Here is a 56,486-nt window from a genome sequence, read left to right as displayed (position 1 = left end):
AAGCAGGTAATGGCCGCTAGGTACAAGAATTTCTGGTAGTAAAACCCGAATGTTTTGCCAATTCTAACGGGTATCGAGTTTTTCCCAGTCTTGATATCATTTTCAATATCGCGTAAATTATTCAGGTTTAATACGGCTACCGAAAGAAATCCACAACCGGAAGCTGGTAGAAATAGGGCTAGATTTAAACTAAATGTCTGAAGATAATAGGTACCTGCCGTTCCAATTAAGCCGAAAAACAAGAAAACGGATAAGTCGCCTAATCCCATATAACCATAAGGGCGTTTACCCACGGTATAGGCAATTGCAGCTGCTATGGAAGCGACTCCTAAGCCTAAAAAAGTACCCCAAACCTCTAGGGGAGCATCTTTTAAGCCTAGATATAGTAGGGCCAGACCAGACAAAAAAGCAAAGGCCGCCGTTAAAATAACAGCAGCCTTCATCTCTTCTTGACTAATTTTCCCTGTTTGGACAGCTCTTAAAGCTACTTTGCGATCTGCATTATCAACTCCATTCGAGAAGTCGCCTAAATCATTCGCAAAATTGGATAGTATTTGTAATAAAAGGGTGGTTACAGTAGCTAATAAGGCAATTCTTAGATCAAATTTTTCTTGCGCATAGGCTAAGAAATTACCTAATAATATACTTCCAACTGCTAACGGTAAGGTTCTTGGTCTCGCCGCATCTACCCATCTATTCATTCTTATTTTCCTATGGCAGCTAAAAATTCAGGACTGTTTGGTTTGATGCCCGAAGCAAAGAAATTTTGCAATTCACCTTTTTCGTTGATGATATATTTGCAGAAGTTCCAGCTAGGCTCTTTTTCATTCCAACCATTCTTTGATTTGTCTGAAAGCCATTGGTAAAGATCACATTTTCCAGACCCCTTAACAACGACTTTTTCCATCATTTGGAAAGAAACACCGTAATTTAATGAGCAGAATGAAGCAATTTCATCATTCGTACCTGGCTCTTGTCCCCCAAATTCATTTGCTGGGAAACCTAGAATAACGATGTCTTTATTTGCTTTGTGGAATTTTTCCCAGTCTGCATATTGTGGCGTATAACCACATTTAGAAGCTGTGTTCAACACAATCACTTTCTTGCCTTTAAACTGAGAGAAATCAATCTCTTTTCCATCGATTCCTTTCATTTTGAAAGAGTGAAAGTTCGCTGCTGCAGTAATTTCCATTTTTTCTGGTCTGTTTAAGACGGTTTTTTGTGTGAATGGTAGGGCCAAAGCCGTTAATAACGATCCGATTTTCATAAAACTTGCTATCATAATGATAAGTATTAAAATGGTGAGGTAAAGGTATTTACGTTTCAAATTACATTCGATTAGGTGAAACTATACCTAATAACGAGGTAGCATGCTGAATTGTTTTTCCTGTCAGCTCCGCTAAGGTAAGTCGAATGTTTCGCTTCACCTCATTTTCCTCTGATAGGATAGTTATTTCATTGTAAAATTTATTGAAAGTTTTCGCTAAATCGAAGGCATAATTCGCAATTACGGAAGGAGCAAAATTAGCTGCAGCCTGTCCGATTATTGCCTTGTATTCGCCTAATAAATAAATTAATTCTTGTTCTGAGTTCGCCAATTCTGAATCGGTAACGACTGGTTTAATGTCTCCTCCTTTGCGCAGGATTGAACAAATTCTAGCGTGTGTATATTGGATGAATGGTCCCGTATTTCCTTGGAAATCAATCGATTCCTCTGGATTGAATAGCATGCGTTTTTTCGGTTCGACTTTCAACAGGAAGTATTTCAACGCACCTAAACCAAGGTTGTGAAATAGTTCATTCGATTCTGCTTCCGTAAAACCATCGATCTTGCCTAATTCCAAGGTGCGATCTTTCGCCGTTTGGATCATCTCAGCCATTAAATCATCCGCATCCACGACAGTTCCTTCACGGGATTTCATCTTACCGCTTGGAAGATCCACCATGCCATAAGAAAGGTGGAAGTTACCTTGAGAAAAGGGCTTGTTTAATTTCTTCAGGATATGGAATAATACCTCAAAATGGTAATCTTGCTCGTTTCCCACCACATAAACCGATTGATTTGCTTTGAAATCCTCGTATTTTAATTGCGCGGTTCCCATGTCTTGCGTGATATAAACAGACGTTCCGTCCTTACGTAAGACTAGTTTCTCGTCTAAACCTTCGGTTTCTAAATTGATCCAAACAGATCCATCGGGCTTTTGGAAAAATACACCTGAAGCTAATCCCTCATCCACTAATTGTTTTCCTAATAAATAAGTATTCGATTCCCGGTAGATTTTATCGAAGGAAACGCCCATAGTTTGGTAGGATTTCTCAAAACCCGCAAATACCCAAGAGTTCATCGTATTCCACAAATTCATCACCTCTTCATCGCCTTGTTCCCATTTCAAAAGCATTTCTTGCGCTTGCAATAGGATAGGGGCCTGCTTTTTCGCTTGCTCCTCGTCTAAACCCGTGGCCATCAATTCTTTGATCTCCTTCTTGTATTCCACATCGAAAGCAACGTAATATTTACCTACTAAATGATCCCCTTTGATACCCGTAGATTCTGGAGTTTCCTGATTGCCAAAAAGCTGGTAGGCTAACATGGACTTACAAATATGAATTCCACGGTCGTTTACTAAATTCGTTTTAACCACTTCGTATCCCCCAGCGGCAAGAATCTGCGCCACGGAGAATCCAAGAAAGTTATTGCGTAAATGACCTAAGTGTAATGGTTTATTGGTGTTAGGAGACGAGTATTCGATCAATACTTTTTCCCCTTTTGATGCTAATTGGAAAGGATTTTTATCTGAGGCTACCTCTGCTAAAACGCTTAACCAAGCCGAATCATGAATTGAAATATTCAAGAAACCTTGAACCACTTGGAAGGCTTTTACGATGGAACAATTCGCTAACAAATAGTTCCCTAAATCAGTAGCAATGGCTGCAGGAGCTTTGCCTGCTTGTTTTGTATAGGGGAAAACAACGAGGGTATACGCACCTTCGAACTCTTTTTTCGTCTCTTGTAAAACGATTTCAGTTACTTCGATGCTGAATAATTCGTGTAGGCCTTTAGCTAATTGCTCTTGTAATTGTTGTTGTATGCTCGACATGAAAAGGGTCTGATTTGTCAATCTGCAAAGGTAGCTAAAATCACTCTAAACCTTGTCTCTCCCGCTCAGAAATGAATAAATTAATCTTACCTTTGTGACAATTATGCAAAATATATACCACGAAGCGATTCAAACTTTAAAAGCTGGAGGCGTATTATTATACCCCAGTGACACAATTTGGGGTTTAGGATGTGATGCCCGTAATGAAGCAGCTATTGAAAAGATTCTCGAACTCAAAAACAGGCCTGCGAACAAGGGATTGATTTTGTTGATTTCTAAAATCGAGCAATTAAGTGAGTATGTAGAGCAGGTGCCGGATATTGCTTGGGACCTGGTTGAATTTGCGGAGGATCCTTTGACAGTTATATATCCCAAAGGAAAAAACGTTTCCCCTTTGTTATTGGGGCTAGATGGCAGTATTGCCATTCGCCTAGTTAAGGAGGAGTTTTGCAAAGGTTTGGTTTATCGCTACCAAAGAGGGATCGTATCCACGTCTGCGAATCTTTCTGGAGAGCCTTCACCTTTGAATTTTGCAGGCATTGCTCCTTCCATTGTAACAGGGGTAGCTCATGTGTTAGAGAATCCAGCAGGCGAGGGCCCGGCAAAAAAAGCAAGTAAAATCGTTCAATTAGGTTTGCACGGCGATTATAAATTAATCAGAGGTTAGATGATAGAAGGGAAGGAGATAGTCGCGGATCCTATATTTTCCAAAATCGGCTTAGCGGCTGATCGTTTGGGGGTAGATAGTTATGTCATCGGTGGCTATGTGCGTGATGCGATTTTAGGTCGAGAGTGTAAGGACATTGATGTCGTATGTATTGGTTCAGGGATTGATTTAGCATTAGAAGTTGCTAAAGAATTTGATTTACCAGAACACGCCGTTTCGGTTTTTAAAAATTTTGGTACGGCAATGATCAAAGTCGATGACTGGGATCTTGAATTCGTGGGTGCCAGAAAAGAATCCTATAACCGGGATTCTCGTAAGCCTGTCGTAGAGGAAGGGTCTTTAGAAGACGACCAAAACCGCCGCGATTTCACCATAAATGCCATGGCGGTGCAATTGAATAAAGCGCATTGGGGGAAATTATTAGACCCATTTAATGGATTGGATGATTTGAAAGCCAAAATCATTCGCACTCCGCTTGCTCCAGGAATTACCTTTTCAGATGATCCTCTGCGTATGATGCGCGCTGTTCGTTTTGCAGCACAGCTTGGTTTCGATATTTACCCTGAGACTTTTGAGGCCTTAAAAACGGAGAAAGATCGCTTGTCCATCATTTCGATGGAGCGAATTTCCGACGAGCTTAACAAAATGATTTTATGTAAAAAACCGTCTTACGGCTTTCTTTTATTGGATGCCTGTGAAATCCTACCGATAATCTTCCCAGAGTTTATGAAATTAAAGGGAGTTGACACGGAAGATGGTAAAGGACATAAAGACAATTTTTACCATACTTTACAGGTATTAGATAATATTTCGGAGAATACGAACGACCTCTGGTGGCGCTGGGCTGCGATTTTACATGATATTGCTAAACCGCAAACCAAGCGTTTCGCTCAAGGCAAAGGCTGGACTTTTCATGGCCACGAAGAAATGGGTGCCCGCCAGGTTCCCAACATTTTCAAACGCTTGAAATTGCCCTTAAATGAAAAGATGAAGCTGGTCCAAAAGCTGGTTCGCCTTCATTTACGCCCCATCGCTCTCTCTAAAGAAGAAATCACAGCTTCCGCTTTACGTCGCCTCTTATTCGAAGCAGGCGAAGAACTTGAGGCCTTAATGACTTTATGTCGGGCAGATATTACGTCTAAAAATGGCGACAAAGTCAAACGTTATCTCCGCAATTTTGATATTGTAGAACAAAAACTAAAAGAGGTAGAGGCGAGTGATTCCTTACGGAATTTCCAACCCGTATTCTCGGGCGAAATAATTATGCAAGTTTTTGATATCGGACCTGGTCGCGAAATTGGATTGATTAAAATCGCCATGCGGGAGGCAGTACTGGAAGGCGTGATTCGAAACGAATTAGCCTCTGGTTGGGATCTGCTGATCGAAGAAGGTAGAAAGCTAGACCTCAAGCCCGTTATTTCTTTAACGGATATAAACTAAAAAAGGCTCCGAAATTCGGAGCCTTTTCTTTTTTGAGCGAACTGATTACAAGTTGATCACTAAATCTTCTTTTGCATAACGAACCTTAGCGGCATTAGCCATAAAGTCATTCGCTGCATCACGCTCACCTACGGCTAAGATTAACACAGAGTGTAATCCCATTGCGTCTAAACCTAATAATTCGTCTAGTTGAGCGGGAATAAATCCTTCCATTGGTGTTGTGTCGATTTTTAATTCACCTGCCGCAGCAAGAGCCGTTCCCATCGCTAAATAAGCTTGGCGATCTGCCCAGTTTTGTTTTGCTTCTACTGTACGACCTAATAAGGATCCAGCAATAGCTCCACGGTAATCACCTAGCATATCAACTGATAAACCACGAGTATCAGCCACTAATTGGATGAAAGCATCGATTTGAGCTTCAGTGATATCATTCCAAGCTGCGAAAACTAATAAATGAGATGATTCAACTGCTTGTGGTTGACCATAAGCAATAGGTTGAATTTTAGCTTTTAATTCTGGATTCTCAATCACCAAAATTTTGTAAGGTTGTAAACCAAATCCAGATGCTGAAAGGCGGATTGCTTCTAATAAAGCATCAATTTTTTCTGCGGAAACTTTGTTTCCTGTCATTCTTTTTGTGGCGTAGCGCCAAGATAATGAGTCGATTAAAGACATAATGTTTTTCTTGTTATAGCTAAATTTCAAGGCTTATTCTGGAAAATGGCCTACGACATATTTTCTACGAATAAGCCTTGATAATTTATCAAATAAATAAAATCAATTTCTTTTACTCCTGCGCTCAATTAAGAGAGCGAAAGAGTTTCTTGAGTATTGAATAAATTTGAATAGGGGGCGTATAAAATATGACGTAGGCCATTTTACAGCCCCCTATTTAAATTTATTCTGAAACTAAAGAAACGGTAAGAGCGAAATCATCATAAATCGCCTTATCCCCAATCGAATCAAAGAATTTCTTTGAACCGTATTTGATGTTGAAGTCAGTACGATCGATGGTGATGTTAGCTTTAGCTGTCACTTTACCACCTTTAACAGCGATTTCTGCTGGGAAAGTGATTGATTTTGTGATTCCTTTTACTGTCAAATTACCAGTAACTTGGTTACCTGCCACTTTAGTGATAACGAAAGAAGCTGTTGGGAATTTTTCGATTTCGAAGAAGTCACCAGAAGTAATGTGTCCGATGAATTTTTGGTTGTAACCTGGATCTGTGATATCTAGAGCCTTGATTGTTTTCAAATCAATTGTGAAGTTTCCACCGATTAATTTGTTTCCGTTTACATTCAATGCACCAGCAGAGATGCCTACTGTACCATTGTGCTCGCCAGTTACTTTCTTAGCTAACCAAGCGATTGAACTAGCTGACTTGTTAACGTTCACTACTTTCGGTGCAGCTACTCCAGCGAAAGTGATTAGGCCTAAAGCCAAGGTTGCGATTACTACTTTTACAGATTTCATATAATTTATTGTTTAATTGTGAGAAAATACTGTTCTAAATTCGTCCAATAGTTGGTTCATTTCTTCGAGTCTTTTAACGCCTAAAGCATCGAAATGTTTTCCCCAATCTTGTTGAACTTGGTCTACTTCTTTTAATAAATCTAATCCAGCTGGGAGAATTAGGATATCAACTGCTCGGCGATCTTGAGGACATTCCCGGCGAAGTACTAATTTCTTTTCTAATAATTTGTCCACTAAGCGCGATGCGTTCGACATTTTATCTAACATGCGTTCCGTAATGGCTAGAACGGTCATCGGGTTGCCATGTTGTCCTTTTAAAATCCGGAGAACATTGTATTGTTGTACGGTAAGGCCAAAAGGTTTCAAAAGCTCTTGTTGTTTTTGCACTATCCAGTTTCCCGTATAGATCGCATTAACAATGGCTTTTTGTGCCTCAGACTGGAAATTACTCTGTTTTAAATCCTCGGAAATACCCATGACTAAAATTTGATGTAGCAAAATTAAATGTAATTACATTAAATGCAAGTGAATTAAAATTAAATTATTGTTAAATCCTGAAAATTTTAATTTTTGACCTATTTTTGAACATGCAGAATTCCTTATCCCTCCAATATCCATTTGTCCTAGCTTCTAATTCCCCTCGTAGAAAAGAGATTCTTCGTAATGCGGGTTTTGAATTTTCGGTGTTGCCCAGTGATGTGGATGAGTCGTTCGATGCGGCCATGAAACCACAAGAGGTGCCTGTGCATTTGGCAGAAAGAAAAGCCAGTGAACTAGCTCGGATTTCTCCATCGACCTTGGTTCTAGCGGCGGATACCGTGGTAATTCTTGAAAATGAGCTATTAAATAAGCCATCAGATAAATCGGAAGCCATTCAAATGCTACAGAAACTTTCTGGTAAATCACACGAGGTTGTGACTGGAATAGCTCTTCATACTCCACAAGGCTTATTTACGAAAGCGGATTCAGCTCTAGTTAAATTCAGAACTTTCGAAGAATGGGAAATTGATTTTTATGTCAGAGAGGGTTCTTGTATGGACAAAGCTGGTTCTTATGGTGTCCAAGACTACCTAGGAATGGTAGGGATTGAATCTATTCAAGGATCATTCTACACGGTGATGGGCCTACCCATCTATGAGGTGTATCAATTGATGAAACCGTATATTCTGGACGGGAAGCAGTTATTAATTAGATAGAGAAACTTTCTCCGCATCCACAAGTACGACTTGCATTCGGGTTTTTGAATTGGAAACCTTTGCCATTTAGACCATCAGAAAAGTCTAATTCAGTGCCTGCTAAATAAAGAATGGACTTTTTGTCGACCATTACTTTCACCCCTTTATCTTCGAAAATCATATCGTTAGCTTGTGGCTCTGCTGCGAAATCCAAATTATACATCAAGCCAGAGCAACCGCCACCTTCTACAGCCACGCGGATGTTAAATTCCTCCGTTAAACCTTCTTTAGAACGCAATTCTTTAATTCTATTGGCTGCTAAATCTGTTATCGTGATCATGTTGGCTCTATTTTGATAAATTTCCGACACAAAAATAAGAAAAAATTCCCTAAAAAAATCATTTATTTAGAGTGAATCTAAATAAAGTCTAGTTTTTCAAAACCATTGGCCTTAATTTTGCGTTTCAATTGGAGTAAAATAGCCAGATTAAAAACACATACCATGCTTTCAATAAAGAATTTACAAGCAAGAATAGGGGAGAAGGAAATCTTGAAGGGGATTAATTTAGAGATCAAAGCGGGAGAAGTTCACGCGATCATGGGGCCGAATGGTTCAGGTAAATCAACTTTAGCGTCTGTTTTAGCCGGACGTGAGGATTATGAGGTGACAGGAGGCTCGGTTGACTTTTTGGGTAAGGATTTATTAGATCTAGCTCCTGAAGAACGTGCCGCAGAGGGTTTATTCCTTGCTTTTCAATACCCAGTAGAAATTCCGGGTGTATCGACGACGAATTTTATGAAGTCGGCGGTCAATGAAATTCGTAAATACCGTGGGGAAGAAGCTTTGGACGCTGTTCAGTTTTTGAAGATGTTCAAAGAAAAGATGAGCTATGTGAATATTGACCAAAGTTTATTGTCTCGTGCATTAAACGAAGGTTTCTCGGGTGGTGAGAAAAAAAGAAATGAAATCTTCCAAATGGCGGTTTTAGAACCTAAGTTGGCCATTTTGGACGAGACGGACTCTGGACTAGACATTGATGCTCTACGTATCGTGGCAGAGGGAGTTAATAAATTGAAATCCCCAGATAATGCGACAATTGTAGTGACTCACTACCAACGCCTTTTGGACTACATCGTACCTGATTTTGTTCACGTATTGTACAAAGGAAAAATCGTGAAATCAGGTGGAAAAGAATTAGCGCTTGAATTAGAGGAGCGCGGATACGATTGGATCATTTCAGCTTTAGGAGAATAAGATGTTGTATACAGAATTAAGCTCAGCGACTCAGAAGGAGGCATTAGAGCGTTTTAAGGCCAAAGGTTTTCCCACCAATAAATGGGAAGAATGGAAGTATGCGTCCCTTAAGTCTTGGAATGAAAAAGACCTAGATTGGACTCCCGCTTCCTTACATGAGTCCTCAACTGCTAATTTGCAAACTCAAAATGGCAACACCATTTTCCAAGGTTCTTTGCCTGCCGGAGTTGAATTCATCTCTTTCGATGCATTTTTAGCCTCCAATCCAGCACTTGCAGCGAAATGGGAGCAACGCCTTCCTATTTTAGATCAGAACTCTTTGTATGATTTAAATACGGCTTTGGTGGCGAATACTCAGGTATTAAGGGTGAAGGCAGGCGTTTCGGTAGACGAAGCCATCGCACACGATTTTATCGTGTCTGCCTCAAAAGCGTCCGCTATTCAAAGCCGATTAATCGTGTTTTTAGAAGCAGATGCTTCCCTAACCTTGATCGAACGCGCTTTTACGAAGGAGGGATCAGCCGAAGTGTTATCTAATTTTGTTCAAGAAATTTATGTGAGTGAAAAGGCGAACTTGACCTATGTGAAGGAACAAGATTTAGCTGCAAATACATCTCACATTGACCATACCTTTATTACACAGCTTTCTGATAGTCAGGTGGATTTATTCACCTTCTCATTGAATGCGGAATATTTGCGTAATAATCTACATTTCTACAGCGATGGAGAAAATGTAGTTTCCAACCTGAATGGACTTTATGTGCCAGGAGAGAACCAATTAATGGATTCTCATACGGTGGTGGATCACCGCAAACCGAATTCTGAATCTCACGAACTATACAAAGGCGTGTTGATGGGGAATGCGACAGGCGTGTTTAATGGTAAGATTTTTGTGCGTCCAGATGCACAAAAGACGAATGCCTTCCAAAGCTGTAAAAACGTTCTGGCTTCTACCAGGGCAACGATGAATACAAAACCTCAATTAGAGATTTGGGCGGATGATGTGAAATGTTCTCACGGAACGACTACGGGTCAATTAAATGAGGAAGCCTTGTTCTATTTACGTTCAAGAGGTATTTCTTTAGCGAATGCACGAACTTTATTATTACTAGCTTTTGTTCAAGAAGTGATTGATCGCGTTTCGCACGAAGAAACGAAATTGCGTTTGACAGATAAAATTATTTCTAAAATCCAGACTTCCTTAGCGATATAATCATGGCGGAAAAATTAAATATAGATCAAATTAGAGCGGATTTCCCTGTTTTACATCAGCAGGTGAACAAAGCGCCTTTGGTTTATTTTGATAATGCGGCGACCACACAGAAGCCCAAAGCCGTTATGGATGCGCTTACAGCTTATTATGAGCAGGATAATGCGAATATTCACCGAGGCATTCACACCTTGGCTGAACGCGCTACAACTGCTTACGAATTAACGCGAAAAAAGCTAGCTGCTTTCTTAAACGCACCCTCTACAGACCAAATTATCTTCACCTCTGGAACCACAGCGGGAATTAATTTAGTTGCTCAGACTTTTGGCCGGGCAAATGTGGGAAAAGGGGATCAAATCATCGTTTCTAACCTTGAACACCACTCGAACATTGTGCCTTGGCAAATGATTGCGGAGGAGAAAGGGGCAGAGATCAAAGTGATTCCGGTGAGTGATGAAGGTGTTCTAGATATTGAAGCGTTAAAAGGATTATTGAATCCCAAAGTAAAACTTGTTGCGGTTAACCATGTATCCAATGCCATTGGAACCATTAATCCGATTGCTGAAATTATCCAATTATCCCATGCAGTTGGAGCTAAAGTACTAATCGATGGAGCTCAATCTGTCGCTCACTTAGCGGTAGACGTGCAAGCACTGGATCTAGATTTCTTCGTTTTCTCTGCACACAAGTTGTTCGGTCCTACGGGAGTGGGCGTATTGTATGGGAAACGCGAATTATTAGAGGCCATGCCACCTTACCAAGGAGGCGGGGAGATGATCAAAGAAGTGAGTTTCAATGGTACAACCTATAATGAATTACCCTATAAATTTGAAGCAGGAACACCAAATATTGCGGATGTAATTGCTTTTGGAGCTGCTTTGGATTACGTCCAAGCTATTCCATCAGAGGCGCTTGCAGCTCAGGAAGAGGCTTTATTAGCCTATGCTACGGAGAAATTACAATCCATTCCTGGATTAAAGATTGTGGGTACTGCCCCTGAAAAGATTGCGGTTATCTCTTTTGTGGTGGACGGCGTTCATCCACAAGATATCGGTGTTTTGTTAGATAAATTTGGCATTGCGATTCGTACGGGCCATCACTGTGCACAACCTTTGATGCAGCGTTATGAATTAGTAGGAACTTGTCGTGCCTCCTTCTCGTTCTACAATACCTTCGAGGAGATTGATCGCTTTGTTTTATGCTTAGAGAAGACTTTACAAATGTTACAATAAATGGGACAGGCGATAAACGATATTCAAGAAGAATTAATTGAAGAGTTTGGTCTTTTCGAGGACTGGGCAGATAAATATGAGTATTTGATTGACCTAGGCAAGAAATTAGCGCCTATGTCTGATGCTTATAAGACGGAGGAGAATGTGATTAAGGGCTGCCAAAGCCGTGTCTGGTTACATGCCGAAAAACAAGGTGATTTAGTCGTATTTCAAGCTGATTCAGAGGCAATTATCGTGAAAGGAATGATCTCGATGTTGATTCGGGTATTGTCTAATCACACGCCAGCGGAGATTTTAGCAGCTGATTTATATTTTATTGATCAAATTGGAATGAGTCAGCACTTAGCCCAAACTCGCTCTAATGGATTAGTTTCCATGGTAAAACAAATGCAACACTATGCTTTGGCCTTCTCTTAAGCGATTATTTAAAATGGAAAATTCAAGTCAAATGAATGAAGTAGAATTAAAGGAAAAGGTAGTTAAGGCGATTAAGACCGTCTATGACCCAGAAATTCCTGTCGATGTATATGAACTCGGATTAATCTATGAAATCAAGATTTTCCCGGTGAATAATGTGTACATCTTAATGACTTTAACATCTCCTTCCTGTCCTTCAGCTGAAAGCATTCCTGTGGATATTGAAAAGGCGGTGAGAGAAATTGAAGGAATTGCGGAGGTATCTGTTGAATTGACTTTTGACCCACCTTATGAGCAAGATATGATGTCAGAAGTGGCCAAGTTGGAACTTGGATTTATGTAATAGCGTTATCAAAAATAAATATAAATAGAACATATATGTATCCAGAACATTTAGTACATCCTATGCGGATGGATATCGTGGCCGGAGGATTCCAAGAATTGAAGTCAGCTTCAGAAGTGGAAGACGTAATGGCTAAGCCAGGTACAACCTTGGTATTTTTTAACTCAGTTTGTGGATGTTCTGCTTCTACAGCACGTCCAGGCGTAAAGAATGCAGTTGCAGCTTCAGCTAAAAAGCCAAACCAATTAGTGACGGTTTTTGCGGGTGTAGATCCAGAAGCGGTTCAAAAAGCACGTGAATACACACTTCCTTATCCTCCATCATCTCCATCGATCGCCTTGTTTAAAGATGGTGAATTAGTTCACTTTGTAGAGCGTCACCACATTGAGGGTCGTTCGGCAGATATGATTGCAGGACACTTAGAAGGTGTTTTTGACGAATTCTGCTAATAAAAATGAGTCATAAAAAAAGGGAGCTTCGTAAGAAGCTCCCTTTTTTGTTTCCTTTCAGAAAGGATTATTGCTTAGGCGCACCGCCCATTGCGCCTGATTCTGAAGTACTATTCTTTGCTTTCTCAGCCATTTTCTTAGCAGCGCCTTCATAGTCACCCGCTTTAATGAAGGACATCTTCAATAAGTCGATTGATTTCTGAGTAGCCTCTTGAATTTGTGCTGGAGTTAAGCTCTTAATCTTGTTCTCTAACTCTTCTGACCACATCATGTTACGGCCTAAGAATAAGTTGCTATTCAAACTACCTACCAATGCGTTGTCTTGAGAACGAGTTACTTGACGAGATTGTAACCAAGATTTCTTAGCCTCATCGATTTCCTTTTGAGTGAAACCTTCTTTCAATACTTTCTCGATTTCTTCTTTGAAAGCTGATTCTAGTTTCGCTAAGTTCTCAGGAGCATAGATAGCATATCCGATAAATGCACCGCTTTGATCTAATGGACTAGCAACGAATTGTGAACCCACACCATAAGATAAACCATCTTTTTGACGGATACGGTTCATTAAACGAGAGCTCAAGCCACTACCACCACCTAACATGTAGTTAGATAATTCTAGCGCTGCGTAGTTAGGGTCGCTATCAGAGATTTTTAACGGTTGGTAAGCTAAGAAGAAGGCGTTTGCTTTATCAGGTGTCTCGATTGAAATCGCTTTTCCTCCTGTTTCTTTAAACTCATCTACAATACGTTTATAAGGTTTTGGAGATTTCCAATTCCCAAATTCTGCTGCAATTAAATCCTTCACTTCTTTCTCATCGAAATCACCGACTGCTGAGAACGTAGCATTAGATGCACCATAGAAGTTCTTGTAGAAATTAACAGACTCTTCTAGTTTTACTGCGGCATAATTAGCTGTTTGCTCTGCCATCGTAGGCTGGTAGCGAACATCTTTCTTATCGTAGTGACCAGCTCTTAATTGACCCAAAGCCTCAGAACCTTTCGCTTGCGGCTCACTTTTTTGACCTTCGATTGCCGTTAAATTTTCTTGTTTTAACTTCTCGAATTCATCCGCAGGGAATACCGGTTGTTTTAATGCCTCAGCTACTAATTTCATCGCAGGGATTAAATTCTCGCGCGTTGTCTCAATAGAAATATTCGCTTGCGTAGGTCCACCTGAGATAGAAACACGTGCTTTTAACTTGTCCAATTCATCTTGGAATTGTTGACGAGTATGTTTCGCTGTACCTTTAGTTAACATATCTGCTGCTAAATCTGCGGCAGTTGCAGTACCCATTAACGACTTTTCATCGCCAAAACGTAAAGTCATACGTGCATAAACTGAGTTACCACGTGTCTTTTTAGATAAAAGCGCTAATTGAACACCACCAATTTTCTCAGTTTTCGTACGAGCATCGATGTTTGCTGGAGATGGATCAAATGCTTCTCCTTGGCTAACAGCCGCTTTAGGTTTGAAATCTTTTAGGATAGTTGCTACATCCTTCGCTTCTGGAATCTCAGCACGCTCTGGTTTTTCTGTAGGATAGAAAGTACCAGAAGTACGATTAGATGATTTGAAATAAGCAGCAGCCACACGTTGGATGTCAGCAGGAGTGATTTTCTCTAATTGATTACGTGTATGGAATAATAAACGCCAATCGCCTTGAGCAATGAATTCAGAAAGACCTACACCTACACGCTGTGCGTTGTTTAATAATAGCTCGATATTCTTGATTCCTTTTGTCTTAATGCGATCAACCTCTTCTTTAGTTGGAGGAGTTTTGGCAAAATTCTCAATCGTATTAATCATGATTTGACGAACAGAATCAACTGATTTCTCTTTTAATACCTCTGAACCGAAGTACACAAGACCTGGTTCTTTCAATTGGAAAGTCATACCAAACTGGCTACTCGCTTTCTTTGTATCGATCAACGCTTTGTATAAACGTCCAGACGGCGCATCTGTTAACAAGTCAGTCATGACATCAACAGCCACATAGTCAGGGTGTAAGCCAGATGGAATATGGTAAGCCATACCCACTACTTGCACATCACCCACACGACGTAAAGTAACATCTCTCTCTCCATCTTGCGTAGGCTCAGCCGTGAAAGTAGGAGTTAAAACACGCTCAGGGCGAGGAATTACACCGAATTTCTCGTTGATCAATTTCAATGTTTTGATGGCATCGAATTTACCTGCTACTAATAATACTGCGTTATCTGGCTGGTAGTACTTGCGGTAATATGCCTGTAAATTCTCGATAGGCACTTTTTCGATGTCAGAACGAGCTCCAATGGTCGAGTTACCGTAGTTATGCCATAAGAAAGCGGTAGAAACGATACGCTCCATTAATACGCTTCCTGGATCATTCTCTCCACGCTCGAACTCATTACGAACAACCGTCATTTCGGTTTCTAATTCGCTTTTAGCAATACGAGAATTGATCATACGATCAGCTTCCATATCTAAAGCCCAATCTAGATTTTCGTCTGTCGCTGCGAAAGTTTCGAAGTAGTTTGTACGATCTAACCAGGTAGTTCCGTTGAATTGAGCACCGTGGTCAGAGATTTCTTTCGCTACTTCCTTGTGTTTTTCTTTCGTTCCTTTAAACACCATATGCTCTAATAAGTGAGACATACCTGTTTCACCGTAACCCTCGTGACGAGAACCTACTAAATAGGTGATGTTCACCGTAATGGTTTGCTTTGAAGGATCTGGGAATAATAAAACCTTCAAGCCATTGGCTAGCTTGTATTCTGTTATTCCCTCCGCTTCGGTCACCTTTTCAGGGATAGGAAGGCTAGCGGACGCCTTTTGTGTTGATGGAGTGGGTTTAGGTTGTGCAATTGCAGGCTGCAAGAGACAAAGTAGTAAACCCGATAGAATGATTTTCTTCATAGGGGTATTTTGTTTATTGACTCGAAAAATAGAAATAAATTGAATTAAGGGTAATGATAAAATGATGAACGGCAATAATTATTTCTTGTACTGTTGGATTAACTTATAAATCGCCTTTTGTGTTTCCATATTAGGAAAGTATTCAAATATAATTTCGTGTTTATCATAATCTAACAGGAGCCCAGATTCTAAGAAATGAAAAGCCTCTTTAAATTGGCCTGCTTTGATTAAAAAGATAGCGGCACGGTAATATAAATCTGCTTCCTCTGGTAGTTCGTCAATGGCAGAGAGCATGATTTCAGCACATTTTTCGAAATCATTAAGATCGTAATGCAACTGCGCCCATTTTACCCAAGTAGGAGCGAAGAAGGAATCTAGATCTACGGATTTGGCATAGGCCTCATCAGCAGAAACGGGATTGCCTAAATAGGATTCTACATCTGCTAAACCGGTCCAATATAAAGGATTCGTGTCATTTAGTTTCAGCGCTTTTTTTAGGAAATGCAAGGCTTCAAACCATTTGTCCATCTCCGTTAGACAAACCGCTAATCCATAATAGCCTTCATCCCATAAAGGATCGACTTTGATGGCCTCTTTATAAAAGGGTAAGGCTTCGTCAAATCGGCGTTGTCTTTCGATACTTGCACCTAAACAGCAATATAATTCTGGATTCGGATCATCGTATTTCAAGCATAATTGATAGGCTTCTTCTGCCTTCGCATATTCTTGAATATTCATATAAGTATTGCCTAAATTGAATAAAGAAGACCCAAAAGTAGGTTCAATCGCCAGCGAATATTCATAGGCATCGATCGCCTTTTCAAACTGTTTTAATTTCGAATAAGCTATACCTAAATTATACCAAGCCGTAAAGGAGAACGGATCGGCATCAATAAACTGCTTGTAATAGGGGATACTTTCCTCGATTTTACCTATTTCGTCTAAGCAATTAGCGAGTTCTACCAGGGCATTTTCATTCTCCGAATTAAGCTCTAAGCACTTTTTCAGCATATCCACAGCCTCCCGAGGTTTCCCCCAAGCCTGGTAGCTTAAACCGATGCGAAAGTAGACTTCATCTTTTTCTTCTGTTCGATCTAAAGCCGCTAAAAAGAGTTGGATAGATTCCTCGTGCTGGCCCATTTGGCTTAGTAAATAGCCTTTCACCAGGGTTAATTCGATGTCATTTGGGAAAAGCAGGATGGAGTTTTCGATTAATTCCATGGCCTCTTCAGGTCGCTGCATTTCACCTAAAATTTGGGCTTTTAGGGTAATTAATTCGAGGGAATAATTGAAATGGGAAAGTCCTAAATTAACGGCATCTAAAGCTTGGTCAAATCGGGATTGAACAAAGTAATGTTCGGCGATTTGTTCTAGGGTTTCTGCATCGAAAAACGCGTTTTCTTGCTGATTCAACATGTTTTCGTAGCGCTGTACGGAAGATTGAATGTCTTCTTTATTCTCGTCGAATTCGGGATCTAGCATTTTTCAAAATACATTTTTACTAAAATAAAGAATATTATTTATTCTTGAACCCCTTTTCGGCTTATTTTTGTTCCAAATAACTCATAATGTCAAAAATCTGCGCTATTGCGGACCTCGGTACGAATACCTTCCAGTTACTTATTTCTCCACTAGACCATTTCCAGGTGTTAGAGCACTTACAACGCCCGGTGGGTTTGGGGATGGGAGCTATGGAACAGGTAGTGCTACAAGAAGATGCGATGGATCGGGCGCTTGTCGCCTTACACGAATTCGTCTCTTTGTTTTTGTCCAAAGGAGGAGACATTAGCGATTTTTATGCCATCGGAACAAGCATTTTACGTCGAGCATCGAATGCCGGGGATTTTTTACAAAGGGTTAAAGAAGAACTCGGAGTCTCTATTTTAGTGATTGATGGAATTCAAGAAGCAGAATATATCTATGCGGGGATACGAAATTCGCTTCCTGATCGTTGGGGGAAAACGAGTTTAGTGATGGATATAGGGGGAGGAAGTGTGGAATTCATCTTATTTAAGGGATATGATGTCCTGTATCGAGTGAGTTTAGAATTAGGTGGCTTGCGATTAAAGTCTCTTTTTTCGGTCAATAATGAGTTTAATTTGTCGATTGTAAAGGATTTAGATGCGCATGTGACGAAAGAAATAGGTGTTTTGTTCCAGATCTGTAAGAAGTCAAAACCCGAGGTATTGATAGGGGCCGCAGGTGCTTTTGAGACGATTTTGGATTTAGAGAATAGACCAGGAAATGCACCGGCTTCTTGCGAGATTGATTTGAACCAGTTTTTGCAACATAAATTAAACCTTGACGCCTTGCCTTATGAAGAGCGGAAGGCCTATCCTGGTATGAGAGCATTCAGGGCAAGTATTTTCCCTTATGCCACCTTTTTAATTGAGAAGGTATTGCGGGAATTGGAAGTAAAACAGCTTTGGTTTTCTTCCTACAGTTTGAAAGAAGGATTTTGGTTTAAAGAACTAGCTCCTTCCTCACAACAACCCTAGAGATTATAAAAAAAAAATTGTAAACTTGTAGTTAATAAGATTAATCAATTCATCCTATGGCTTTATCGCTAGCAACTATTTTACTTCAGGCGGGTGTAACCGTCGATTCACTTTCTTCTGCTGTGGCAGATTCTATTGTTAATGCTTCTGGTCCGGTTCAAGAAGTGACTAAAGTAGTCGTAGAAGAATTTTCGGTGTTAGACCTATTGGGAAAAGGGGGATATGTGATGTATCCAATCGGTTTCTTGTTTGCTGCAGCCGTTTTCTTGTTCATCGAACGCTATTTATACATTCGTAAAACGGCTAAATTAGATGAGAATTTCTTGCACACGATCAATGATATGTTGCAAGCAGGAAATGTACAAGGTGCGATTAATTTCTGCAAAACGAATTCATATCCGATCGCTAAGTTGTTAGAAAAAGGATTGTCTCGTTTAGGATCACCTATTCGCGATATTGAGGCGGCTATTGAGAATAAGGCCAAAGTGGAAATCTACAACATGGAGAAGAATTTAGGTATTCTTAGTGCCATTGCTCGTATTGCACCGATGTTCGGATTCTTAGGAACAGTTACGGGTATGATTCGTACCTTCCACAACATTTCGATTTCAAATAAAATTGATATCTCTACGATTGCAGGGGGTATTTATGAGAAAATGGTGACATCCGCATCGGGTTTAATTGTGGGTATCATTGCCTATGTATTGTATACTTTATTAACGACGATGATTGATCGTACGATCAATAAAATGGAGATTACAGCGATTGATTTCTTAGATATTCTTCACAAGCCAGCTTCTAAATCTTAATTCAATGAACTTTAGAAAAAGAGCCAGAGAAGCATCAGAAGTAGAAACGGGCGCCCTAGCGGATATCCTTTTCTTTCTATTGATGTTCTTTTTAATGATTTCAACGCTTGCTTCACCTGATGCGATTAAATTGCTTTTACCAGAAACGGCGAAGCCGATGCCTACACCAGCGAATGAAGTCATTCGTTTAACGGTCGATGAGCAACTGAACTATTATATTGATGATCGTTTAGTGGATGTGGCGAATCTAGAGGCTGAATTAACAAAGGAAGCCACTTCTAAAAAAGCGGTAACATTAGTGGTTCGTATGGATCGCAACCAAACAGTACAAGAATTAACGAATATCTACGACCTAGCGGCTAAATTAAAATTAGCTATGGTCATGGCCGCAGAAAAGAAAAAATAGAATTTATGGAAGGCTATGTACTCATCGCCCTCAAATCAATAGCCGTATACGTGTTCATCGTAGCGGCTATTCGTTTTTTTGGGAAGAAGGAATTTGCACAATTATCGGTGGTTGATGTGGTTTTCATTTTGTTGATTTCTAATGCCGTTCAAAATGCCATGGTCGGCTCAGACTCCAGTTTAGGCGGTGGTTTAGTAGCCGCTTTCGCTTTATTTGTGATGAATTATGGTTTCAAATTTCTCTCTTCTTATAGCCCATTTTTAGCCAAAGCCATTGAAGGTGAGCCTGTCTTATTGATTTATCACGGAGTCGTTAAAGAGTCAGGTCTTAAAAAAGCTGGGCTTACTTTAGTACAATTAGAGGCGGTCGTTCGAGAACATGGCGTATCTAGTCTTTCTGAGGTGGATTTAGCTGTATTCGAAGTAGATGGGAATATTTCTGTTTTAACGGATAATTATCGTAATTCAAGTAAAAGAAAGCATAAAGCCCTGCAAATAATAGGCAGAAATACAGCCTAAAATCGTATATTTGCCTTAAATCTTAGCTGTTTGTAGAGCTGAGTATCATTTTGTTTTCTTATTTAATGGAAAAAATCCTAAAATTCGGTGGGACTAGTTGTGGAAGCATCGAAAGCATTCAATCCGTTTTGACGATTATCGAGTCAAACTGGAAATCCTCCTCAGACTTTGCTGTTGTTTTTTCTGCCATGGGCGGTGTGACCAATCATTTGTTGGAAGCGGGCACCCTTGCGGCCCAGCCGAAAAGCACGGTAAATACCTTAATTGAGACCATCGAAACACGCCATTTTGACGTAATTAAGCACTTTATTCCGGTGACGGGGCAAAGCCAAGTTATCGCCCATGTGCGTACTTTGGTGAATGAATTGCGGGATGTATTGAAAGGTATTAATTTGATCAAAGAGATTTCGCCTAAGACCTCTGATTTATTGGTTAGTTTTGGTGAAAGACTCTCTACCTATTTAATTTTTGCCATTTTACAGCAGAAAGGACTTCCTGTTCTTTACGTCGATGCGCGCGAAATTATAAAAACCAATAGTGCATTTAGTCATTCAGAAGTAAATTTTGCTGAGACGAATGCCTTGATTAACTCTTTCTTTGAAACAAATAAAGGCAAAATAGGCTTGGTGACCGGCTTTATTGCGTCTAATTCAAAAGGGGAGACTACGACTCTAGGTCGTGGTGGTTCTGACTACACAGCCTCCGTTTTGGGTGCTGCTTTAGGTGTAAAAGAGATCGAGATCTGGACGGATGTGGATGGTATGATGACCTCAGATCCGCGCAAAGTAAAGTCTGCGTTTACGATTCCTTCGATTTCGTATGCGGAAGCGATGGAATTAACCCATTTTGGGGCTAAAGTCATCTATCCTCCGTCTTTACAGCCTGCCTTTGCGAAAAATATCCCTATTCGTGTGTTAAACACGTTTAATCCTTCTTTTGCAGGAACGGTTGTTAGCAAAGAACCGACGGGTAGTCCCTATATCATTACAGGTATTTCGTCGATTGATCAATTAGCGTTGGTTAATTTACAAGGCTCGGGTATGATTGGAGTAGCGGGGGTTTCGGCTAAATTATTTACGGTATTAGCCCGCGAAAAAATATCAGTTGTCTTGATTTCCCAAGCGTCATCTGAGCATAGCATCTGTTTTGCCATTGATCCATCGGTATCTGAGAGGGTACGTAAAGTGCTAGAAAAAGAATTCGCGACAGAAATGGCTGCAGGTGATATTGAGGGCATCGATATCCAAAAAGACCTATCCGTTATCGCAATTGTGGGAGAAGGTATGCGCAAGCACACCGGTGTGAGTGGTAAATTATTCTCTTCTCTGGGTAAAAATGGAATTAACATTGTGGCTACAGCGCAAGGTTCATCCGAGTTGAATATATCTGTTGTGATTGAAAATAAGGACCTTTCTAAGGCCCTGAACGTTATTCACGAAACTTTTTTCTTTTCCCAAATCAAAACCTTGCACCTCTATCTAGTAGGCGCTGGTCTGATTGGAAAGACTTTATTAGAGCAAATTATTGGTCAGGAGCATTATTTGGCCAAATACAAAGGTATTCGCATTCGTTTAATCGGTATCGCTAATAGTCGAAAGCAATTGATTCAAGAAGAGGGAATTGAGTTAGATAAAGCGTTGGACTTGTTGAATCAAAGAGGTCAGGAGGCAGATTTAGCTGGTTTTATTGCTCAAATCAAATCCTTGAACTTGCCTAATTCTATTTTTGCGGATTGTACAGCAAACAAAGAAATCTATACGAATTATTTAGGCCTATTCCAGTCCAATATCTCGGTGGTAACCCCGAATAAGGTAGCGAATTCAGGACCTTATGAATTGTATGCTCAATTGCATCAAACGGCTCTAGCTAAGGGTGTTAAGTTCTTGTATGAGACGAATGTAGGGGCCGGTTTGCCAGTTATTAATACTTTGCAAGGCTTAATCGCATCGGGTGATCGCTTTGAGAAAATTGAGGGGATTTTATCCGGTACTTTATCATTCTTGTTTAATCAATTTAAGCCGGGGAAATCTTTTGGTGAGGTATTGAGAACGGCGAAAGAGAAAGGCTATACGGAACCAGATCCGAGAGAAGATTTGAGTGGTATGGATGTGGCTCGTAAAATTTTGATTTTAAGTCGGGAAATTGGAATGAAGTTAGAATTCTCTGATATCACGATTGAAAAGATTATTCCTCCTGCTTGTGAAGCAGAACCATCAGTGGATGCCTTCTTTGAGGAGATTGATAAGGCAAACGATTTCTTCGAGCAATTAGTGAACGAAGCCGCTTCGAAAGGGGAGGTTCTGCGTTACATTGCTTGTTTGGAAAATCAAAAAATCACGATCGGTTTACGTTCGGTAGGTCCTACTCATCCTTTCTATCAGATGGATGGCGCGGATAATGTGATTGCCTTTACGACCAAACGTTACCATGATCGTCCACTAGTCATCAAAGGTCCTGGTGCAGGAGCTGAAGTGACCGCTTCAGGCGTTTTTGCTGATATTGTATCCATTGGTAGTCATCTCGCATAATATGGAAAAGATACGTGTATATGCGCCTGCAACGGTAGCGAATGTGGCTTGTGGATTCGATATCTTCGGTTTTGCGGTAAATCACCCGGGAGATGAGGTCGTTTTAGAAAAGAATTCTACACCTGGAATCATTATTAAAGAAATTACAGGCGACGATGGTCGTTTACCCAAAGCCGTGGAGAAAAACACCGCCGGTATCGCCATCCAAAAATATTTAACCTTCATCGGTCGGGAAGACCAGGGTTTTGAGCTGTCCTTGCACAAGGATATGCCTTTAGGTTCTGGCTTAGGTTCTTCTGCTGCTTCCGCAGTTGCGGGCGTTTTCGCTGCAAATGAACTCATGGGCCGCCCATTATCCCAAAAAGACCTCTTGCCCTTCGCGATGGAAGGTGAGCGCGTCGCCTGCGGCTCCGCGCACGCAGACAATGTAGGCCCTTCCTTATTAGGCGGCTTTATCGTCATTCGTTCCTACGATCCGCTCGATATCATTCAAGTACCTGTGCCTGAAGATTTATATGCCAGCATCGTTCATCCTCAAATCGAGGTTAATACGAAGGATGCCCGAGGAATTTTAGATAAAGAGATCTCTTTATCCACCACCATTACCCAAATGGGTAACGTAGCAGGCCTCGTAGCTGGTCTCTTACTGCCTGATTATGAATTAATTGGTAGATCCCTAGTCGATGTGATTATCGAGCCGTCAAGAGCCATCTTAATACCTGGATTCGCAGGAGTGAAAGCAGCGGCTATCGCAAATGGCGCCTTAGGATGCTCGATTTCTGGTTCAGGCCCATCGCTATTTGCCTTATCGAAAGGAGAGGAAACAGCAAAGAAAGTGGCTGAAGCCATGGCTGCTGAATTCGCTGCTTTGGGTATCGGATCCGAGCAATATGTCTCCCAAATCAATCAAAAAGGTCCCATAGTCTTAGCTGATTAAGCTTTAGGATGCGCTTGCTGGTAAATCGCCTTCATCTTTTCCATCGAATTGTGGGTATAGACTTGGGTTGCGGCTAGATTCGCGTGGCCCAATAATTCTTTGATGGCATTTAAATCAGCGCCTCTATTCAACAGGTGCGTCGCATAGGTATGACGCAATACGTGCGGAGATAGTTTCTCCAGCTGGCTGAATTCCCCTAAATTTTTCTTGACTAATCGTTGTACAAACATCGGGTAAAGTGGCTCTCCTTTGTCCGTTAGCAATAAATGAGCGTTATCGAAGGTGCAAAATTGACGGTAAGTCTCCATGAGTTCCACTAAGAAGGTTGGAATCGGAATCATCCGCTCCTTATTTCGTTTACCAATGACGCGGATCGTTTTAGCCGCTAAATTGACTTGTGAGTTTTGCAAGGAGATGAGTTCAGCGAGTCGAATGCCGGTTCCATACAATAAAAATAGGATGAGCTCGTCGCGCGCTTCACTAAAATTAGTGGCGATGATCCGGTTCTCCACGAGATTCTCCATCTCCGATTCTCGGACGAAATGGGGGATTTTCTTCGTGGTTTTCACCATCCGAATGGATGTCATCGGATTTTCGGTGATTTTTTCTGTTCGCAAAAGGTATTTATAGAAGGTCCGAAGCGTGGCTAATTTGCGGTTAATGCTTCGGTTTTGGAGGCTATCATCGGATAAACTGATGAGCCATTTCCGGACATCCATGGCTTGAACCTGCTGGAGTTCTGTGGGATTTACAAAAGCGGTAAATTGCTCTAAGTCAGTGGAGTAGGAGGTAATCGTGTGCGAACTGAGGCGCCTTTCGATGGACAGGTGGTCCAAAAAAAAATTGACTAATTCACGATTCATCATCGAAATTAGTCAATTCCTTTAAAGAATGTATAGGAAATTAGTTATTAATATTTCCGTAAGTGATTTGCTTGTAAGCAGCACGAATCATTTCTTTACGACGACCTACAGAAGGTTTTTCGAAAGCAGATCTTCTACGTAGTTCTTTCACTACACCTGTTTTTTCAAATTTCTTCTTGAAGCGCTTTAAAGCCTTATCAATTGATTCGTTCTCTTTTATCGAAATAATTAACATTTTCTTTTGTCTGTTTTTTTAAATTGTGTGCAAAGATAGTAATATTTTTTTGATGCGCAATAGCTGAATCGATTATTTCAATGAATGTTTTTGCCTATTTTTGTGCTTTCATCTTAAAGAAAATTATGTCAGACTTTTCACGGACAACGGTTACTGCAGCGTTAATTTATGCGAACGGGCCTATTCACATCGGTCACTTAGCAGGTTGTTACTTGCCAGCAGATATCTATGTTCGCTATTTGCGCCTTCAAAAGAAGGATGTGATTTTTGTGTCTGGAACAGATGAACACGGAGTGCCTATTACCATTAAGGCCGCTAAAGAGGGTAAAACTCCACAACAAGTCGTTGATTATTACTACAAAGAGATTAAAGACTCTTTCGAGCAATTTGGTATTTCGTTTGACATTTACGGTCGTACATCCGATCCTGTTCATCATGAAGTTTCGCAAGAATTCTTCCTTAAATTATATAAGGAAGGGAAGTTTGTGGAGGAAGTGACAGAGCAGTTTTATGATGAAGAGGCCAAACAATTCTTAGCGGATCGCTACATCACGGGTGATTGTCCTTCTTGTAAGCAGCCGGGCGCCTATGGTGATCAATGCGAAAAGTGCGGAACGACACTTTCACCCACTGAATTAGTTAATCCAAAATCAGCTTTAAGTGGTTCTAAGCCCGTTTTAAAGCCTACCAAAAACTGGTTCCTGCCCTTAGATCAATGGCAACCAGAATTAGAAAAATACATCGCCTCACATCCGGAATGGAAGTCAAATGTGACGGGTCAAGTGAAATCTTGGTTGCAAGAAGGTTTGAAATCTCGTGCGATGACACGTGATTTAAACTGGGGTGTGCCTATTCCTTTGTCGGATACGGAGGGGAAAGTACTTTATGTATGGTTTGATGCGCCTATCGGTTATGTCTCCATGACGAAGCAATTAACGCCGGAGTGGGAAACCTATTGGAAAGCTAAAGATAGCCGGATTGTTCACTTTATTGGAAAAGATAATATTGTCTTCCATTGTTTGATCTTCCCAGCGATGTGTATGGCACACGGAGGCTATCAATTAGCGGATCAGGTGCCTGCGAATGAGTTTATGAACCTAGAAGGGGATAAGATTTCGACCTCACGTAATTGGGCGGTTTGGTTGCATGAATATTTAGTGGATTTCCCTGGAAAGCAAGACGTTTTGCGCTATGCATTAACGGCTTCGAGTCCTGAAACGAAGGATGCCGATTTTACCTGGGCTGATTTTCAGACCAAAAACAACTCTGAATTAGTAGCCATCCTAGGCAATTTCGTGAATCGGGCCTTTGTGTTAATCGATAAGAACTTTAATTCAGTGGTTCCCCCTAAGTTAGAAGGAACTGGTTTAGAGGCTGATTTAATGGCCGCTGTGGCAGATATTCCAGCTAAATTGGAAGCTGCTTTAGAAAACTACAAGTTCCGTGATGCGCTCGTTTTAGCGATGGAAATCGCTCGTTTGGGTAATAAATATCTGGCGGAAGCGGAGCCTTGGAAGATCATGAAAGAGGATACAGCGAAGGCTGGAACGGTGTTGAATTACGCGGTTCAATTAGTGGCTCAAGCGAGTATTGCACTTGAACCTTTTATTCCATTTAGCGCGCACAAATTGCGTTCAGCTTTAGGAATGACTTCTTTTGAATGGTCTAGTTTAGGTAATTTTGAGGTAATCTCTGCTGGAACTGCCTTGCAGAATCCAGGATTGTTATTTGAAAAGATTGAGGACGAGGAGGTACAAAAGCAAGTGGACAAATTAACTCAAACAAAAGCTCAGATGGAAATAGCTTCGAAATCGGTGCCTGCTTTGAAAGAAACGGTAGGCTTTGATGATTTTGCCAAAATGGACATTCGCATAGGCGAAATCGTCGCAGCAGAGAAGATGGAAAAGAGCAAGAAGCTTTTGAAGCTTCAGGTAAATGATGGATTTGTGACACGTACGATCTTGTCTGGTATTGCAGAACATTTTGCTCCAGAGGATCTTGTAGGTAAACAAGTAACTTTTTTAGCTAATCTAGCGCCGCGTAAAATGATGGGGATAGAGAGTGAGGGGATGATTCTAATGGCAGAAGATGCAGATGGAAGTCTAGCATTAGTGCAGCCGAATAAGCAAATCTGGAACGGTGGGACTGTGAATTAAGCCCCAAAATAGGCTAGGTATAAAATAAAAATAAGGTCAGAAGAAACTTCTGGCCTTATTTGTTTAACCTCTAAACCTATTTAACTATGAAAATTTATACAAATATAATGCTTTGGCGGATATTTTATAAGATTAGTGCAAAAAAAATATAAAAAAAAGGTGAAGTTAAAAACTTCACCTTTTTTGATTACCTCTAAACCTATTTAACTATGAAAACTACTAACAATCTAATTATAACATAACAATCAAGTGCTCTTGTTGTTCCGAGCTGTTATCAAAATTAGTGTCGATAACGGGCTCAGCGCTAACAATTGACCATACTAGGTTGATCTTTTTCGCTGCTTGATTAATTTCTTTGATCCAATTTAACGTCTTAACATCTGAAAAATTTTGTCCTTGCTCAGAAATAGTTTTAATGGTCTGGTTGAAAACCGCTTTTTCTGATTCAGTTACTTTTAGGTAAGATGTATTGTTATTTTGGAAATCTTCTAAAATCGATATAGTCAATGTTGCTGCGCTTGCGCTCTTCACTTGAGCATCTTTGCGAATCAACGAAGTGATTACTTCTGATAATGTTTCTGTTTTTACTGATAAATCGTTTGAACGATTAAATGAACGTGCTTCTTCTCCTGCAACCGCAACTAGGTTTAATCCAATTAAACAGCTAGCTAATAATAATGTCTTCTTCATATTTTTGTTATATTTATTATCTAAATCAACAATGCAAAATTATTGCATTTTTTTAATATGGCAAAACTTTATTTTAGTCTATTTTGGGTTTAATTTTTCTGAAAATTCTTAATTCGATGTTAAATTCAGAATTATTTGCAAGTTTTTATTTGTATTGCAGAATAATATTTGGCTTATTATTTCAAACCTTTTGATTAATTCTTATTTAAGAATTACGGAAAAATTCAAATATTCTTTAAAAAATACAATCATTGGTTGTATTTGTTCATTGTTTTGGTGAGTCCTTCAACGCAGAATGATTCAATTATCTCCGCGGTTTTGTCCAAAATAAAGGGAATGGTCTCTAATTCTGCGTTAGAAAAGTTACTAAGCACGTAATCTGCTTGCCTTCCTTTGGGAAAATCACTACCTATACCCATGCGCAAACGAGGGTATTCAGAGCCTGATAGGACTTCTTCGATACTTTTCAAACCATTATGTCCTCCCGATGAACCTTTGGGCTTTAAACGCAAGGTTTCGAACGGGAGCGCTAAATCATCCACTAATACGAGCATGTTCTCTTTTTCGATCTTATAGAAGTTCAACCAATGATTAACGGCCTTGCCACTGAGATTCATAAATGTGGTGGGTTTAATCAGATAGATGGTGTGCCCTTTCTCTTTATAGGAAGCCACAGAGGCTAGACGATCGGTTTTGAAGTTGATGTCTTTTTGTTTGGCCAAATAATCAACCGCCATAAATCCGATATTATGCCGAGTAAATAAGTATTGCGGGCCTATGTTGCCCAATCCAACGATTAAATAGTTCATAGGGTATTGAATTTGCATACAAATTACGCTCAAATTTTTTAGAACACCTCTTTGCACTTACCTTCGTGAAAAATTAATTCGATGAATAAAATAGCCTGTATCACAGGTGCGAGTTCCGGAATCGGCCGCGCCACTGCTGAATCTTTAGCGAAAGAAGGATTTCATTTAATCTTGTGTGGAAGAAGAAAAGAGCGCTTAGATGAGTTGAAAGCAAGTTTAAAGGTGGATTCGACGATTCTAGTCTTTGATGTGACGGATCAAAAATCTGTCATTTCGGCCTTTGAATCCTTAACTGGGGATTGGAGAAATATCGATATTCTGGTCAATAATGCAGGTAATGCCCACGGGATGTCCGCTATTCAAGATGGTGACGTGTCTGATTGGGAGGCGATGATGTCTTCTAATGTAACAGGTCTATTATATGTATCGAAAGAGGTAATTAAAGGAATGGTGGAACGTCAGTCAGGACACATCATTAATTTATCCTCTATCGCAGGAAAGCAAACCTATCCAAATGGGAATGTGTACTGTGCTTCTAAGGCAGCAGTGGAAGCTTTATCAGCTGGAATGCGTCAGGACTTAAATGCGTTCGGTATTAAGGTATCCAATGTGGCTCCAGGTGCAGTTAATACAGAATTCTCGAATGTACGTTTTAAAGGGGACTCGGCGAAAGCAGCATCGGTTTATGCAGGTTTCGAACCTTTAGTGGCAGAAGATGTTGCAGATTTAATTCGCTATATCGTTACAGCACCTGCTCATGTGAATATTGCGGACGTGACTATTTTGCCCAAAGCTCAAGCTTCAGCCACACAAATACTTCGAAAAAATTAAATTGAACGTTGGCGAACGGTCTCGAAAATGATGACACCCGCAGCAACCGACACATTTAAGGATCCTACTTGACCTGTTTGAGGGATTTTAGCGATCTCATCTGATTTGCGGATGATTTCGTCTGTGATTCCGTCTTCCTCAGATCCCATGATAATAGCAATCGGGTCCTTGTAATCCACTTCGTAAATCGTGCTTTTAGCTTTTTCCGTACAAGCTACCACACGTAAACCGGAGTTTTGTAAGAAGTCGATGGTCTGAATTAAGCTATCTTCACGGCAAACTGGGATAAAGTTCAAGGCTCCAGAAGACGTTTTCATCGCATCTGCATTGATTTGAGCGGCTCCACGAGAAGGTAAAACGATAGCATGAACTCCTGCACATTCAGCAGTACGCGCAATAGCACCGAAGTTTCTAACGTCCGTCACACGGTCTAAGATCAAAATGAAGGGGATTTCACCCTTCTCAAATGTATCTGCAATGACATTCTCTAATTTTGCGTAGTGAATAGCCGAAACGAAAGCGATCGCACCTTGGTGATTCTTCCGTGTGATGCGGTTTAATTTTTCCAAAGGCACCTTCTGAACTTGAATGCCTTTTTCTTTCGCTAAATCGAGGATTTCCGTGTTTCCTAGTTCTCTTTGGACTAATAAACGATCAATTTCCTTCCCAGAACGAAGGGTTTCTAGAACAGATTGTACCCCAAAAACAAACTCTTTATTGTCTGTTACAGGGGCAGTATAATGCCTAAATGGTCTCTTAAATGGGGGTCTTGATGCGTTTTCTTCTGACACGTTGTTGCTTGAAATTTTGCACGAAGGTCGTCATTTTTTTTAACATTTCAGCTAGATAATTCCTTACCTTTGTCTTCTAATCCTTTTAGAATGTATAAAACTACCGAAATTGCTTCCTCTGATATTCCTTCAGATAACCCTGTTCACCAGCGCCTTTTATATCCTTATATCCATGTGAGTAAATTGCTTTCTGGTAATGTCTTGGAGATCGGATGTGGAACGGGACGCGGAGTAGGCGTTTTAGAAGATTCGGTAAGTGAATATACAGGAGTAGATAAGAATACAGAATTAATGGAAAGTCTATCTAAGACCTACCCGAAATTCAAGTTCATTGATATGTTCTTGCCTCCATTGAAGGATTTGCCATCGAACCATTTCGATTATGTGGTGACTTTTCAGGTGATTGAGCACATCGAAAACGATGATTTCTTCTTAGCTGAGGCCGCTCGCGTGCTGAAGCCAGGAGGGAAATTGTATTTGACTACGGTGAATAAGACCTTCTCTTTAACGCGTAATCCATGGCATGTACGCGAGTATTTAGCGCCTGAATTACGTGATTTGATGAAGAAACATTTCTCTGAGGTGATCACAGAAGGGGTACACGGGAATCAAAAAGTGATGGATTATTACGAAGAAAATAAGGTGGCGGTGAAGAGAATCACGCGTTTCGATATTTTCAATCTACAATACAAATTACCAAGAACCTGGTTGCAGATTCCCTATGATATCGCGAATCGCATGAGCCGTTTATCGATGTCTAAATCGAATAATTCTTTAGTGAGCTCTATTCAGGTGGACGATTATTTCCTAAGCCAGGATCCAGCTAATTCGTTGGATTTCTTTTATACAGGTATCAAATAGATGGAGTTTATTGACCAGGGCATTGAGGAATATGCACGCTTGCATACGGAACCTGAAAACGACTTATTAAAGGAGTTAGTTCGGGAGACCCATGCGATGGTATTGCAGCCTCGAATGCTTTCAGGTCATTTGCAAGGTCGTTTTTTGTCCTTTATTTCCAAAGTTTATCAACCCGCTCTCATTCTCGAGATAGGTACCTATACCGGGTATTCCGCCCTTTGTCTTGCCGAAGGATTACAGCAGGATGGACAATTAATTACCATCGATGTCAATGAGGAGCTAGAAAGTTTTACGCGTTCTTTCTTTAATCGCTCTTCTTTCAAGAATCAAATAGATTACCGAATTGCTGATGCGGCTGTCGAAATCCCATCGATTTCGGGTCCGATTGATCTGGTGTTTATCGATGCGGATAAGCGTAATTATGCGCTGTATTTCGATCTAGTGATTGATAAAATGCGTTCAGGGGGCCTTATTCTAGTAGATAATGTCTTATGGAGTGGTAAAATTATCGATGAGTCTGCTAAAGACAAGTCAACGCAAGCCCTGCGCGATTTCAATACTAAAGTAGCCACCGATTCACGTGTGGAGCCCTTATTGATGCCTATTCGAGATGGATTATTCCTTTTGCGGGTTATCTAATTTCTTCTTGGGCGGTAGCAGAAAATCATCTGGCGCTAGAATCTCCGGAATCTGAAGGGAATTGTCGAAAAAGGTCACCGAAGATGGATGATAAATGATGTAATTCTTATCATCTGGTATGTAATCGTTCAAAATCCACGGATTGTATTTCTTCAAATCATCATAACTGACGTTTAATTCATCCGCTATTTCATAGAGGTTTTTGCCACAAGAATTGTCGTAACAAATCAATTTGGCCTGATTCGTAGGTTGAATTCCTAGGGAATCATCCTTTTTAAATTCATCTGCCCAGAATTTTTGGTAGGCTAAGAAACGCAATACATACCAGTCTGTGCTTGAATCTACTTGAATATCCGATTTACCCACCCAATCCATCACATAGGACGTTTTCTTAGCCGTTCCTAAACCCAATCGGTAGGAGAGAAGTGTCCCCACCCAATTATTTAAAACACGGTTATTGCGGGTGAAATAGTTCGCAGCACCCCTTGTGGCTTCGATAATGTGCTTGCGCTCATCGACCTGGGCATTGACTTTCATGCCCACATCAGTGGCTGTACCAGCCTTAAATTGCCAATACCCCACGGCTTGAGAGGTGGAAACGGCTACAGGATTTAGTCCGCTTTCCTGTACGGAAAGGTATTTAAATTCATTCGGAATGCCCGCTGCATTCAATAGAGGCTCCATGACGGGAAAATAGAAGCGCATTTTCTCCTTCATTCCCTCCACAAATTTCTTGTTGCTTCCTAAGCGTTTTTGCTCCGTTTCTAAGATCGCTTTTGCTGAGGGATGTATGAATACTTTCACATTCCCGATCAAGAGTGAATCAGGGAAGGCCGTTTTCGCATGAAGCGGCAAACAGAATAAAAGTAGCCAAAGGTATTTCATCCTGTAAAATTACCTTAATAAACTATAATCTGTACCTTTGTGGTTCAAAAATACGCAGATGATTTTAATTGACGATACGGTAATTTCTTCCGATGTAGCAGACGAGTTTTTTGTTTGTGATTTAGCCAAATGTAAGGGTGCTTGTTGCGTGGAGGGTGATTTAGGCGCTCCATTAGAGGAAGAGGAACTAGAGATTTTAGAGCGAATTCAAGACGATATCAAGCCATTTTTATCTGAAATAGGCTTAAAAGAATTAGAAAAAACTGGAGCCTGGGTGAAAGATGACGATGGTGATTTTTCTACTCCGGTCATCAAAGGACGCGAATGTGCCTACGCTTTATATGACGATAAGGGTCATTTGAAATGCGGCATTGAGCAGGCGTATTTTGCAGGCAAAACAGATTTCAGAAAGCCTATTTCCTGTCATTTATACCCGATTCGTCTTGCCAAATTAGCGGATTATACGGCCTTAAATTACGACCGTTGGTCGATTTGTTCGGATGCCTGTTCGAATGGCGCTTCCTTAGGTGTACCTATTTATGTTTTCCTAAAAGAACCCTTGATTCGCAAGTTTGGCGAGAAATGGTACGCGGAATTATGTCAAGAAATCGAAGAGCGTAAAGAAGAATAATGGCTGATTTTGATGCGATATATCAGGTGGTTTCCTTGATCCCCTCGGGGCGAGTGACCTCTTATGGAGCTATTGCAGGGTATTTAGGTTCTAAAGGAGGTGCTCGATTAGTGGGCTGGGCGATGAATGCATCGCACGGTCAAGCGTCTATTCCAGCACATCGAGTGGTGAATCGAAATGGGGTATTGACTGGGAAGAATTTTTTCGGTGGGAATCGAATGCAAGAATTGTTAGAAGCAGAGGGTTTGACCATTCAGAATGACCAAATTCAAAACTTTCATTCCCATTTCTGGGATCCTTCTGTCGAGTTATTATAAGTTTCGAAGGTATTTCGTACCCCCTAAACCTCTCATTTGGCGTTGAATAGCCGATGTTCGTTTGCGCACATAGGCGGAGGGATTTTCAATCGAGAAACGATTGGGACTGGGTAAAACCGCCGCGATTCTTGCAGCTTCTGAAGTAGAAATTTCTGCACCACTATGCCCATAAAAGCGTCTGCAAGCTGCCTCAGCCCCAAAAGTCATGGGTCCCGTCTCCGCTACATTTAAATACACTTCTAGGATACGCTCTTTGCCCCAAATTAATTCAATCAAGAAGGTAAAATAGACTTCTAATCCCTTGCGAACATAGCTTCTGCCTTGCCATAAGAATACATTTTTAGCGACTTGCTGAGAAATGGTACTAGCCCCTCTAATTTTCTTACCCTTCAAATTATGTCTTACAGCACCCCACATGGCATCAAAATCAAATCCGTGGTGATCTGGAAAGGCCTGATCCTCTGAGGCGATCACAGCGATGGCTACATTTTTATCTAAATCTTTATAGGGTGTCCACTGGGAGTATATTTTAGAGGGCTTTCCTTCTAGCAGCGCATCAATCTTCCTTGAGGCCATGGTAGGTGTGAAATAAACCGGGAAAAATTTTAAGAATACGACTGAGAAAAGGCTGAATCCAATGAGATAAAGGAAGAAAAATCCGATTTTCTTTAGCCATCCTCGCTTTTTAGGGCTCTTTTTGGATAAACGTTCAAATTTATTTCCTCCGCCTTTTGCGTTTGAGGTATTTTTCGTGAATTCAATTCTCTTTGCCATAGCTGTGTAAAATTACAAAAAGGCCTTAGACCACAAAAATATCGCTGCTTAAACGATCAGCAATTAGTTTGCCTTCGTTCACTAGAACTAAGTTTTCACCTTCTAAACGGGCATATCCTTGCGCCATCCAGGATTGTACTTCTTTTTCTGGGTACTCTTGTCCCATTTTATGAAAACGTTCCCGCACTTCCACGAGATTAATTCCCCATTTCGTACGTAAGCGAACCATGATGTACTCATTCAATTGATCCGCAGGGCTCAGTTCTTCCTTTTCCGCTAGTAAATGCCCTTCTGCTAGGTATTTGGCGTTATTAGAGACATTCCATTGTCTTGAAAAACTATTAAAACTATGGGCAGATGGACCTATACCGAGGTAGGGTTCTTGCTGCCAATAACTGGTATTGTGGATGGAATAGTGGCCTTCTTTGGCGAAATTCGAGGTTTCATATCCCTCAAACCCAGCCGCTTCTAAATAATCTCGAACCTGGGTAAAAGCTTGAGCCATCGCAGCATCTGGAATTTCAGTAAATGCCCCCTTCTTCTTCTGAACCCCAAAAACCGTTTTAGGTTCCACCGTTAGGCTATAAGCAGAAATGTGTTGAACACCTAAGGAAGTCGCTTTTGCTAAATCTTCATTTAAATCATCCGGAGAATTCGAAGGAATTCCATAAATCAAATCAATACTAATATTACTTATTCCTGCCTCTTGCGCATTTTTAATCGCTTGAATCGAATCGCTAGCGTGGTGATTTCGGTTCATCAGGACCAGGTTTTTGTCTTGAAAAGATTGGATTCCGATGCTTAGTCGATTGATGCCTTTCGAGGCAATCATTTGGCAGTATTCCGGAGTTAAGTCTTCCGGATTTGCTTCTAGGGTAATTTCTGCATTGATAGCGATGGAATGGTGAGTGCTTATCGCATGAAAAATCGAGTCTAATTCTGCGTCCTTTAAGAGGGAAGGGGTACCTCCGCCAAAATAAATGGTTTGCAGTTGAGCTCCGTTTAAATAGTCTTTTTGTGCGCTTATTTCACGGCAAATAACCTGTACCATTTCCTCTTTTCTACTGGTATTTGTTGAAAAATGGAAATCGCAATAATGACAAGCTTGTCTGCAAAAAGGGATATGGAGGTAGAGATGCACGAATTTAAGGTTCGAAAATCAAATAACTCAGGGTATCTGGATTCAGCATTTCTACTGCCAATGATTGGATGTGTGCGCTGTCAATGAGGTCAATTTGATCGAAAATTTCGTCTAAACTTTCGATTTTCTCTCGGTCAAGCAAGTTTTTCGCCATCATTAACATAAAGTTCAAGTTGCCCTCCTCAGCCATGGCTAATTGGCCTTTTAATTGACTCTTAATCTTCTTTAATTGAGGAGCCGTTAATTCTTTTTCCTGCAGTTTCGCGAACTCTTTTTGGATCAATTTTAAGGACTTATTTACCTGATTAGGTTCCGTGCCAAAATAAATGGCCCAATAACCTGAATCTAAAAAGGAGGTTAAACTCGCTTCGATGGAATAGACAAGACCGTGTCGCTCGCGTACGGAAACGTTCAACAAGGAATTCATTCCGGGACCTCCTAACAGATTGACTAAAAGGAAGAACGCAAGTCGGTTAGGGTTTTCAATCGCAAAAGATTGACGACCTAAAGCCACGTGGGACTGTGTAATGCCTCTTTTAATGACTTTCGTCTGAGGAATCATAGCAGACGGCGCCACGCGTTTAACGATTTGTTTCTTTGCTTTGATCGATCCTAAATGCTTTTCAGCCCAGGAAAATACTTTGGTAGGATCTAATTTACCAATCGAGGAAAAAACGATTCTGGAAGTGTCTAAATTTCGCTCGATGAAGGCTTCTAGGTCTTTCTTTTGGAAGGACTGAACCGTCTCGGTGGTCCCTAAGATATTAACACCTAAGGGATGATTAGGGAATAATAATTCGTCGAAATCGTCCTGAATCGCCTCTTCTGGAGCGTCATAATACATCGACATCTCCTCTAAAATGACCGAACGTTCCTTTTCTAATTCTTTCTCCGGGAAAATGGAATCAAAGGTGATATCCGTTAATAGTTCTAACGCCCGCTCGAAATAGGGGCTTAGAATGGAGGCGTGAAAACAAATTTTTTCTTTCGTCGTGTAGGCATTCAGTTCACCACCATAGATTTCCAGGCGGTTAATGATCTGCATATTGCTTTTCTTCTGGGTGCCTTTAAAGGCTAAATGTTCCCAAAAATGCGCTAAACCCTCTTCTCCAGCTAATTCATCCCGACTTCCGATATCTAACATAATACCTAAATGAGAGATCTCGGTATGAAGCACCTGACGGTGCACCACAGTGATTCCATTAGATAAAGTATGCAGGTGAATTGAATTCATGAATGGGTTCTTAAGAAAAATGTCCCAAAAATAAGTAATTTTATGGCTAATCGCTTCCTTTTCTTACATGAATCCAGTTTCTAAGGTATTAATAATTCAAACCGCTTTTCTAGGGGATGCCGTTCTGGTAACCTCGCTCTTAGAAAAAATACGGATTGAATCACCTGAAACGTCTATTCACCTGTTGGTTAGGAAAGGAAATGAGTCCATTTTTCAAGCGTATTCTCATTCGTGTTTGACCAAGGTTTGGACTTATGACAAGTCCAATAAACGTCAATCTTGGATGGAATTACGCACAGGATTGAAGGCTGAACAATTTGATAAAGTATTTGTTGTGCAGCGTTTCTTTGGGATGGGTTTGTTGAGCCTGATGATTGGAGCGAAGCAAGTTTTTGGCTTTGCTAAAAATCCCCTTTCCTGGTTTTTCACGAAGAGTTATCCGCACCCATTCGGAAATGGGATACACGAAGTGGAGCGGAATACCGGTTTATTGAGCGATTGGCTAGGAAATAAGGTGTACAAACCCTTTTTAAATCCGGCTAAAATCACACCTCCAGCTACAAATTATATCTGTATTTCACCCGGCAGTGTGTGGGAAACGAAACGCCTACCTATTCAAAAATGGATTGATTTCATACATGTATTGCCTAGAGATCAGGCGATTGTGTTGATGGGTTCCCCTAATGAGAAGTCACTGTCTGATGAAATCGAAAACGCCTGTACAGGCTGGCCCATCTATAATGAGACAGGAAAACACGCACTATTAGCTTCTACCTCCATTTTTGCCCAAAGCAAGGGTAATTTCGTGAATGATTCTGGCCCAATGCACTTGTCTTCTGCGGTAAATGTACCTACGGTAGCGATGTATTGCTCGACCTTGCCTGATTTTGGTTTTGGGCCCTTGGCTGATCATTCGGAGATTATTGAGGTAAGCGAGAAATTAGATTGCCGTCCTTGTGGAGATCATGGCAAGAAAAATTGCCCACTAGGCCACTATGCCTGCGGAAATCACATCTCTACCCAAAAAATGTTGTTGGCTTACGAAGCTCTTGAAGCGAGTAAGTAAAGTACAGCCATTCTCACGGCTACTCCGTTTTCTACCTGATCCAAGATGATCGAATGTGGCGAATCTGCCGCATCTGAACTTAATTCCACACCGCGATTAATCGGCCCTGGGTGCATTAAAACGATCTCTTTTGGTAATTCCTCTAGCATCGCCCGATTAATCCCAAAGAATTGAGAGTATTCTCGAAGACTAGGGAAGTATTTGATTTGCTGTCTTTCCAATTGGATACGCAACACATTTGCCGCATCACACCAAGCGAGTGTGCTCTTCACATCGTGTGAAACTTCCACACCTAAACTTTGTATGTGCTTCGGAATCAAGGTGCTAGGTCCGCAAAGGCGAACTTCTGCTCCTTGTTTTTTCAAGGCGTAAATATTCGAAAGGGCAACTCTAGAGTGTAAAATATCCCCGATGATAGCGATTTTCTTGCCGGCCAAATCCCCTAATTTCTCTTGTAGAGAAAAGGTGTCTAATAAAGCCTGCGTAGGGTGTTCGTGGGTTCCGTCTCCGGCGTTCACGATATTGGCCTTGATGTGTTTAGCTAAGTAATGTGGGGCTCCCGGGCTCGCATGGCGCATCACAATCATATCCACTTTCATGGCAAGGATGTTGTTCACCGTATCGAGTAAAGTTTCCCCTTTTTTAACCGAACTCCCTGAGGCAGAGAAGTTAATGGTATCTGCTGAAAGTCTTTTCTCGGCTAATTCGAAAGATAAACGGGTACGAGTGGAGTTCTCGAAAAAGATATTGGCAATCGTCACATCACGCAGAGAAGGAACTTTCTTAATTGGTCTATTTAGGACTTCTTTAAATTCTCTAGCCGTTTTAACAATCAATTGAATGGATTCTTCATCCAGATCTTTGATTCCTAATAAATGTGGCGACTTTAGCATATGTTAAATCAGGATTGTTGAGGAATTAACCAAATTCTATCCGCTTCATGGCCTTGTTCCGTCCATTCTACGAGTACTTTTTCGGTAGGTAAGGTATTTACACTCATACCTACATAATCTGCGTTAATAGGCAGATCACGGTTATAAATACGGTCAATTAAGACACATAATTCCACTTTAGCAGGTCTCCCAAAACTATTCATCGCATCCAGCGCCGCTCGCACCATTCGGCCAGTGGCTAACACATCATCCACTAAAATGACGCGTTTGTTTTCGATGAGGAAGGGAACATCCGTTGAATTAGGGGATACCGTTTCTCTGCGGCGGTAGTCGTCGCGGAAGAAAGTAGCATCTATTTTTCCTACGCTAGGGGCTTTCTCGAGGTGTTTGCTGAGTTCTTTTGCAATGCGTTCCGCAAAGAAAATACCGCGAGGCTGTAGGCCTAGGATAACAGTTTCAACGTCTTTGATTTGATTTTCAATGAGCTCTTGACACAACCGAGAGATGGTTATTTCGAGTAATGGGCTTGATAAAATCAGCTTGCGAGTCATTGTTGCAAAGATATCAAAATTTTATTTAAAAAATGGCTTGATTCGGGTCGAAATCAGGCAGTATTTGGTCTTTATCCGATACAATTGGGTTCTCTACACCCCATTCAATGCCTAATTGAGGGTCATTCCAGCGAATACCTGATTCTGCTTCTTTGTTCCAAAAGTTCGTGCACTTGTACACGAAAATCGTTTCCTCTAGCGCTATAAATCCGTGGGCGAATCCGATAGGAACATATAACATATTCCCTTTATCTGCATCTAGAACGAATTTTTCATGTTGGCCAAAGGTAGGGGAGTCCTTGCGTAAATCCACCACCACATCTAAGGCTATACCCGTCATGACGCGCACTAATTTGCCTTGTCCGTTCGGATTGTGCTGAAAATGCAAGCCTCGTAGAACTCCTTTCGTCGAGAAGGAATAATTATCCTGCACGAAATCTTCCGGTATTCCATTTGCGGCAAAACGCTTTTGGTTATAGGATTCATAAAAATAGCCGCGCTCGTCGTGAAATTTAGTGGGTACACACTCAATGACTCCTGATAAACGATGTTTAATGAATTCCATAAATTGTTTTTTGGCAGGGAAAGGGATAGATTTGTGGCAAAATTAATCCTATTTTCCTTCTTTCACATGAATTCAGCGGAATTAATTAAGCAAATTGAACAAAAAAGATCCTTCCTGTGCGTAGGCCTGGACACGGACATAAAGCTAATTCCGAGTCGATTCAAGACGGAAAAAGATCCGATTTTTGCCTTCAATAAGGCCGTTATCGATGCTACATTACCCTACACGGTAGCCTATAAACCCAATATTGCGTTTTATGAGGCACTAGGACCTGCTGGTTGGGAGAGTTTGCAGAAAACAATGGAATACCTGCCTAAGGAGGTATTTTCCATTGCGGATGCGAAGCGAGGTGATATCGGAAATACAGCTACTAAATACGCACAAACCTTTTTCGATCCCACACATGCTGGTTTTGATTTCGATTCGGTAACCGTGGCACCCTACATGGGGGAAGATTCGGTGACTCCCTTTTTACAGTTTGAAGATAAGTGGGTGATTCTTTTGGCCTTAACCTCAAATCCTGGAAGCAATGACTTTCAGCAATTGAAAGATGCTAATGGAATTCCATTCTATGAATTAGTGATGAGAAAGGCTATGGAATGGGGTAACGCAGATGAATTAATGTTTGTTGTAGGAGCGACTCGTACGGATTATATTGCCAAAGTGCGCGAAATTGCACCTGACAATTTCTTCTTAGTTCCTGGAGTAGGAGCCCAAGGGGGAAGTTTAGCGGATGTGGCGAAGTTTGGCATGAATAAAAACGTAGGACTTCTCGTGAATTCATCCCGTGGAATTATCTATGCTGGTGATGATACGGCTGTTTCTGCGGCGAGAGAGGCGAAAAAAGTGCAAGAGGAAATGAATCAACTACTAGATCAATATTATAAATAACATGGAATTAAGCATCGGAACCCCAGCCTTATTGTTCTCAACCGTTTCCTTGTTGATGATCGCTTTTACGAATCGATTTATGTCCATGGCCTCACTGATTCGCGGTTTACACGAAAAGTTTCAGCAAAATCCGGATGATTCGATTCGGATGCAGATTGATAATTTGCGTTTACGCATGAAGTTGATTCAACGTATGCAGATTATCGCCATTTTTAGTTTGATTCTGAGCGTTATTTGCATGTTTTTGCTCTTTATGAACGAACAACTCGTGGCTCGTTGGTTCTTTGGCATCGGATTATTGGGTATGAGTATCTCTTTAGGACTGAGTGCCTGGGAGATTACGATATCTACCAAAGCGCTGGAGGTCGAACTCTCTGACATGGAGGAGATTATCAACAAGAGGAAATAGTGCTATTTTTTATCTGAATAATAAAAAAATCTCTAAATATTTTTCCGCAATTGAAATATAATAGTATTTTTGTGTACAATTTTTACATTTCATACAAACGAAGATTTTGAATGACTTAGGTCATAAAAAATACTACTTAGGCGGATTGAATAAAGGCTCGGAATTTTTCTGAGTCTTTATTGTTTCCACCCATTTCGAATTTTAAGCCTTCAAAATAAGCGCTGAAAGCGGAGGGAGGTTGATGGCGATCGAGAACGCTTTTCCTTGCCAATTGATTTCTTCCGTCATAGTAGCCCCTGAAACTGGGTAATTGCTTCCACCAAATTCGGCTTTGTCTGAATTAAAAACCGTCTTCCAAACACCAGGGAGTGGAACTCCTATCCGGTACCCATCTCTAGGGGCAGGGGTTAAATTCAAGATCACAATGACTTGCTGCTTCGCTGTTTCTCCCTTTCGGATGTAAGAAATCACCGAATTGCCTTGGTCATTTGACTCAATCCACTCAAAACCATCGTGATCGAATTGCTTGCTATAGAAAGCTGGTTCTGAGCGATATAAGTTATTTAATGCTTTAACGGTCTCCTGAATGCCTTTGTGGGAATAATGTTCCGTTAGATGCCAGTCGAGGCTTTGGGTGTGGTTCCATTCTTCTCTTTGGCCAAATTCTCCACCCATAAATAATAAATGAGAACCTGGATGGGTGAATTGCTCCGCTAATAATAAGCGTAGATTCGCGAATTTTTGCCAATCATCGCCCGGCATTTTATTCAATAAAGAACCTTTTCCGTAGACCACTTCGTCATGCGAAAGAGGTAGGCAGAAGTTCTCTGTAAAGGCATAGATAAGCGAGAAAGTTAACTCATTGAGGTGGTGCTGACGATAAATGGGGTCTTTTTGGAAGAAACGAAGGGTGTCATTCATCCAGCCCATCATCCATTTTTGGCCAAAACCTAAACCTCCCATAAACACCGGCTTCGTCACCCCAGGGAAACTAGTGGACTCCTCAGCAATCATCTGAATATGCGGAAATTCGGCATAAATATGGCTATTCAAGTCCTGTAAGAGGGAAATAACCTCGAGGTTATGGTTACCCCCAAACTGGTTAGGTTCCCATTCGCCGTCATTTCTCGAATAATCTAAATAAAGCATCGAGGCCACTGCATCCACGCGCAAACCATCGACATGGTAGCGATCACACCAGAAAAAGGCGTTAGATAACAAGAAGGACCGAACTTCATTTTTTCCGTAATCGAAGATATAGGATTTCCAATCTGGGTGATAGCCTCTTTTGGGATCGGGATGCTCATATGCACTGCCGCCATCGAAATTAAATAAACCGTGTGCATCACCAGGGAAGTGGGAGGGAACCCAGTCTAAAATCACCCCAATTTCTGCCTGGTGAAAGGCTTCCACTAAGCGCATAAAGCCTTGAGGGTCACCAAAACGGGCCGTTGGGGCAAAATATCCAGTGATCTGGTAACCCCAAGATGGGTCATAAGGGTATTCCATTACGGGCATAAATTCCACGTGCGTGAATCCCATCTCTTTCACGTAATTCACCAGCTTTACAGCTAAATCGTCATAGCTTAGGTAATCATTTTCCAAGGTCTTCATCCAAGAGGCTAAATGTACCTCATAGATAGACATAGGTGCATTCAAGGCATTCTTAGCCCCTCTGATTTCCTGCCATTTTGTATCTTTCCACTCTTTATACGTATTCCAAACAATACTGGCTGTCTTAGGTGGGGCTTCGCAATACAAGCCCATGGGGTCTAATTTCTCCAAATATTCCCCACCTTCCGTTTCTATCCCATATTTATAGGTTTCCCCTGTTCTAACACCTGGAATGAAGCCTTCCCAAATGCCGGAGGAGTCCCAACGCGGGAATAAAGGGTGAGAATGATGATCCCAGAAATTAAAATTTCCGGTTACAAAAACATTTCTAGCGTTAGGAGCCCAAACTGCAAAAAATGTTCCAACGACTCCCTCATGTTCAATTTCGAAGGCCCCTAATTTCTCATAAAGTCTTGTATGTTTGCCATTTAAGAAAAGGGCAATGTCGAAATCAGTAAGTCTAGAATAGGGTTGTACGTTCGCCATAAGGGGTTCTGCTTCAATGTTTAGGCTAAAATAGCGAAAATAAATTAGAAAATAATTAGTCTTTTTTTGGCTGGTAGTTTTGAATATAAAAGGGAAAAGCCTACCTTTGTGCCACCAAAATAAATAATGGTCCGTTCGTCTAGGGGTTAGGACACGTCCCTTTCACGGATGAAACACGGGTTCGATTCCCGTACGGACTACTTCGGTAGGCAAAAAACCACACAAGACGTGTGGTTTTTTTGTTTTTCGGGAAATCTGTTGATTTGAACTATATCATTCTCATTCTTCTTTTGTTCTTATCCACCGAAAGTTTTAGGCTAAACTCTTTTTGAAATTTAATCTAGTCTGTTTAAGGTGAGCAATAAAGTGTAAAGAATTTTAATTAAAATTAATTATTAATGCCGCATATGTGAATGAAGTACAAATATGTTATTTTGCATTATATCATGATTATTTTTAATTTAAATATGCTACATTGTAAAATAAATAGTTTGAATCTTACTTTTCTGAAATGAAAAACATTTTACTAACTCTGATTCTATTATTTTTTAATTTATTATCCTTTTCAGCTAATAAACTAATAGATAATGAAAATATTCCTCGCATTAGTAAAACTATATATAATGGTATTCAATCTACAGCGCCATTTTATACACTATTAGGAAATTCAAGTAATCCTGGTGGAGGAATGATTATAGCTGATAAATGGATTTTAACAGCTGGTCATACTGCAGGATATTCACCAGTTTATGTAGGAGCTAATAATAGAAATAATTTGCCTCTTCCTCTAAATGTTAAAACTTCAATAACTCCAATATCATTTTCTAATACACCAAATCCATCTAATGATATTGGATTAATTCAGTTAGCTCAACCTATAACATATAGTTCAACTGTTGCACCTATCAAGCTAGCAAGTTCAATTAATTTTTCAATGTGGGAAAGTGGTCAAAATGGATATGTATATGGAATGGGATTCACAAATTCAGGTAATTTATCGCAAGTTTTACTTTCTACAAATGTTAACTTATTATCCAATACTAGTTCAACAAGTGAAAAGAAAATTTATGCTTCAGGTCCAAATACTAATGATGCATGTAATGGAGATAGTGGTGGTCCATTAACGAATTTAAGTTCACCAGGTAATACCTCTACTCGAGCAATTGGAATTGTAAGTAGCAATTTGTTCGGTGATGCTCAAGCTGGTTGTGGTCAAGGCGGGAAGTACACAAAGATCTCAGAGTATTTGCAATGGATAATAGAAACGATTCATTTAAATAGTGGAATAGAAAAAATTTGTGGAAATACAACTTTTACAAATTTAGCATTTCTGCCAGATGGAGTTACGTTTAATTGGTCGGCAAGTCCAGCAAATTTGTTTACTACTATCTCTGGTAGTGGACTTAGTTTTACAACTTCAAATAATGGATCAAATAAAGGATGGGGAATAGTAACTTTAAATGTAACATTACCTGATGGAACAATTTTTTCAATAAATTCAAAACCAATTTGGGTCGGAAGTCCTGAAAATGTATTTTTAACTACAGATGGTACTTTTAATATTAATTATAACTCAACATCAATTTGTAAAACGATTGGGTATTGCATGTCTGCCTCAACTGGCACTGGGACTCCAACGGCAACAAATTTTTCATATTCAGGGTGGCCTACTTATGGATCTTTTTTAAATACGAATACATTAAATGTTCCTAACGATCGAATTTGTTTTGGAACGAATAATACAGGAAGTTATTATTTAACAGTTTATGCTTATAATGGAACATGCAGCATAGGAAAGAGCATAATAGTCAATGTGAACAATTGTGGTTATCGAATTGCGGCCAATCCGACGCAAACAACACTTTCTATACTTTTGGATTCTCCACTTCAAACTGAAAGCATACCTGATAACATTGAGCTTTATGACGAAAAAAATAAGTCTCGTAGAACATTAGATTTGAAACAAAAGAAAAAGGACATTTTATTGGATCCGGCACATGCGTTTGATCTGAAGAAAATTGATTTAGATGTCGCTGATTTGCCTCGTGGAATATATTATCTTCATATGGGTTTTGGGTCTAAAAAAGATAATCAAGTAGAAAAAATTAGAATTCTTCTTAACTAATCCATGATGAAATCTCCCATCTCCTTTATGTTCGCTAGCGTGTTTTTACTATTTTTTACAATACTTTCTTGTGAAAAGCAGGACGTCAATCCATCGCCGATTAGCAATATTTTAGGAGAATATGATGTTACTTGTTGTGACTATGATATTGGTAAAAGGATGAAAATAATCTATAAAAATGATTCTATCGTAGATATTAGAGTTTTAGCAAATTACCCAAACGATTTAATTTTAAGTAACCGAGTTTACAAAAACATTAAAATACTTCCTAAGAGATCACCTTGGCTGGTGGATAGTGTTTTTTTTTATTTATACAACAGTTCCAATATTCAAGTAGGTCATATACGCACCCCAAATGCTGGTACATATTTTGAATTATGGGGTGGTTTTGATTCTGTGTCAAATAGTTTTAAGACTTTAAATGCAATTAAAAGAAAGAATTGAATTATTCGATTTGTTCTAAATTATTATTAAAGTTGATTTTAAAAACTAAAGTAGTTTAACCTGGAATCATTTTTGTTCGGATTGGGAAATTGACGAACTGATTCCATTTCCCGTACGGGATTAATCGGTAGGCAAAAAACCACACAAGACGTGTGGTTTTTTTGTTTAATAATGGTTTCATTTGTGCTACAGATTTATTGTTCACTTGAGAGTTTTTCTATTCCTTTTTCTTCTTTCTTTCACACTTTCTGCTCAGCAAATCGCTCGATTACGGTTCGATGATGATTTTTCGGTATTAATGGCAGATAGCTTAAAGAAAGAAAAGACCGATTATTTAAAAGAAATACCTTTTGTTGGTCATTCAAGAATTAGTTTTGGTGGAGAATGGCGAGAACAGTATCAATCCTACACGCATTTCAACTTTGGTGAGGTTCCAGCGGATTTTGTAACTAAAAGCCCGTATCAGTTGATGCATCGTGTAATGTTGCATGCGAATGTTGAATTGCCGCACCGCATCAGAGTTTTTGCACAATTGAATAATACGGCTCGTTTTTGGAACCCAAATCCATTAACGGGTCAACTTGATCAAGATTTATTATCCCTGCATCAGTTTTTGGTGGATATCCCCCTTTCAAATAGCTTAAAATTAAGAGTGGGTAAACAAGAGTATTCCTTTGGTTTAGAGCGTTTTATCGCGACTAGAGAGGGTCCAAATACGCGAACACCCTACTATGGGGTTAACCTAAAGTACCAAAGAAAAAACCTGCAATGGGATGCCTTCGTTTCTCACCCGATCAGGATAAAACCAGGGGTATTTGATGATGGGCCTACCGATGAAATTTTAAGTGGTTTTTATGGAAATTACCGTTACCAGAAACGGCATTTTTTGGAACCCTACTACCTCTATTTCGAAAGTGATTTACGAGAGTATTTATTTAAAAAAGGATTAGAAAAGAGACATACGCTCGGATTTAGGGCATTCTCAGGTATAGGTCCGGTGAATTATGACATCGAAATTGCGCATCAATCAGGTGAATTTAGAGATTTAGCCATAGATGCTTTTATGGGTGTTTGGGATTTCAATGTGGCCCTTAAAAAGGCTTTATATGTAGGATTTTCGGGTAATTATGTGCCTGGAGATAAATCAAACAAGGATGGCCAGTTGAATACATTTAATACCTTGTTTGCACGTCCGCCTTTTGGCCAAACCGTTGCCTTAAACATCACCAATACCTGGAACTTTAGTCCCTACATTCGTTACCAAGATTTGAAACATTGGTTAGTGACAGGAAGAGCGTCATTTGTAAGTCGTCAGAGCACCGAAGATGGCATATTTACGCCCAATATGACTCCTGCACGTCCTATTTTAGGGAAAAACCAATCAAGTGTAGCCGAACCCATTTGCAATATCTATGCCTTAGATGCGCAATATTTCCCTACTAAACATTTCAGTTTTCAACTTGAGCTAGGGTATTGCGATGCGGGGAGCTATTTGCAAGAAAGTGGTTCAGGCCAAAACGTACACTATTACGCCCTACGCAACGTGTACCGATTCTGAGTTCTTATCTCGGATGATCCACAATAGTACAAAGCAAATCACCCCGTTTAAGATTAATTTAGCGAATCCAAATCCGCCAAATAAGCCCTGTGCCTGAGATTCTAACACAAACGTGATAATCGGTGATAGAACGCATACGATAGGTACCCACTTATCTCGGATGGCATATTTTGTGAATAAACCGAAGGAGAACAAGCCTAATAAAGGACCATAGGTATATCCAGCCAGATTAAATACAGCTGCTATTAGTTCGGAGGTATTGAAGATATGAAACAAGCCAATTACCACGAAAAATAAGGCAGAGAACCCGATGTGGACCCAGTGCTTCATTTTATTCTGCTTTTTCTCTTTGAACTTTTCAATACTCAAGAAATCAATACAGAAGGAGGTTGTCAAGGCGGTTAAGGCAGAATCTGAACTCGCATATGACGCTGCAATAATACCTAATAAGAAGGTGACAGCTGCCAAGGTTCCGAACTCGCCTCCTAAAGCTAACATCGGATATAATTCATCCGTTTTCGTCGGAACTGCGATGCCTTTTGAAGCGGTATACAAATACAATAAAGCGCCTAACGAAAGGAATAAGATATTGATGAATAACAGTACCCAGTAGAACCAGAACATGTTTTTCTGTGCTTCTCCGATGGACTTGCAGGTCAAGTTTTTCTGCATTAAATCTTGATCTAATCCCGTCATCACGATGGCGATAAATACCCCCGCAAGGAAGTCTTTTCCAAAGAAATGTGGGTTCTTCCAATCCCATTCAAACAAGTGAGAATACTTGCTCGCACTTACTTGTTGAATCATGTCAGGGATGCTCATGTCCATTTTTTGGCCTACTAAAACAATCGTAATAAAGAGCGCAACTAAAAGGAACAAGGTCTGTAAGGTGTCCGTCCAAATAATCGTTTTAACCCCTCCGCGGTGCGTATAAAGCCAAATCAAGAAGATAGAAACGAATACTGTCACGATAAAAGGTACTCCAATAGGGGCGAAAATCGCGATTTGTAAGACGTTTACCGCTAAATAAAGACGTGCCGCAGAACCAATGGTTCTCGATAATAAAAAGAAGGCAGAACCCGTTTTATAGGACCAAAAACCAAAGCGTTTTTCTAGATAGCCATAGATTGAAATCAAATTCAATCGGTAATACAGCGGCATCAGCACTAAGGCGATAGTTAAATAACCCAGTGAATGACCTAAAATCACCTGGTAATACGTGAAGTAGGTCTTGCCTACGGCACCCGGTACAGAAATGAAAGTCAAACCCGAAATCGACGTTCCAATCATCCCAAAGGCCACTAGCCACCAAGGGGACTCGCGATTAGCTGTAAAAAATGCGTGGGTATCAGCGCCTCGAGAGGTAAAATAAGAGATCGCTAATAGCAGGCCAAAATAGAGGGCAAGAATTCCTCCAGCTAATTGTACAGACATAAGGTTTGGAACGGATTTTTTTTTAAATTTGATTTCAAATTCATCAAAAATATGGAATTCTGTGTAGATAGTATTTATCGTCTACCTTTTTCTTTTCAAAATCAGGAAAAATGGCAAGAAGAAACCTCCACCCTCGTAGAGGAAGAGGTGATCGAAGCCCATCAACTGGTCGTCTATAATGATGAAGTTAACTCCTTTGAATACGTTATTTTGACTTTGATTGAGGTATGTGAGCACACACCTCAACAAGCGGAGCAATGTACCTTACAGATTCATTTTAGAGGAAAATGTGGGGTAAAAACCGGAGGATTTGACGAATTAGTGGCTATGCGCAATGAAATTTGCCGTAGAGGAATCTCAGCAGAAATAGAAGCCAGCGCATGATGAATACTTATCCTTCGAAGATGATTGAACAAGCCGTGGAGGAGATTTCCAAACTCCCAGGGATTGGTAAAAAATCAGCGCTACGTTTAGCCTTGCATTTATTGAAACGTCCAGAAGCTCAATCCCTTCAACTAGCGCACGCGGTGGTTCAATTGCGTACTGAGACGAAGTACTGCCCTCAATGTCACATGATTTCAGACGGAGACTTATGCGGTATTTGTGCCAGCCACAAGCGGGATGAGAGCATCCTTTGTGTGGTGGAGGATTTACGGGATGTGTTAGCCATCGAAAATACAGGCCAGTTTACCGGATTATACCATGTGTTAGGAGGGATCATTTCGCCCTTGTCTGGTATTTCGCCAGGTGATTTAACCATCGAATCCTTAGTTGCTCGCGTAGCCTCGGGGAAGGTTTCGGAGGTGATTTTAGGCCTTAGTCCTACGATGGAGGGTGATACAACGGCTTTTTATTTGACCAAAAAATTAAAAGAGTTCCCTGTTAAATTATCAACGATCGCGCGTGGAATCCCGATCGGGGGTGATTTAGAGTATACAGACGAGATTACATTGGGCCGAAGTATAGTAGGTCGAGTGACGTACGAATAGTATAAAACCAAATAACGATGAAACGTGCTGAGTTTTTACAGAAATCGGTAGTTCTTGCGGGAGCTAGCTTAGTTTTGCCTTCTTTTTCTGCACCTGTGGCAGACTCGTTTACTTTACCTGGTTTACCCTATGCTTTTGATGCTTTAGAGCCGCATATCGATCGTTTAACGATGGAGATTCACCACGATCGCCACCACAAGGCCTACGTGGATAATTTGAATAAGGCTTTGCCAGGAACTACCAAGACATTGGAAGAAATATTAGCCACTGTTTCCACTCAGCCTGTTGCGGTACGCAATAATGGGGGAGGACACTGGAATCACAGCTTTTTCTGGAATGTATTAGGGCCTGCCAAAGGAACGAAGCCATCCGAGGTATTATCCAAACAAATCGAGGCTGATTTCGGCTCATTTGATGCATTCAAAGCTGAATTCACCAAGGCAGCGACGTCTCGTTTTGGATCAGGCTGGGCTTGGTTGATAAAGAAAGATGGGAAATTGGTCATCTCATCTACGCCTAATCAAGATAATCCTTTGATGGATGTGGCAGAAGTAAAAGGACAACCGATTTTAGCTTTGGACGTGTGGGAACATGCATATTACTTGAAATATATGAATAAGCGCGCGGATTATATCGCTGCCTTTTGGAACCTAGTGAACTGGGACTTTGTATCAACAAACTTTAGTAAATAAGATGTTATTAGATGAAATTCCTTCGCTGGATTTAGCTGATTTCCTTTCTGGAGATGCTTCACGTAAGGCGAAATTTGTACAAGATTTAGGGGCTGCTTTCAATACAATAGGATTTGTAGCGATTAAGGGTCACGGACTAACGAATGACTTCACTTCCAAGCTGTATAGCGAGGTGGAGCAATTCTTTCAATCCCCGGATACGTTGAAGCAAACTTATGAAATTGAAGGAATTGCAGGGCAACGTGGCTACATAGGCAAGAGAAAAGAAACAGCGAAAGGTTTCAAGGTACCTGATTTGAAGGAGTTCTATCACGTGGGTCAGCCACGCAAGGATGATGGAGATTCAGTATGGTCAGAATACCCAGAAAATGTTTTTCCAGCGGAATATCCTGATTTCGAAAAATATACGGTAGAAGCTTATCAAACTTTAGAAAAAGCTGGGAAGGCTCTATTGCAGGCGATTGCGCTTTATTTAGAATTACCTGAAGATTATTTTGAATCACGTGTAAAGAATGGAAATTCCATTCTACGTGCAATTCACTATTTCCCAATTTTAGACCCGGATTCCTTACCGGAAGGAGCTGTGAGAGCAGCTGCTCATGGGGATATTAACTTAATTACCTTGTTAATGGGTGCATCTGCAGAGGGTTTAGAAGTATTGCGAATGGATGGTAAATGGATACCCATTACAGCCTTGCCTGACCAAGTGGTAGTGAATGTAGGTGATATGTTAGATCGTTTGACGAATCACAAATTGAAATCGACGATACATCGCGTGGTGAATCCGCCTAAAGAGAAAATGGGTACATCGCGTTATTCAATTCCTTTCTTCATGCACCCGCGTTCTGAAATGGATTTAACTTGTTTGTCTTCTTGTGTGTCTACTGAGTATCCTAAAATATACACGGATATGACGGCAGGGGCGTTTTTGAATGAAAGGTTGATCGAATTAGGACTTAAAAAGGCATAATGAAGCGGCTAAAACACCTAGATTTTCTGATAGATATCTTGGTTTTAGCCTGCACCTCTTTTGGTGGACCTCAAGTACATTTTGCGCTATTTTTAGACCGATTGGTGAGGAAGCGTGCGTATTTGACAGAAGAAGAATTATTTGAAATTCAGGCGCTCTGCTCTGTTTTACCAGGCCCTACTTCGACTCAAATGATCACAGCGATCGGTTTGAAGCGAGGTGGGGCTTCTTTGGCTTATTTAACCTTGTTTTTTTGGATTACTCCAGCGGTCTTCATTATGACCCTAGCGGCCTATGGGATGACTTTTTTACGTAATCAGTCCATTTTGCATTACGTCATGCCAGTTGGTATCGGTTTGATTTTGCAGGCGGGTTGGTTTATGGCCAAAAAGGTGATTACAGGGCCGATGTATGTAATTATTTTATTAGTCACCTTATTTCTAGGTATCGCTTTTCATAGTCCCTATATCTTTCCACTCGTATTATTATTGGGGGGCATTGTTTCTTCCTTGAACTACAAAGTTTTCCCTCGCCAAACGAAACATAAATTCGTGATTCCCTGGGGCAATTTCCATTTGTATTGGGGGTTTTTAGTGTTTTTAGCCCTATTAGGGCACTTTACGGATTATTTCCCCATTCGACTTTTTGAGAATTTTTACCGGAATGGATCCTTGGTTTTTGGTGGAGGACATATACTTGCACCTGTGCTTTACACTGAATTTGTGGAATTTAAACAGCTGATAGGCTCAGAGGCTTTTCTAACGGGTATGGCGCTTTCACAGACGCTTCCGGGACCTGTATTTGCCTTTACTTCCTATTTAGGCGTCTTATTGATGAAGGATTATGGTCTCTTAGGGGAACTAGCTGGGTCGGTAATCGGTGCTTTAGGCATTTTCTTGCCAGGGACTTTCTTGATCTTCTTTGTCTTTCGGATTTGGACACAATTGAAGCAGTATCGCTTCATTAGGGCATCTTTAGCCGGAATTCAGGCGGCCTCTGTAGGGTTGACTTTGGTGGCTGTATTTACGTTTACGAAGCCTTTATTCATCGATGTCCAGTTTCTCTCTTTAGGGATAGTGGCTGCTGCTTTTCTTTTGGCAGATAAAACAAAAATTCCCGCCATCTTGCTGTTTGTTTTAGCGTTGATAGCGGGAATAATGGGGATTTAAAGCCGATTAGGCGATTAAATTCAATAAATATTGTCCATAACCACTTTTTACTAGCGGCTCAGCAATCTTCTTTAATTGCGCTTTATCGATATAACCCATGCGATAGGCTACTTCCTCGATGCAACCCACTTTCATTCCTTGGCGTTCTTCGATTACTTGAACGAATTGCCCAGCCTGCATTAGGGAAGCAAATGTTCCTGTATCTAACCAAGCGGTACCCCGGTTCAAAATACCCACCGAAAGTTTACCTCTCTTCAAGTATTCTTTGTTTACGTCTGTGATTTCGTATTCTCCGCGAGGGGATGGGGCGATGTTTTTGGCAATCTCCACCACGTCATTATCGTAGAAATACAAGCCTGGAACCGCATAATTTGATTTAGGCTTCGCTGGTTTCTCCTCAATCGAGATTACTTTATTGTCTGCATCGAATTCCACCACGCCATAACGCTCTGGGTCATTCACAGAATAAGCATACACTACGCCTCCTGAAGGATCGTTATTTGCTTGCAATAATTTACTCAATCCAGAGCCATAGAAGATATTATCCCCTAAAACCAAAGCCACTTTGTCTTTTCCAATGAATTTCTCACCGATGACGAACGCTTGTGCTAAACCATTCGGTTCTGGTTGTACGGCATATTCGAAGCGACATCCGATTTGGGATCCATCCCCTAATAACTTCTCGAAATGAGGCAAATCGTGCGGGGTAGAGATGATCAAAATCTCTTTAATACCCGATAACATCAAAATCGACAAGGGATAATAGATCATCGGTTTGTCATAAACCGGCATTAATTGCTTGCTAACCGCTAAAGTCAATGGGTGTAATCTTGTTCCTGATCCACCAGCTAATATAATTCCTTTCATCTTATCTGCCTGCGTAGTTTTTTTCGTAATATTTTTGATAATCTCCCGATGTAACATCATTTAGCCATTTTTCGTTGGCTAAATACCAGTTCACCGTTTTCTCTAATCCTTCTGCAAATTGCAAACTAGGCTCCCAGCCTAATTCCTTCATAATCTTGTTTGCATCGATCGCATAACGCAAATCGTGACCCGCACGATCCGTTACATAGGTAATTAATTGAGCCGAAGTTCCTTCCGGACGACCTAATTTTTCATCCATGATTTTGCACAATAAATGCACTAAATCGATATTTTTCCACTCATTGAATCCACCGATGTTATAGGTCTCACCAATTTTTCCATCATGGAAAACCGTATCAATGGCACGCGCATGGTCGATAACAAATAACCAATCGCGTACGTTTTCGCCCTTTCCATACACTGGAAGTGGTTTATTGTTCATGATGTTATGAATCATCAACGGGATTAATTTCTCCGGGAAGTGATTTGGGCCATAATTGTTCGAGCAGTTCGTGATCACGGTAGGTAAACCATAGGTTTCGTGGTAAGCACGTACGAAGTGATCTGAACTTGCTTTAGAGGCTGAATAAGGGGAACGAGGATCGTATGAAGTAGTTTCCAAAAAGAATTCATTCGGATCATGCAACTCTCCATATACCTCATCTGTGGAGATATGGTAGAAGCGCTTTCCTTCCATCTTGCCAGCCCAGTGTTTCTTCGCTGCTTGCAATAAGTTTACGGTACCAATTACATTCGTACGAACGAATGCCAAAGGATCCGTAATGGAGCGATCTACGTGAGATTCTGCCGCTAGGTGCAATACACCATCAAATTGATGCTCTGCAAACAAGGCATCGATATGATCTGCATCTGTAATATCCGCTTTAATGAAGTGGTAATTAGGGGCAGATGCCACATCCTCATTATTTGCCAAATTACCTGCATACGTCAAGGCATCCAAATTATAAATCTGGTAGTCTGGGTATTTGTTGACAAACAAACGGACCACATGAGAACCTATAAATCCGGCACCGCCGGTAATCACTAACTTTTTCATCTTATTTAATTAATGATTCTTGCCATTTCCAAGAATCTTGCAAAGCTCTTTCTAAACTATATTCTGTTTTCCAACCTAAAATCTGATTCGATTTATCTGTAGACGCATAAACGGCCGTGATATCACCCGCTCTGCGGTCTCTAACTTCGTAATTCACCTTCTTACCTGTCGCTTTTTCAAAAGCTAAAATAACCTCCATTACTGAGCTTCCTTGCCCTGTTCCGATATTAAAGAAGTCGTATTTGACATCCGATTTACCATCAATTAGATAGGCTAGGGCCTTCACATGCGCTTTAGCTAAATCAACCACATGAATATAATCTCTGATTGCGGTTCCATCAGGCGTAGGATAGTCTGTTCCCCAAACCTGCAAAGGACCCCGCAATCCTGCCACCGATTGAGTTAAAAAAGGAATCAAATTAGCGGGTGTACCTAAGGGCAATTCACCGATTAATGCGGATTCATGTGCCCCAATCGGATTAAAATAGCGTAAAGCTATTGCTTTCAGAGTAGAAGAAGCGGCCACCGTATCTCGAATGATCTCTTCACAAATCTGTTTTGAGTTTCCATAAGGGGAGGTAGCCGGTTGCACAGGGGATTCTTCCGTCGCTGGTAAGGTTTCTGGTTGACCGTAAACGGTGCAAGAAGACGAGAATACCAGGTTAGAAAGGCCATATTGAGCCATTTTCTCTAATAAAAGTACCGTTGCCGCTACGTTATTTCGGTAGTATTTCAAAGGGTTTTCCACCGATTCCCCTACCGCTTTCGAGGCAGCGAAGTGGATGATTCCTTTGATATCGTATTTCGTAAATAAAAGATCGTAGGTCTGAGGGTCATTCACGTCGCCTTCTTCATAAATAACCGCCTCTTTGGTGATTATTTCCAAGTTTTTAATCACCTGTTTCGAAGAATTAGAGAAATTGTCTACGATGATGGGCGTGTAACCATTTTCTTTCAATACCACATAAGTATGTGATCCAATGAAACCAGCACCGCCTGTTATTAATATTTGCATCTAATTTTTGTAAGAATTAAAGACAAATTTAAGTGAAAATAGGCCAATTGTCTTTAGTTTTGCAAAAAATATACGTTTCCTATGACGGATGCTGCCATTAAAGCAATGATTCATTTATTAGACGATTCAGATCAGGAAGTCGTGAGCATGGTGGAGCAGCAAATTCGGACCTTAGGACCTTCTATTATCCCTGTTTTAGAGTCGGAATGGGAAACAGAAAGTTTAAATCCCATCTTACAATCTAAAATTGAGAATTTGATTCATGATTTCCAATGGCAATCGGTAAAGACTCGTTTGCAGGTATGGAAGGAATCGGGCGGGATGGATTTGTTAGAGGGAATGTGGATTCTCGCTACCTACCGTTACCCAGATTACAGCTACAATGACTTGAAAGTAGAGATGGATCAGTTGTATTATGAGGTTTGGCCTCAAATGCGGGAGGATTTACACCCGATGGATCAAGTAAAGGTGCTGAACTCGGTGATGTTCGAGCAATTGAAGTTTGGGCCTAATTCGAAGAATTTTCATGCAGCGAATAACTCCTTCATTAATAATGTGTTATCGTCCAAAAAAGGTAATCCGATTAGCCTTTGTGTAATTTATATGTGGATCGCCCAAAAACTAGGCCTACCTATTTACGGGGTGAATCTCCCAAATCTTTTTGTTTTAACCTATAAGCAGAAAGGGCTGCAGTTCTATATTAATGTGTTTAATAAAGGTTTGATATTCAATAAGATAGATATTGATAATTATATCGCACAATTGAATTTGACACCTAATGAGATTTATTATAACCCTTGTTCTAATTTAGAAATTATTCGTCGTGTCCTACGCAATCTATTGATGGCTTACGAGAAGGCTGGTGAATTAGACTACAAAGAAGAACTAACGGAATTAATTGACTTATTGGATTAAGGCTACTGTAAGGCTGAATTCTGGGTATTCTTCCCAAAAGATATCTATTTCTTCTCCCATAGAAACCTGTGCTTTGCACGGGTTTTGATCGAAATCACCTATCTCCATTTCCTTTTGAAAGGACAATCCTGGTTTTCCCACCGCCTTGTAGATGGATTCTTTAGCCGACCAAGCCAATGTCAAAAGGTTTGATTGGGACTTCCATTTCTCCCATTCTCTTGCATGCAAGAATCGAGGGGCAATTTTTTCGATATTTCTACCTGGCTTTTCGAGGTCAATTCCGATTCTTTTTTCCCTTGAACAGGCTGCGGCCACGTAAGGATAGGAGTGAGTTAGGCTGATATGCCAATCTGACTCCTCAAAATAAGGGCGATTGCGATCGTTTTGAACTAATGTTAGGGTTTCGAATTCAGTAGAAAGTTGCTGCAAACAATGCCTTACAGCAGTTGATTCTAGTTTTTTAGTGGGATTTTCCACCGAAGGGGAGGACCAGGTCGCCGGGAATGTTTCAAAATAGTCCAGCGGTTCTTCGATTTTCCAAACTAGAATCTGGAAGTCGACTGAGCT

60 protein-coding genes and 1 tRNA gene (2 of these 61 only partly in view) are annotated in these 56,486 nt (G+C 40.6%); 34 read left to right on the top strand and 27 right to left on the bottom strand.

Annotated features, from left to right (window positions below):
* The 3 genes in view from menA to argS are tightly spaced (at most 46 nt apart) and all read right to left on the bottom strand, a layout consistent with a single transcriptional unit that may run on beyond the window.
* Positions 1-701 carry the 5' portion of a 1,4-dihydroxy-2-naphthoate octaprenyltransferase gene (gene menA, locus V7S74_RS02950; protein ID WP_406777272.1) on the bottom strand. Its footprint begins 208 nt before the window's first position, so 701 of the gene's 909 nt are visible here — the first part of the coding sequence; the start codon lies at positions 699-701; its stop codon lies beyond the left edge, outside the window.
* Positions 702-703: 2 nt separating this feature from the next.
* Positions 704-1,282, bottom strand: a complete 579-nt coding sequence (locus V7S74_RS02945) for a glutathione peroxidase (RefSeq protein WP_406777271.1) — start codon at positions 1,280-1,282, stop codon at positions 704-706.
* Positions 1,283-1,328: 46 nt separating this feature from the next.
* A complete protein-coding gene (argS, locus tag V7S74_RS02940) occupies positions 1,329-3,098 on the bottom strand; it encodes an arginine--tRNA ligase (RefSeq protein WP_406777270.1) in 1,770 nt (589 codons plus the stop codon).
* Between the two features lie 103 nt (positions 3,099-3,201).
* On the opposite strand from argS, the gene V7S74_RS02935 reads away from it, so the two are divergent.
* Both V7S74_RS02935 and V7S74_RS02930 read left to right on the top strand, forming a co-directional pair.
* The gene (locus V7S74_RS02935; RefSeq protein WP_406777269.1) at positions 3,202-3,765 is read left to right on the top strand and encodes an L-threonylcarbamoyladenylate synthase; all 564 of its coding nucleotides are present in this window, start codon (positions 3,202-3,204) and stop codon (positions 3,763-3,765) included.
* On the top strand, positions 3,766-5,205 hold the full coding sequence (locus V7S74_RS02930) for a CCA tRNA nucleotidyltransferase (RefSeq protein ID WP_406777268.1): 1,440 nt from the start codon (positions 3,766-3,768) through the stop codon (positions 5,203-5,205).
* Between the two features lie 45 nt (positions 5,206-5,250).
* On the opposite strand, the gene V7S74_RS02925 is transcribed toward V7S74_RS02930, so the two are convergent.
* The 3 genes from V7S74_RS02925 to V7S74_RS02915 all read right to left on the bottom strand — a co-directional run bounded on the left by V7S74_RS02925 (position 5,251) and on the right by V7S74_RS02915 (position 7,156).
* On the bottom strand, positions 5,251-5,880 hold the full coding sequence (locus V7S74_RS02925) for an NAD(P)H-dependent oxidoreductase (protein ID WP_406777267.1): 630 nt from the start codon (positions 5,878-5,880) through the stop codon (positions 5,251-5,253).
* 223 nt (positions 5,881-6,103) lie between these two features.
* Positions 6,104-6,679 carry a YceI family protein gene (locus tag V7S74_RS02920; protein WP_406777266.1) on the bottom strand — a complete coding sequence of 192 codons (576 nt, stop codon included), beginning with the start codon at positions 6,677-6,679 and terminating at the stop codon, positions 6,104-6,106.
* 12 nt (positions 6,680-6,691) lie between these two features.
* Entirely contained in the window at positions 6,692-7,156 is a 465-nt protein-coding gene (locus V7S74_RS02915; protein WP_406777265.1) for a MarR family winged helix-turn-helix transcriptional regulator, read from the bottom strand.
* A gap of 110 nt (positions 7,157-7,266) precedes the next feature.
* Between V7S74_RS02915 and V7S74_RS02910 the strand changes: the two genes are divergently transcribed.
* Positions 7,267-7,875 carry a Maf family protein gene (locus V7S74_RS02910; RefSeq protein ID WP_406777264.1) on the top strand — a complete coding sequence of 203 codons (609 nt, stop codon included), beginning with the start codon at positions 7,267-7,269 and terminating at the stop codon, positions 7,873-7,875.
* On the opposite strand, the gene V7S74_RS02905 is transcribed toward V7S74_RS02910, so the two are convergent.
* Complete coding sequence (locus V7S74_RS02905; protein WP_406777263.1) at positions 7,868-8,194, bottom strand: HesB/IscA family protein; 327 nt, start codon at positions 8,192-8,194, stop codon at positions 7,868-7,870. The genes V7S74_RS02910 and V7S74_RS02905 overlap by 8 nt on opposite strands.
* A gap of 162 nt (positions 8,195-8,356) precedes the next feature.
* Here V7S74_RS02905 and sufC point away from each other — a divergent pair, with 162 nt between their 5' ends.
* Genes sufC through V7S74_RS02875 form a run of 6 tightly spaced genes read left to right on the top strand, consistent with a single transcriptional unit; the run spans position 8,357 to position 12,760 of the window.
* Positions 8,357-9,109 carry a Fe-S cluster assembly ATPase SufC gene (sufC, locus tag V7S74_RS02900; protein WP_406777262.1) on the top strand — a complete coding sequence of 251 codons (753 nt, stop codon included), beginning with the start codon at positions 8,357-8,359 and terminating at the stop codon, positions 9,107-9,109.
* A gap of 1 nt (position 9,110) precedes the next feature.
* Positions 9,111-10,322, top strand: a complete 1,212-nt coding sequence (gene sufD, locus V7S74_RS02895) for a Fe-S cluster assembly protein SufD (protein WP_406777261.1) — start codon at positions 9,111-9,113, stop codon at positions 10,320-10,322.
* A gap of 2 nt (positions 10,323-10,324) precedes the next feature.
* Positions 10,325-11,551 carry a SufS family cysteine desulfurase gene (locus V7S74_RS02890; protein WP_406777260.1) on the top strand — a complete coding sequence of 409 codons (1,227 nt, stop codon included), beginning with the start codon at positions 10,325-10,327 and terminating at the stop codon, positions 11,549-11,551.
* Entirely contained in the window at positions 11,552-11,968 is a 417-nt protein-coding gene (locus V7S74_RS02885; protein WP_406777259.1) for a SufE family protein, read from the top strand.
* Between the two features lie 31 nt (positions 11,969-11,999).
* Positions 12,000-12,311 carry an iron-sulfur cluster assembly protein gene (locus V7S74_RS02880; RefSeq protein WP_223131844.1) on the top strand — a complete coding sequence of 104 codons (312 nt, stop codon included), beginning with the start codon at positions 12,000-12,002 and terminating at the stop codon, positions 12,309-12,311.
* 35 nt (positions 12,312-12,346) lie between these two features.
* Positions 12,347-12,760, top strand: coding sequence for a BrxA/BrxB family bacilliredoxin (locus V7S74_RS02875; protein ID WP_406777258.1), 414 nt, complete (start codon positions 12,347-12,349; stop codon positions 12,758-12,760).
* Positions 12,761-12,827: 67 nt separating this feature from the next.
* Here V7S74_RS02875 and V7S74_RS02870 read toward each other — a convergent pair whose 3' ends face one another.
* Positions 12,828-15,656 carry a M16 family metallopeptidase gene (locus tag V7S74_RS02870; protein WP_406777257.1) on the bottom strand — a complete coding sequence of 943 codons (2,829 nt, stop codon included), beginning with the start codon at positions 15,654-15,656 and terminating at the stop codon, positions 12,828-12,830.
* A gap of 78 nt (positions 15,657-15,734) precedes the next feature.
* Entirely contained in the window at positions 15,735-17,138 is a 1,404-nt protein-coding gene (locus V7S74_RS02865; protein WP_406777256.1) for a tetratricopeptide repeat protein, read from the bottom strand.
* 86 nt (positions 17,139-17,224) lie between these two features.
* Between V7S74_RS02865 and V7S74_RS02860 the strand changes: the two genes are divergently transcribed.
* The 6 genes from V7S74_RS02860 to V7S74_RS02835 all read left to right on the top strand — a co-directional run bounded on the left by V7S74_RS02860 (position 17,225) and on the right by V7S74_RS02835 (position 23,352).
* Positions 17,225-18,154 carry a Ppx/GppA phosphatase family protein gene (locus V7S74_RS02860; protein WP_406777255.1) on the top strand — a complete coding sequence of 310 codons (930 nt, stop codon included), beginning with the start codon at positions 17,225-17,227 and terminating at the stop codon, positions 18,152-18,154.
* Between the two features lie 56 nt (positions 18,155-18,210).
* Positions 18,211-18,963: a MotA/TolQ/ExbB proton channel family protein gene (locus V7S74_RS02855; RefSeq protein ID WP_406777254.1), complete on the top strand. Its 753-nt coding sequence runs from the start codon at positions 18,211-18,213 to the stop codon at positions 18,961-18,963.
* Positions 18,964-18,967: 4 nt separating this feature from the next.
* A complete protein-coding gene (locus V7S74_RS02850) occupies positions 18,968-19,369 on the top strand; it encodes an ExbD/TolR family protein (RefSeq protein ID WP_406777253.1) in 402 nt (133 codons plus the stop codon).
* A gap of 5 nt (positions 19,370-19,374) precedes the next feature.
* On the top strand, positions 19,375-19,887 hold the full coding sequence (locus tag V7S74_RS02845) for a DUF421 domain-containing protein (protein WP_406777252.1): 513 nt from the start codon (positions 19,375-19,377) through the stop codon (positions 19,885-19,887).
* Positions 19,888-19,952: 65 nt separating this feature from the next.
* Complete coding sequence (thrA, locus tag V7S74_RS02840) at positions 19,953-22,415, top strand: bifunctional aspartate kinase/homoserine dehydrogenase I (RefSeq protein ID WP_406777251.1); 2,463 nt, start codon at positions 19,953-19,955, stop codon at positions 22,413-22,415.
* A 1-nt stretch (position 22,416) separates the two neighbouring features.
* The gene (locus V7S74_RS02835) at positions 22,417-23,352 is read left to right on the top strand and encodes a homoserine kinase (protein ID WP_406777250.1); all 936 of its coding nucleotides are present in this window, start codon (positions 22,417-22,419) and stop codon (positions 23,350-23,352) included.
* Here V7S74_RS02835 and V7S74_RS02830 read toward each other — a convergent pair.
* Together V7S74_RS02830 and rpsU are read right to left on the bottom strand one after the other, a co-directional pair.
* Positions 23,349-24,218 carry a tyrosine-type recombinase/integrase gene (locus V7S74_RS02830; RefSeq protein WP_406777249.1) on the bottom strand — a complete coding sequence of 290 codons (870 nt, stop codon included), beginning with the start codon at positions 24,216-24,218 and terminating at the stop codon, positions 23,349-23,351. The two genes, V7S74_RS02835 and V7S74_RS02830, sit on opposite strands and share 4 nt — an antisense overlap.
* Positions 24,219-24,255: 37 nt before the next feature.
* Positions 24,256-24,450: a 30S ribosomal protein S21 gene (gene rpsU / locus V7S74_RS02825; protein ID WP_130896373.1), complete on the bottom strand. Its 195-nt coding sequence runs from the start codon at positions 24,448-24,450 to the stop codon at positions 24,256-24,258.
* Between the two features lie 125 nt (positions 24,451-24,575).
* Between rpsU and metG the strand changes: the two genes are divergently transcribed.
* A complete protein-coding gene (metG, locus tag V7S74_RS02820) occupies positions 24,576-26,606 on the top strand; it encodes a methionine--tRNA ligase (RefSeq protein ID WP_406777248.1) in 2,031 nt (676 codons plus the stop codon).
* Between the two features lie 231 nt (positions 26,607-26,837).
* On the opposite strand, the gene V7S74_RS02815 is transcribed toward metG, so the two are convergent.
* Complete coding sequence (locus tag V7S74_RS02815; RefSeq protein WP_406777247.1) at positions 26,838-27,296, bottom strand: hypothetical protein; 459 nt, start codon at positions 27,294-27,296, stop codon at positions 26,838-26,840.
* A 248-nt stretch (positions 27,297-27,544) separates the two neighbouring features.
* Entirely contained in the window at positions 27,545-28,105 is a 561-nt protein-coding gene (pth, locus tag V7S74_RS02810; protein WP_406777246.1) for an aminoacyl-tRNA hydrolase, read from the bottom strand.
* An 81-nt stretch (positions 28,106-28,186) separates the two neighbouring features.
* On the opposite strand from pth, the gene V7S74_RS02805 reads away from it, so the two are divergent.
* A complete protein-coding gene (locus tag V7S74_RS02805) occupies positions 28,187-28,936 on the top strand; it encodes an SDR family NAD(P)-dependent oxidoreductase (protein ID WP_406777245.1) in 750 nt (249 codons plus the stop codon).
* Here the strand turns inward: V7S74_RS02805 and rlmB are convergent.
* Complete coding sequence (gene rlmB / locus V7S74_RS02800; protein WP_395618704.1) at positions 28,933-29,727, bottom strand: 23S rRNA (guanosine(2251)-2'-O)-methyltransferase RlmB; 795 nt, start codon at positions 29,725-29,727, stop codon at positions 28,933-28,935. The genes V7S74_RS02805 and rlmB overlap by 4 nt on opposite strands.
* A 90-nt stretch (positions 29,728-29,817) precedes the next feature.
* On the opposite strand from rlmB, the gene V7S74_RS02795 reads away from it, so the two are divergent.
* Entirely contained in the window at positions 29,818-30,588 is a 771-nt protein-coding gene (locus V7S74_RS02795) for a class I SAM-dependent methyltransferase (RefSeq protein WP_406777244.1), read from the top strand.
* The gene (locus V7S74_RS02790; protein WP_406777243.1) at positions 30,589-31,227 is read left to right on the top strand and encodes an O-methyltransferase; all 639 of its coding nucleotides are present in this window, start codon (positions 30,589-30,591) and stop codon (positions 31,225-31,227) included.
* On the opposite strand, the gene V7S74_RS02785 is transcribed toward V7S74_RS02790, so the two are convergent.
* Positions 31,204-32,112: a lytic transglycosylase domain-containing protein gene (locus V7S74_RS02785; RefSeq protein WP_406777242.1), complete on the bottom strand. Its 909-nt coding sequence runs from the start codon at positions 32,110-32,112 to the stop codon at positions 31,204-31,206. The two genes, V7S74_RS02790 and V7S74_RS02785, sit on opposite strands and share 24 nt — an antisense overlap.
* 58 nt (positions 32,113-32,170) lie before the next feature.
* Here V7S74_RS02785 and V7S74_RS02780 point away from each other — a divergent pair, with 58 nt between their 5' ends.
* Together V7S74_RS02780 and V7S74_RS02775 are read left to right on the top strand one after the other, a co-directional pair.
* Positions 32,171-32,743, top strand: coding sequence for a DUF3109 family protein (locus V7S74_RS02780; protein WP_406777241.1), 573 nt, complete (start codon positions 32,171-32,173; stop codon positions 32,741-32,743).
* A complete protein-coding gene (locus V7S74_RS02775; protein WP_406777240.1) occupies positions 32,743-33,060 on the top strand; it encodes an MGMT family protein in 318 nt (105 codons plus the stop codon). Before V7S74_RS02780 ends, V7S74_RS02775 begins: the two co-directional genes overlap by 1 nt.
* On the opposite strand, the gene mtgA is transcribed toward V7S74_RS02775, so the two are convergent.
* The 3 genes from mtgA to V7S74_RS02760 are packed head-to-tail and all read right to left on the bottom strand — an operon-like array spanning position 33,055 to position 36,209.
* Positions 33,055-33,834 (bottom strand): monofunctional biosynthetic peptidoglycan transglycosylase, encoded by a 780-nt coding sequence (mtgA, locus tag V7S74_RS02770; protein WP_406777239.1) that lies wholly within the window; start codon positions 33,832-33,834, stop codon positions 33,055-33,057. The two genes, V7S74_RS02775 and mtgA, sit on opposite strands and share 6 nt — an antisense overlap.
* Positions 33,835-33,859: 25 nt before the next feature.
* Complete coding sequence (hemW, locus tag V7S74_RS02765) at positions 33,860-34,975, bottom strand: radical SAM family heme chaperone HemW (protein ID WP_406777238.1); 1,116 nt, start codon at positions 34,973-34,975, stop codon at positions 33,860-33,862.
* Positions 34,976-34,979: 4 nt separating this feature from the next.
* Positions 34,980-36,209 carry a M16 family metallopeptidase gene (locus V7S74_RS02760; RefSeq protein ID WP_406777237.1) on the bottom strand — a complete coding sequence of 410 codons (1,230 nt, stop codon included), beginning with the start codon at positions 36,207-36,209 and terminating at the stop codon, positions 34,980-34,982.
* Between the two features lie 67 nt (positions 36,210-36,276).
* On the opposite strand from V7S74_RS02760, the gene V7S74_RS02755 reads away from it, so the two are divergent.
* Complete coding sequence (locus V7S74_RS02755; RefSeq protein ID WP_406777236.1) at positions 36,277-37,275, top strand: glycosyltransferase family 9 protein; 999 nt, start codon at positions 36,277-36,279, stop codon at positions 37,273-37,275.
* Here the strand turns inward: V7S74_RS02755 and V7S74_RS02750 are convergent.
* The 3 genes from V7S74_RS02750 to rfbC are packed head-to-tail and all read right to left on the bottom strand — an operon-like array spanning position 37,248 to position 39,284.
* Complete coding sequence (locus V7S74_RS02750; RefSeq protein ID WP_130896400.1) at positions 37,248-38,168, bottom strand: aspartate carbamoyltransferase catalytic subunit; 921 nt, start codon at positions 38,166-38,168, stop codon at positions 37,248-37,250. The two genes, V7S74_RS02755 and V7S74_RS02750, sit on opposite strands and share 28 nt — an antisense overlap.
* Positions 38,169-38,176: 8 nt before the next feature.
* Positions 38,177-38,719, bottom strand: coding sequence for a bifunctional pyr operon transcriptional regulator/uracil phosphoribosyltransferase PyrR (gene pyrR / locus V7S74_RS02745; RefSeq protein ID WP_395617724.1), 543 nt, complete (start codon positions 38,717-38,719; stop codon positions 38,177-38,179).
* A 25-nt stretch (positions 38,720-38,744) separates the two neighbouring features.
* Positions 38,745-39,284: a dTDP-4-dehydrorhamnose 3,5-epimerase gene (gene rfbC, locus V7S74_RS02740; protein ID WP_406777235.1), complete on the bottom strand. Its 540-nt coding sequence runs from the start codon at positions 39,282-39,284 to the stop codon at positions 38,745-38,747.
* A gap of 66 nt (positions 39,285-39,350) precedes the next feature.
* On the opposite strand from rfbC, the gene pyrF reads away from it, so the two are divergent.
* A complete protein-coding gene (gene pyrF, locus V7S74_RS02735) occupies positions 39,351-40,175 on the top strand; it encodes an orotidine-5'-phosphate decarboxylase (RefSeq protein ID WP_406777694.1) in 825 nt (274 codons plus the stop codon).
* 1 nt (position 40,176) lies between these two features.
* Complete coding sequence (locus V7S74_RS02730; protein WP_406777234.1) at positions 40,177-40,584, top strand: DUF2721 domain-containing protein; 408 nt, start codon at positions 40,177-40,179, stop codon at positions 40,582-40,584.
* Between the two features lie 201 nt (positions 40,585-40,785).
* On the opposite strand, the gene glgB is transcribed toward V7S74_RS02730, so the two are convergent.
* Complete coding sequence (gene glgB / locus V7S74_RS02725) at positions 40,786-42,684, bottom strand: 1,4-alpha-glucan branching protein GlgB (RefSeq protein ID WP_406777233.1); 1,899 nt, start codon at positions 42,682-42,684, stop codon at positions 40,786-40,788.
* Between the two features lie 128 nt (positions 42,685-42,812).
* Between glgB and V7S74_RS02720 the strand changes: the two genes are divergently transcribed.
* From V7S74_RS02720 to V7S74_RS02705, 4 genes are all read left to right on the top strand, one after another.
* A tRNA-Glu gene (locus V7S74_RS02720) sits at positions 42,813-42,884 on the top strand.
* A gap of 311 nt (positions 42,885-43,195) precedes the next feature.
* Positions 43,196-44,809 carry a S1 family serine peptidase gene (locus V7S74_RS02715; protein WP_406777232.1) on the top strand — a complete coding sequence of 538 codons (1,614 nt, stop codon included), beginning with the start codon at positions 43,196-43,198 and terminating at the stop codon, positions 44,807-44,809.
* 27 nt (positions 44,810-44,836) lie between these two features.
* Positions 44,837-45,253, top strand: coding sequence for a hypothetical protein (locus tag V7S74_RS02710; protein WP_406777231.1), 417 nt, complete (start codon positions 44,837-44,839; stop codon positions 45,251-45,253).
* Positions 45,254-45,551: 298 nt separating this feature from the next.
* On the top strand, positions 45,552-46,811 hold the full coding sequence (locus V7S74_RS02705) for an alginate export family protein (RefSeq protein WP_406777230.1): 1,260 nt from the start codon (positions 45,552-45,554) through the stop codon (positions 46,809-46,811).
* On the opposite strand, the gene V7S74_RS02700 is transcribed toward V7S74_RS02705, so the two are convergent.
* Positions 46,788-48,245, bottom strand: coding sequence for a sodium:solute symporter (locus V7S74_RS02700; RefSeq protein WP_406777229.1), 1,458 nt, complete (start codon positions 48,243-48,245; stop codon positions 46,788-46,790). The two genes, V7S74_RS02705 and V7S74_RS02700, sit on opposite strands and share 24 nt — an antisense overlap.
* Before the next feature lie 51 nt (positions 48,246-48,296).
* Between V7S74_RS02700 and V7S74_RS02695 the strand changes: the two genes are divergently transcribed.
* The 5 genes from V7S74_RS02695 to chrA are packed head-to-tail and all read left to right on the top strand — an operon-like array spanning position 48,297 to position 52,065.
* Positions 48,297-48,629: an ATP-dependent Clp protease adaptor ClpS gene (locus V7S74_RS02695; protein WP_395617718.1), complete on the top strand. Its 333-nt coding sequence runs from the start codon at positions 48,297-48,299 to the stop codon at positions 48,627-48,629.
* Positions 48,626-49,234, top strand: coding sequence for a recombination mediator RecR (gene recR / locus V7S74_RS02690; protein WP_406777228.1), 609 nt, complete (start codon positions 48,626-48,628; stop codon positions 49,232-49,234). The genes V7S74_RS02695 and recR overlap by 4 nt, the downstream gene beginning before the upstream one ends.
* A gap of 17 nt (positions 49,235-49,251) precedes the next feature.
* The gene (locus V7S74_RS02685) at positions 49,252-49,926 is read left to right on the top strand and encodes a superoxide dismutase (protein ID WP_406777227.1); all 675 of its coding nucleotides are present in this window, start codon (positions 49,252-49,254) and stop codon (positions 49,924-49,926) included.
* Between the two features lies 1 nt (position 49,927).
* Positions 49,928-50,896 carry an isopenicillin N synthase family dioxygenase gene (locus tag V7S74_RS02680; RefSeq protein ID WP_406777226.1) on the top strand — a complete coding sequence of 323 codons (969 nt, stop codon included), beginning with the start codon at positions 49,928-49,930 and terminating at the stop codon, positions 50,894-50,896.
* Complete coding sequence (gene chrA, locus V7S74_RS02675) at positions 50,896-52,065, top strand: chromate efflux transporter (protein ID WP_406777225.1); 1,170 nt, start codon at positions 50,896-50,898, stop codon at positions 52,063-52,065. Before V7S74_RS02680 ends, chrA begins: the two co-directional genes overlap by 1 nt.
* Positions 52,066-52,071: 6 nt before the next feature.
* Here the strand turns inward: chrA and rfbA are convergent, their stop codons facing one another.
* From rfbA to galE, 3 genes are read right to left on the bottom strand one after another with little or no spacing between them, the layout of a single operon-like run.
* On the bottom strand, positions 52,072-52,932 hold the full coding sequence (gene rfbA / locus V7S74_RS02670) for a glucose-1-phosphate thymidylyltransferase RfbA (protein WP_406777224.1): 861 nt from the start codon (positions 52,930-52,932) through the stop codon (positions 52,072-52,074).
* Position 52,933: 1 nt separating this feature from the next.
* The gene (gene rfbB, locus V7S74_RS02665) at positions 52,934-53,989 is read right to left on the bottom strand and encodes a dTDP-glucose 4,6-dehydratase (RefSeq protein WP_406777223.1); all 1,056 of its coding nucleotides are present in this window, start codon (positions 53,987-53,989) and stop codon (positions 52,934-52,936) included.
* A gap of 1 nt (position 53,990) precedes the next feature.
* Positions 53,991-55,004 (bottom strand): UDP-glucose 4-epimerase GalE, encoded by a 1,014-nt coding sequence (gene galE / locus V7S74_RS02660; RefSeq protein ID WP_406777222.1) that lies wholly within the window; start codon positions 55,002-55,004, stop codon positions 53,991-53,993.
* Between the two features lie 81 nt (positions 55,005-55,085).
* Between galE and V7S74_RS02655 the strand changes: the two genes are divergently transcribed.
* The gene (locus V7S74_RS02655) at positions 55,086-55,919 is read left to right on the top strand and encodes a transglutaminase-like domain-containing protein (protein WP_406777221.1); all 834 of its coding nucleotides are present in this window, start codon (positions 55,086-55,088) and stop codon (positions 55,917-55,919) included.
* On the opposite strand, the gene V7S74_RS02650 is transcribed toward V7S74_RS02655, so the two are convergent.
* A protein-coding gene (locus V7S74_RS02650; RefSeq protein WP_406777220.1) for a 4'-phosphopantetheinyl transferase family protein crosses the window boundary here: on the bottom strand, positions 55,908-56,486 show its 3' portion. It continues 24 nt past the right edge of the window; 579 of the gene's 603 nt are visible here — the last part of the coding sequence; the start codon falls outside the window, past its right edge; its stop codon occupies positions 55,908-55,910. The two genes, V7S74_RS02655 and V7S74_RS02650, sit on opposite strands and share 12 nt — an antisense overlap.

Origin of the sequence: Aquirufa novilacunae (genome assembly GCF_045310505.1) — a bacterium.
GTDB lineage: Bacteria > Bacteroidota > Bacteroidia > Cytophagales > Spirosomataceae > Aquirufa > Aquirufa novilacunae.
Note: the sequence above shows the minus strand (reverse complement) of the source record. Positions and strands in the feature narration are given on the sequence as shown.

Bases quoted from the DNA above. Each gene is read 5' to 3' on its own strand.
- V7S74_RS02945 (WP_406777271.1), bottom strand. From the start codon at position 1,282: ATGATAGCAAGTTTTATGAAAATCGGATCGTTATTAACGGCTTTGGCC.
- argS (WP_406777270.1), bottom strand. From the start codon at position 3,098: ATGTCGAGCATACAACAACAATTACAAGAGCAATTAGCTAAAGGCCTA.
- V7S74_RS02935 (WP_406777269.1), top strand. From the start codon at position 3,202: ATGCAAAATATATACCACGAAGCGATTCAAACTTTAAAAGCTGGAGGC.
- V7S74_RS02930 (WP_406777268.1), top strand. From the start codon at position 3,766: ATGATAGAAGGGAAGGAGATAGTCGCGGATCCTATATTTTCCAAAATC.
- V7S74_RS02925 (WP_406777267.1), bottom strand. From the start codon at position 5,880: ATGTCTTTAATCGACTCATTATCTTGGCGCTACGCCACAAAAAGAATG.
- V7S74_RS02920 (WP_406777266.1), bottom strand. From the start codon at position 6,679: ATGAAATCTGTAAAAGTAGTAATCGCAACCTTGGCTTTAGGCCTAATC.
- V7S74_RS02915 (WP_406777265.1), bottom strand. From the start codon at position 7,156: ATGGGTATTTCCGAGGATTTAAAACAGAGTAATTTCCAGTCTGAGGCA.
- V7S74_RS02910 (WP_406777264.1), top strand. From the start codon at position 7,267: ATGCAGAATTCCTTATCCCTCCAATATCCATTTGTCCTAGCTTCTAAT.
- V7S74_RS02905 (WP_406777263.1), bottom strand. From the start codon at position 8,194: ATGATCACGATAACAGATTTAGCAGCCAATAGAATTAAAGAATTGCGT.
- sufC (WP_406777262.1), top strand. From the start codon at position 8,357: ATGCTTTCAATAAAGAATTTACAAGCAAGAATAGGGGAGAAGGAAATC.
- sufD (WP_406777261.1), top strand. From the start codon at position 9,111: ATGTTGTATACAGAATTAAGCTCAGCGACTCAGAAGGAGGCATTAGAG.
- V7S74_RS02890 (WP_406777260.1), top strand. From the start codon at position 10,325: ATGGCGGAAAAATTAAATATAGATCAAATTAGAGCGGATTTCCCTGTT.
- V7S74_RS02885 (WP_406777259.1), top strand. From the start codon at position 11,552: ATGGGACAGGCGATAAACGATATTCAAGAAGAATTAATTGAAGAGTTT.
- V7S74_RS02880 (WP_223131844.1), top strand. From the start codon at position 12,000: ATGAATGAAGTAGAATTAAAGGAAAAGGTAGTTAAGGCGATTAAGACC.
- V7S74_RS02875 (WP_406777258.1), top strand. From the start codon at position 12,347: ATGTATCCAGAACATTTAGTACATCCTATGCGGATGGATATCGTGGCC.
- V7S74_RS02870 (WP_406777257.1), bottom strand. From the start codon at position 15,656: ATGAAGAAAATCATTCTATCGGGTTTACTACTTTGTCTCTTGCAGCCT.
- V7S74_RS02865 (WP_406777256.1), bottom strand. From the start codon at position 17,138: ATGCTAGATCCCGAATTCGACGAGAATAAAGAAGACATTCAATCTTCC.
- V7S74_RS02860 (WP_406777255.1), top strand. From the start codon at position 17,225: ATGTCAAAAATCTGCGCTATTGCGGACCTCGGTACGAATACCTTCCAG.
- V7S74_RS02855 (WP_406777254.1), top strand. From the start codon at position 18,211: ATGGCTTTATCGCTAGCAACTATTTTACTTCAGGCGGGTGTAACCGTC.
- V7S74_RS02850 (WP_406777253.1), top strand. From the start codon at position 18,968: ATGAACTTTAGAAAAAGAGCCAGAGAAGCATCAGAAGTAGAAACGGGC.
- V7S74_RS02845 (WP_406777252.1), top strand. From the start codon at position 19,375: ATGGAAGGCTATGTACTCATCGCCCTCAAATCAATAGCCGTATACGTG.
- thrA (WP_406777251.1), top strand. From the start codon at position 19,953: ATGGAAAAAATCCTAAAATTCGGTGGGACTAGTTGTGGAAGCATCGAA.
- V7S74_RS02835 (WP_406777250.1), top strand. From the start codon at position 22,417: ATGGAAAAGATACGTGTATATGCGCCTGCAACGGTAGCGAATGTGGCT.
- V7S74_RS02830 (WP_406777249.1), bottom strand. From the start codon at position 24,218: ATGATGAATCGTGAATTAGTCAATTTTTTTTTGGACCACCTGTCCATC.
- rpsU (WP_130896373.1), bottom strand. From the start codon at position 24,450: ATGTTAATTATTTCGATAAAAGAGAACGAATCAATTGATAAGGCTTTA.
- metG (WP_406777248.1), top strand. From the start codon at position 24,576: ATGTCAGACTTTTCACGGACAACGGTTACTGCAGCGTTAATTTATGCG.
- V7S74_RS02815 (WP_406777247.1), bottom strand. From the start codon at position 27,296: ATGAAGAAGACATTATTATTAGCTAGCTGTTTAATTGGATTAAACCTA.
- pth (WP_406777246.1), bottom strand. From the start codon at position 28,105: ATGAACTATTTAATCGTTGGATTGGGCAACATAGGCCCGCAATACTTA.
- V7S74_RS02805 (WP_406777245.1), top strand. From the start codon at position 28,187: ATGAATAAAATAGCCTGTATCACAGGTGCGAGTTCCGGAATCGGCCGC.
- V7S74_RS02795 (WP_406777244.1), top strand. From the start codon at position 29,818: ATGTATAAAACTACCGAAATTGCTTCCTCTGATATTCCTTCAGATAAC.
- V7S74_RS02790 (WP_406777243.1), top strand. From the start codon at position 30,589: ATGGAGTTTATTGACCAGGGCATTGAGGAATATGCACGCTTGCATACG.
- V7S74_RS02785 (WP_406777242.1), bottom strand. From the start codon at position 32,112: ATGAAATACCTTTGGCTACTTTTATTCTGTTTGCCGCTTCATGCGAAA.
- V7S74_RS02780 (WP_406777241.1), top strand. From the start codon at position 32,171: ATGATTTTAATTGACGATACGGTAATTTCTTCCGATGTAGCAGACGAG.
- V7S74_RS02775 (WP_406777240.1), top strand. From the start codon at position 32,743: ATGGCTGATTTTGATGCGATATATCAGGTGGTTTCCTTGATCCCCTCG.
- mtgA (WP_406777239.1), bottom strand. From the start codon at position 33,834: ATGGCAAAGAGAATTGAATTCACGAAAAATACCTCAAACGCAAAAGGC.
- V7S74_RS02760 (WP_406777237.1), bottom strand. From the start codon at position 36,209: ATGAATTCAATTCACCTGCATACTTTATCTAATGGAATCACTGTGGTG.
- V7S74_RS02755 (WP_406777236.1), top strand. From the start codon at position 36,277: ATGAATCCAGTTTCTAAGGTATTAATAATTCAAACCGCTTTTCTAGGG.
- V7S74_RS02750 (WP_130896400.1), bottom strand. From the start codon at position 38,168: ATGCTAAAGTCGCCACATTTATTAGGAATCAAAGATCTGGATGAAGAA.
- pyrR (WP_395617724.1), bottom strand. From the start codon at position 38,719: ATGACTCGCAAGCTGATTTTATCAAGCCCATTACTCGAAATAACCATC.
- rfbC (WP_406777235.1), bottom strand. From the start codon at position 39,284: ATGGAATTCATTAAACATCGTTTATCAGGAGTCATTGAGTGTGTACCC.
- pyrF (WP_406777694.1), top strand. From the start codon at position 39,351: ATGAATTCAGCGGAATTAATTAAGCAAATTGAACAAAAAAGATCCTTC.
- V7S74_RS02730 (WP_406777234.1), top strand. From the start codon at position 40,177: ATGGAATTAAGCATCGGAACCCCAGCCTTATTGTTCTCAACCGTTTCC.
- glgB (WP_406777233.1), bottom strand. From the start codon at position 42,684: ATGGCGAACGTACAACCCTATTCTAGACTTACTGATTTCGACATTGCC.
- V7S74_RS02715 (WP_406777232.1), top strand. From the start codon at position 43,196: ATGAAAAACATTTTACTAACTCTGATTCTATTATTTTTTAATTTATTA.
- V7S74_RS02710 (WP_406777231.1), top strand. From the start codon at position 44,837: ATGTTCGCTAGCGTGTTTTTACTATTTTTTACAATACTTTCTTGTGAA.
- V7S74_RS02705 (WP_406777230.1), top strand. From the start codon at position 45,552: ATGGCAGATAGCTTAAAGAAAGAAAAGACCGATTATTTAAAAGAAATA.
- V7S74_RS02700 (WP_406777229.1), bottom strand. From the start codon at position 48,245: ATGTCTGTACAATTAGCTGGAGGAATTCTTGCCCTCTATTTTGGCCTG.
- V7S74_RS02695 (WP_395617718.1), top strand. From the start codon at position 48,297: ATGGAATTCTGTGTAGATAGTATTTATCGTCTACCTTTTTCTTTTCAA.
- recR (WP_406777228.1), top strand. From the start codon at position 48,626: ATGATGAATACTTATCCTTCGAAGATGATTGAACAAGCCGTGGAGGAG.
- V7S74_RS02685 (WP_406777227.1), top strand. From the start codon at position 49,252: ATGAAACGTGCTGAGTTTTTACAGAAATCGGTAGTTCTTGCGGGAGCT.
- V7S74_RS02680 (WP_406777226.1), top strand. From the start codon at position 49,928: ATGTTATTAGATGAAATTCCTTCGCTGGATTTAGCTGATTTCCTTTCT.
- chrA (WP_406777225.1), top strand. From the start codon at position 50,896: ATGAAGCGGCTAAAACACCTAGATTTTCTGATAGATATCTTGGTTTTA.
- rfbA (WP_406777224.1), bottom strand. From the start codon at position 52,932: ATGAAAGGAATTATATTAGCTGGTGGATCAGGAACAAGATTACACCCA.
- rfbB (WP_406777223.1), bottom strand. From the start codon at position 53,989: ATGAAAAAGTTAGTGATTACCGGCGGTGCCGGATTTATAGGTTCTCAT.
- galE (WP_406777222.1), bottom strand. From the start codon at position 55,004: ATGCAAATATTAATAACAGGCGGTGCTGGTTTCATTGGATCACATACT.
- V7S74_RS02655 (WP_406777221.1), top strand. From the start codon at position 55,086: ATGACGGATGCTGCCATTAAAGCAATGATTCATTTATTAGACGATTCA.